Annotated in this window: 48 protein-coding genes; 15 read left to right on the forward strand and 33 right to left on the reverse strand. The window is 71.5% G+C overall.

Features of this window, described 5'->3' with window-relative positions:
- Positions 1–16: 16 nt before the first annotated feature.
- Positions 17–232 (forward strand): hypothetical protein, encoded by a 216-nt coding sequence (locus tag AB0B96_RS21495; protein ID WP_362901088.1) that lies wholly within the window; start codon positions 17–19, stop codon positions 230–232.
- A 182-nt stretch (positions 233–414) separates the two neighbouring features.
- Here AB0B96_RS21495 and AB0B96_RS21500 read toward each other — a convergent pair whose 3' ends face one another.
- The 3 genes from AB0B96_RS21500 to AB0B96_RS21510 are packed head-to-tail and all read right to left on the reverse strand — an operon-like array spanning position 415 to position 3263.
- The gene (locus tag AB0B96_RS21500; RefSeq protein WP_350946245.1) at positions 415–1518 is read right to left on the reverse strand and encodes a Gfo/Idh/MocA family oxidoreductase; all 1104 of its coding nucleotides are present in this window, start codon (positions 1516–1518) and stop codon (positions 415–417) included.
- Positions 1515–2264, reverse strand: coding sequence for a sugar phosphate isomerase/epimerase (locus AB0B96_RS21505; RefSeq protein WP_362901090.1), 750 nt, complete (start codon positions 2262–2264; stop codon positions 1515–1517). Before AB0B96_RS21505 ends, AB0B96_RS21500 begins: the two co-directional genes overlap by 4 nt.
- Positions 2265–2321: 57 nt before the next feature.
- Positions 2322–3263 (reverse strand): ROK family protein, encoded by a 942-nt coding sequence (locus AB0B96_RS21510; protein ID WP_362901092.1) that lies wholly within the window; start codon positions 3261–3263, stop codon positions 2322–2324.
- A 282-nt stretch (positions 3264–3545) separates the two neighbouring features.
- On the opposite strand from AB0B96_RS21510, the gene pgm reads away from it, so the two are divergent.
- A complete protein-coding gene (pgm, locus tag AB0B96_RS21515; protein WP_362901094.1) occupies positions 3546–5183 on the forward strand; it encodes a phosphoglucomutase (alpha-D-glucose-1,6-bisphosphate-dependent) in 1638 nt (545 codons plus the stop codon).
- A gap of 89 nt (positions 5184–5272) precedes the next feature.
- Here pgm and AB0B96_RS21520 read toward each other — a convergent pair whose 3' ends face one another.
- The 5 genes from AB0B96_RS21520 to AB0B96_RS21540 all read right to left on the reverse strand — a co-directional run bounded on the left by AB0B96_RS21520 (position 5273) and on the right by AB0B96_RS21540 (position 10142).
- Complete coding sequence (locus AB0B96_RS21520) at positions 5273–6148, reverse strand: diacylglycerol kinase family protein (protein WP_362901096.1); 876 nt, start codon at positions 6146–6148, stop codon at positions 5273–5275.
- 23 nt (positions 6149–6171) lie between these two features.
- Positions 6172–6720 (reverse strand): hypothetical protein, encoded by a 549-nt coding sequence (locus tag AB0B96_RS21525; RefSeq protein ID WP_350946250.1) that lies wholly within the window; start codon positions 6718–6720, stop codon positions 6172–6174.
- 175 nt (positions 6721–6895) lie between these two features.
- Complete coding sequence (locus AB0B96_RS21530; protein ID WP_362901098.1) at positions 6896–7450, reverse strand: NAD(P)H-dependent oxidoreductase; 555 nt, start codon at positions 7448–7450, stop codon at positions 6896–6898.
- Between the two features lie 377 nt (positions 7451–7827).
- The gene (locus AB0B96_RS21535) at positions 7828–8520 is read right to left on the reverse strand and encodes a DsbA family protein (protein WP_362901100.1); all 693 of its coding nucleotides are present in this window, start codon (positions 8518–8520) and stop codon (positions 7828–7830) included.
- 245 nt (positions 8521–8765) lie between these two features.
- Entirely contained in the window at positions 8766–10142 is a 1377-nt protein-coding gene (locus AB0B96_RS21540) for an FAD/NAD(P)-binding protein (RefSeq protein ID WP_362901102.1), read from the reverse strand.
- Positions 10143–10413: 271 nt separating this feature from the next.
- On the opposite strand from AB0B96_RS21540, the gene AB0B96_RS21545 reads away from it, so the two are divergent.
- The gene (locus tag AB0B96_RS21545; RefSeq protein ID WP_350946254.1) at positions 10414–11919 is read left to right on the forward strand and encodes a glycoside hydrolase family 3 N-terminal domain-containing protein; all 1506 of its coding nucleotides are present in this window, start codon (positions 10414–10416) and stop codon (positions 11917–11919) included.
- 27 nt (positions 11920–11946) lie between these two features.
- The gene (locus AB0B96_RS21550) at positions 11947–12846 is read left to right on the forward strand and encodes a MurR/RpiR family transcriptional regulator (RefSeq protein ID WP_362901105.1); all 900 of its coding nucleotides are present in this window, start codon (positions 11947–11949) and stop codon (positions 12844–12846) included.
- A 120-nt stretch (positions 12847–12966) separates the two neighbouring features.
- On the opposite strand, the gene AB0B96_RS21555 is transcribed toward AB0B96_RS21550, so the two are convergent.
- On the reverse strand, positions 12967–13410 hold the full coding sequence (locus tag AB0B96_RS21555; RefSeq protein ID WP_362901107.1) for a MarR family transcriptional regulator: 444 nt from the start codon (positions 13408–13410) through the stop codon (positions 12967–12969).
- 118 nt (positions 13411–13528) lie between these two features.
- Here AB0B96_RS21555 and AB0B96_RS21560 point away from each other — a divergent pair, with 118 nt between their 5' ends.
- Entirely contained in the window at positions 13529–14374 is an 846-nt protein-coding gene (locus tag AB0B96_RS21560) for an NAD(P)-dependent oxidoreductase (RefSeq protein WP_362901109.1), read from the forward strand.
- Positions 14375–14488: 114 nt separating this feature from the next.
- On the opposite strand, the gene AB0B96_RS21565 is transcribed toward AB0B96_RS21560, so the two are convergent.
- The 8 genes from AB0B96_RS21565 to AB0B96_RS21600 form a co-directional block, all read right to left on the reverse strand.
- On the reverse strand, positions 14489–15571 hold the full coding sequence (locus tag AB0B96_RS21565) for a serine hydrolase domain-containing protein (protein ID WP_362901111.1): 1083 nt from the start codon (positions 15569–15571) through the stop codon (positions 14489–14491).
- Positions 15572–15678: 107 nt separating this feature from the next.
- Complete coding sequence (murQ, locus tag AB0B96_RS21570) at positions 15679–16605, reverse strand: N-acetylmuramic acid 6-phosphate etherase (protein WP_350946257.1); 927 nt, start codon at positions 16603–16605, stop codon at positions 15679–15681.
- 127 nt (positions 16606–16732) lie between these two features.
- Entirely contained in the window at positions 16733–17596 is an 864-nt protein-coding gene (locus AB0B96_RS21575) for a GNAT family N-acetyltransferase (RefSeq protein WP_362901114.1), read from the reverse strand.
- A gap of 161 nt (positions 17597–17757) precedes the next feature.
- Positions 17758–18768, reverse strand: a complete 1011-nt coding sequence (locus tag AB0B96_RS21580) for an ABC transporter ATP-binding protein (RefSeq protein ID WP_362511345.1) — start codon at positions 18766–18768, stop codon at positions 17758–17760.
- Positions 18765–20123: an ABC transporter ATP-binding protein gene (locus AB0B96_RS21585; protein ID WP_362901116.1), complete on the reverse strand. Its 1359-nt coding sequence runs from the start codon at positions 20121–20123 to the stop codon at positions 18765–18767. The genes AB0B96_RS21580 and AB0B96_RS21585 overlap by 4 nt, the downstream gene beginning before the upstream one ends.
- Positions 20124–20127: 4 nt before the next feature.
- Positions 20128–21081, reverse strand: a complete 954-nt coding sequence (locus tag AB0B96_RS21590; RefSeq protein WP_362901118.1) for an ABC transporter permease — start codon at positions 21079–21081, stop codon at positions 20128–20130.
- Positions 21082–21175: 94 nt separating this feature from the next.
- Positions 21176–22183, reverse strand: coding sequence for an ABC transporter permease (locus AB0B96_RS21595; protein ID WP_362901120.1), 1008 nt, complete (start codon positions 22181–22183; stop codon positions 21176–21178).
- Positions 22180–24006, reverse strand: a complete 1827-nt coding sequence (locus tag AB0B96_RS21600; protein ID WP_362901122.1) for an ABC transporter substrate-binding protein — start codon at positions 24004–24006, stop codon at positions 22180–22182. The genes AB0B96_RS21595 and AB0B96_RS21600 overlap by 4 nt, the downstream gene beginning before the upstream one ends.
- A gap of 464 nt (positions 24007–24470) precedes the next feature.
- Here AB0B96_RS21600 and AB0B96_RS21605 point away from each other — a divergent pair, with 464 nt between their 5' ends.
- Positions 24471–25559 carry a cellulose binding domain-containing protein gene (locus AB0B96_RS21605; RefSeq protein WP_362901124.1) on the forward strand — a complete coding sequence of 363 codons (1089 nt, stop codon included), beginning with the start codon at positions 24471–24473 and terminating at the stop codon, positions 25557–25559.
- Positions 25560–25689: 130 nt separating this feature from the next.
- Here AB0B96_RS21605 and AB0B96_RS21610 read toward each other — a convergent pair whose 3' ends face one another.
- A complete protein-coding gene (locus AB0B96_RS21610; RefSeq protein ID WP_362901126.1) occupies positions 25690–26247 on the reverse strand; it encodes a ferritin-like domain-containing protein in 558 nt (185 codons plus the stop codon).
- Between the two features lie 117 nt (positions 26248–26364).
- Here AB0B96_RS21610 and AB0B96_RS21615 point away from each other — a divergent pair, with 117 nt between their 5' ends.
- Together AB0B96_RS21615 and AB0B96_RS21620 are read left to right on the forward strand one after the other, a co-directional pair.
- A complete protein-coding gene (locus AB0B96_RS21615; protein WP_362901128.1) occupies positions 26365–27411 on the forward strand; it encodes a YihY/virulence factor BrkB family protein in 1047 nt (348 codons plus the stop codon).
- Between the two features lie 319 nt (positions 27412–27730).
- Positions 27731–29830 (forward strand): tetratricopeptide repeat protein, encoded by a 2100-nt coding sequence (locus AB0B96_RS21620; protein WP_362901130.1) that lies wholly within the window; start codon positions 27731–27733, stop codon positions 29828–29830.
- Between the two features lie 34 nt (positions 29831–29864).
- On the opposite strand, the gene AB0B96_RS21625 is transcribed toward AB0B96_RS21620, so the two are convergent.
- Positions 29865–30725: a hypothetical protein gene (locus AB0B96_RS21625; RefSeq protein WP_362901132.1), complete on the reverse strand. Its 861-nt coding sequence runs from the start codon at positions 30723–30725 to the stop codon at positions 29865–29867.
- Between the two features lie 346 nt (positions 30726–31071).
- Here AB0B96_RS21625 and AB0B96_RS21630 point away from each other — a divergent pair, with 346 nt between their 5' ends.
- Both AB0B96_RS21630 and AB0B96_RS21635 read left to right on the forward strand, forming a co-directional pair.
- Positions 31072–32085 carry a LacI family DNA-binding transcriptional regulator gene (locus AB0B96_RS21630; RefSeq protein WP_350946269.1) on the forward strand — a complete coding sequence of 338 codons (1014 nt, stop codon included), beginning with the start codon at positions 31072–31074 and terminating at the stop codon, positions 32083–32085.
- Between the two features lie 300 nt (positions 32086–32385).
- Positions 32386–33093: a neutral zinc metallopeptidase gene (locus AB0B96_RS21635; protein WP_362901135.1), complete on the forward strand. Its 708-nt coding sequence runs from the start codon at positions 32386–32388 to the stop codon at positions 33091–33093.
- 265 nt (positions 33094–33358) lie between these two features.
- On the opposite strand, the gene AB0B96_RS21640 is transcribed toward AB0B96_RS21635, so the two are convergent.
- The 4 genes from AB0B96_RS21640 to AB0B96_RS21655 form a co-directional block, all read right to left on the reverse strand.
- Positions 33359–34309 carry a tetratricopeptide repeat protein gene (locus tag AB0B96_RS21640; RefSeq protein WP_362901137.1) on the reverse strand — a complete coding sequence of 317 codons (951 nt, stop codon included), beginning with the start codon at positions 34307–34309 and terminating at the stop codon, positions 33359–33361.
- Positions 34310–34489: 180 nt separating this feature from the next.
- The gene (locus AB0B96_RS21645; protein WP_362901139.1) at positions 34490–35905 is read right to left on the reverse strand and encodes a hypothetical protein; all 1416 of its coding nucleotides are present in this window, start codon (positions 35903–35905) and stop codon (positions 34490–34492) included.
- 252 nt (positions 35906–36157) lie between these two features.
- On the reverse strand, positions 36158–36298 hold the full coding sequence (locus AB0B96_RS21650) for a hypothetical protein (RefSeq protein ID WP_350946273.1): 141 nt from the start codon (positions 36296–36298) through the stop codon (positions 36158–36160).
- Between the two features lie 197 nt (positions 36299–36495).
- Complete coding sequence (locus AB0B96_RS21655; protein ID WP_362901141.1) at positions 36496–39255, reverse strand: AAA family ATPase; 2760 nt, start codon at positions 39253–39255, stop codon at positions 36496–36498.
- 1312 nt (positions 39256–40567) lie between these two features.
- Here AB0B96_RS21655 and AB0B96_RS21660 point away from each other — a divergent pair.
- Positions 40568–41116 carry a hypothetical protein gene (locus AB0B96_RS21660; RefSeq protein ID WP_362901143.1) on the forward strand — a complete coding sequence of 183 codons (549 nt, stop codon included), beginning with the start codon at positions 40568–40570 and terminating at the stop codon, positions 41114–41116.
- Between the two features lie 66 nt (positions 41117–41182).
- Here the strand turns inward: AB0B96_RS21660 and AB0B96_RS21665 are convergent, their stop codons facing one another.
- The 3 genes from AB0B96_RS21665 to lgt all read right to left on the reverse strand — a co-directional run bounded on the left by AB0B96_RS21665 (position 41183) and on the right by lgt (position 43991).
- On the reverse strand, positions 41183–42466 hold the full coding sequence (locus AB0B96_RS21665) for a histidinol-phosphate transaminase (protein WP_362901145.1): 1284 nt from the start codon (positions 42464–42466) through the stop codon (positions 41183–41185).
- Positions 42467–42627: 161 nt separating this feature from the next.
- Positions 42628–43083 (reverse strand): GNAT family N-acetyltransferase, encoded by a 456-nt coding sequence (locus AB0B96_RS21670; RefSeq protein WP_362901147.1) that lies wholly within the window; start codon positions 43081–43083, stop codon positions 42628–42630.
- Positions 43084–43190: 107 nt separating this feature from the next.
- Positions 43191–43991: a prolipoprotein diacylglyceryl transferase gene (gene lgt, locus AB0B96_RS21675; protein WP_362901149.1), complete on the reverse strand. Its 801-nt coding sequence runs from the start codon at positions 43989–43991 to the stop codon at positions 43191–43193.
- Positions 43992–44103: 112 nt separating this feature from the next.
- On the opposite strand from lgt, the gene AB0B96_RS21680 reads away from it, so the two are divergent.
- Entirely contained in the window at positions 44104–45243 is a 1140-nt protein-coding gene (locus AB0B96_RS21680; RefSeq protein ID WP_362901151.1) for a sensor histidine kinase, read from the forward strand.
- Positions 45240–45926: a response regulator transcription factor gene (locus AB0B96_RS21685; protein ID WP_362901153.1), complete on the forward strand. Its 687-nt coding sequence runs from the start codon at positions 45240–45242 to the stop codon at positions 45924–45926. The genes AB0B96_RS21680 and AB0B96_RS21685 overlap by 4 nt, the downstream gene beginning before the upstream one ends.
- Here the strand turns inward: AB0B96_RS21685 and AB0B96_RS21690 are convergent.
- Positions 45878–46270 carry a PRC-barrel domain containing protein gene (locus AB0B96_RS21690; RefSeq protein WP_362901155.1) on the reverse strand — a complete coding sequence of 131 codons (393 nt, stop codon included), beginning with the start codon at positions 46268–46270 and terminating at the stop codon, positions 45878–45880. The two genes, AB0B96_RS21685 and AB0B96_RS21690, sit on opposite strands and share 49 nt — an antisense overlap.
- Before the next feature lie 642 nt (positions 46271–46912).
- On the opposite strand from AB0B96_RS21690, the gene AB0B96_RS21695 reads away from it, so the two are divergent.
- Entirely contained in the window at positions 46913–48622 is a 1710-nt protein-coding gene (locus AB0B96_RS21695) for a rhamnulokinase family protein (RefSeq protein ID WP_362901157.1), read from the forward strand.
- Here AB0B96_RS21695 and AB0B96_RS21700 read toward each other — a convergent pair.
- Positions 48509–50227 (reverse strand): IlvD/Edd family dehydratase, encoded by a 1719-nt coding sequence (locus AB0B96_RS21700; RefSeq protein ID WP_362901159.1) that lies wholly within the window; start codon positions 50225–50227, stop codon positions 48509–48511. The genes AB0B96_RS21695 and AB0B96_RS21700 overlap by 114 nt on opposite strands.
- A gap of 101 nt (positions 50228–50328) precedes the next feature.
- Between AB0B96_RS21700 and AB0B96_RS21705 the strand changes: the two genes are divergently transcribed.
- A complete protein-coding gene (locus AB0B96_RS21705; protein WP_362901161.1) occupies positions 50329–51342 on the forward strand; it encodes an alcohol dehydrogenase catalytic domain-containing protein in 1014 nt (337 codons plus the stop codon).
- A gap of 6 nt (positions 51343–51348) precedes the next feature.
- Here AB0B96_RS21705 and AB0B96_RS21710 read toward each other — a convergent pair whose 3' ends face one another.
- From AB0B96_RS21710 to AB0B96_RS21730, 5 genes are all read right to left on the reverse strand, one after another.
- Positions 51349–52191, reverse strand: a complete 843-nt coding sequence (locus AB0B96_RS21710) for a carbohydrate ABC transporter permease (protein ID WP_362901163.1) — start codon at positions 52189–52191, stop codon at positions 51349–51351.
- A complete protein-coding gene (locus tag AB0B96_RS21715; protein ID WP_362901165.1) occupies positions 52181–53248 on the reverse strand; it encodes a sugar ABC transporter permease in 1068 nt (355 codons plus the stop codon). Before AB0B96_RS21715 ends, AB0B96_RS21710 begins: the two co-directional genes overlap by 11 nt.
- A gap of 1 nt (position 53249) precedes the next feature.
- A complete protein-coding gene (locus AB0B96_RS21720; protein ID WP_362901167.1) occupies positions 53250–54533 on the reverse strand; it encodes a sugar ABC transporter substrate-binding protein in 1284 nt (427 codons plus the stop codon).
- A gap of 76 nt (positions 54534–54609) precedes the next feature.
- The gene (locus AB0B96_RS21725) at positions 54610–56307 is read right to left on the reverse strand and encodes an FAD-dependent oxidoreductase (protein WP_362901169.1); all 1698 of its coding nucleotides are present in this window, start codon (positions 56305–56307) and stop codon (positions 54610–54612) included.
- A gap of 7 nt (positions 56308–56314) precedes the next feature.
- Positions 56315–57346, reverse strand: a complete 1032-nt coding sequence (locus tag AB0B96_RS21730) for a LacI family DNA-binding transcriptional regulator (protein WP_362901171.1) — start codon at positions 57344–57346, stop codon at positions 56315–56317.
- Positions 57347–57552 lie beyond the last annotated feature (206 nt).

Below are 57552 nucleotides of genomic sequence, written 5' to 3' on the forward strand. Positions count from 1 at the left end.
CCGATAGCGTAGGCACATGCGATGGTGGAAGATACTCGGTCTGGCGGGTGTGGCGGGCGTCGCGGCCACGGGAGTCGTGATCGCGCGGGCCGAGCGCCGCCGGCAGGCGTACACCCCGGAGGAGATCCGCGCCCGCCTTCGCGCCCGCCTGGAGGAGTCCTCCGGCGAGCTCTCCCGGGATTCCTCCGAGCCGGTCCCCAGGGCCGTCGGCCCCGCCGACCAGGCACCCTGACTCCAAGCCCTGTCCTGAGGGCCCCCTCCCCGCCGACCGGACCGGACACCTGGAGCCCCGGCAGCGGCTCAGGCGCGCCGCGCGGGGGCGAACCGTCGTCGCCGTCGCCCTCGGGGGCCGTTTCCCGGGCGAGTAGCGCGCGAGGGCGGGCCGCGAGACGACCCGCCCCCGCCCTGTGACCGTCAGTCGAACCGGATCGCGGCCGGGTCCCACCCCTCGGGCAGCGGTGCGGGCACCGGGCAGGTGCTGCCGACCTCCACGAACTCGCCCCGCTCCGCGGACTCCGCGATGGCGATCATCGTGTCGAGGACGTGCAGGCCGAGTTCGCCGGTGGTCCGGTGCGGCCTTCCCTCACGGATGGCCTGGGCCATGTCGAGCACGCCCAGGCCGCGACCGGCCTCGGTGCCCTTGATGGGAACCGGCGTCCACTCCTCGTCGGTGGCCCGGCGCAGCCGGACCTCACCGCCGAAGGTGTTGGGATCGGGCACCTCCATGGTCGCCTCGGTACCGGTGATCTCGACGAACCCGGTGCGTCCCAGCGGCGAGTCGAAGCTGAAGACGAGCGTGGCGGCCTGCCCCGCGGCGAACTCCAGGAGCGTGGTCGTGTGGGTGGGCACCGCCACGGGAATACGCGTCCCCGCCTTGGGGCCGGAGCCGACGACCCGTTCGTCCCTCGCCCTGCGACTGACCGCGGCGACCCGCGCCACCGGCCCGAAGAGGGTCACCAGGGTCGTCAGGTAGTAGGGACCCATGTCGAACAGCGGCCCGGCCCCGGGCTGGAAGAAGAACTCGGGGTTCGGGTGCCAGACCTCGGGACCCGGTGTCTGGAACAGGGTGAGGGCGGTGAGCGGGGTGCCGATGGCCCCCTCGGAGACGAGCCTGGCCGCGGTCTGCAGCCCCGCGCCCAGGAAGGTGTCGGGGGCGCTGCCCAGGAGCACCCCCGCCGCCGTGGCGGCCTCGACGAGCCGCGCGCCGGACTCCCTGTCCACGGTGAACGGCTTCTCGTTGTAGACGTGCCGCCCGGCCAGGACGGCGGCGAGCGCCACCTCGGCGTGCGCGGCCGGGATCGTGAGGTTGACCACCAGTTCCACGTCGGGGTGCGAGATCGCCTCCTGCGGGGAGGTCGCCACCGGTACGCCGTAGCGCGCGGCGACCTCCTCGGCACGGGCCAGGTCCAGGTCGGCGCACGCCACCACGCGCACGCCGGGGAAGGTGGTGAGGTTACCCAGGTACTGGTGGCTGATGTTGCCGCACCCGACGATCGCCACCCCGAGCGGGCCGGTCATGCGCTCACCCACCCGGCGGCGACGAGACCGGTCAGGTAGGCGTGGCTGTCGTCCAGCGCCTGGAGCATGTCGGTGGCGCAGTGGTCGAGCTCCACGATCCGCACCGCGTCCGGCGCGGTGTTCAGCGCGTCCACGATGGGCACCTGGCCGGCGCCGACCGCGGTCATCGGGCCCTCCTGGGTGGCGGGGCCGTCCTTGACGTGCAGGTGGCTCACCCGCTCGCCCAGCCGGGTCAACAGCCCCGAGGGGTCGACCCCGCCGGTCGCCGCCCAGTAGAGGTCGACCTCCAGCAGCACCGAGGGGTCCAGCAGCTCCGCCAGCACCTCCAGCGCGGGACGGCCGTCCACCCGCTGTTCCAGTTCCCACCAGTGATTGTGGTATCCGAGTCGCAGCCCGTGGTCGGCGGCCTCACGGGCCGCCTCGCCGATGTTCCTCGCCGCCAGCTCGACCCCCTCCCTGTCGGCGAACCACTCGGCGGGGGCGGCGGGCACGATGACGGTCCGCGCGCCGACCGCGACGGCCCCGGCGAGCGAGGACGCGCGCCGCTCGTCGAGAAGCGGGGCGTGAACGCTGCACACCGAGAGCCCGGCCTCCTCCAGATCCTCGCGCAGACCTCCCGGGTCGAGATGCGCGTCGAACGGCTCGACCGCGTCGTACCCCATGCCGGCGATGCGGCGCAGCACGGCGCGGCGATCGACGGCCGCCTGTTCGCGTACGGAGTACAGCTGGACGGCGAGTGAGCTCATCAGTTCTCCTTAGGCGTGGACACCTCCGCCTGCGGGCGAAGGAGAGAACGCGGCTTCCTACCCCGCGACGGGGAGGACCAGGGCCGCGGCGCCGTACAGGCCGGCGTCGCGTTCCAGGGAGGTCTGTTCGACGGTCAGGCGGCGCAGGAAGGCGAGGCCGGCCCGTTCGGCGACCGCCTGGCGCAGCGGGGCGAGCAGGGTCTCCCCCGCCCCGGACACGCCGCCCCCGATGACGACGTCGTCGATGTCGAAGAGCGCCGCCGTGGTGAGGATCGCCACGGCCAGCGCGTCGGCGGCCCGCTGGAAGGCCAGCTGGGCGGCGGGCACCCCGCGTGCGGCGTCGGCCGAGAGCGCGCGGGCGTCCGGACGCGCACCGGGAGCGCTCCAGCCGTTCGCCAGCGCCCAGCGGACCATGCTCGGGCCGCTCGCGATCGTCTCCAGGCAACCGGTCGCCCCGCAGGGGCAGAGCTCTCCGTCGCGGTCCACGATGATGTGCCCGATGTGTCCGGCGTTTCCCGTGGGTCCCACGTACGGCGTCCCGTCGAGGACGAGGCCCCCGCCCACACCGGTGGACACCACGATGCCCAGCAGGGCGCGGGAGCGCGAGTGCCCGCCCCGCCACCACTCCCCCAGTGCCATGCACTGCGCGTCCCCCGCGAGGGCGACGGGGAGGCCGGGAAGGAGCTCGCTCACCGCGCCGACCAGGGGGAAGCCCCGCCAGGCGGGGATGTTGACCGGGCTGACCGTGCCGGCGACGGCGTCGAGGGGGCCCGCGGAGCCGATCCCGATCCCGGCCAGATCTCGGGTGTCATCGACGCCGACGGCGGCGTCTGCGGGGCGATCGTCCCGGGTACCACGGATGTCGTGGACGAGCGAGACCAGTGTCGCCTCGGGGTCCCGGCCGACCGGCACCTCCACCCTGCGTGTCACGGTCCCGTCGGGCCTGACCAGCGCCGCGGCGAACTTGGTGCCGCCGATGTCGATCGCGAGGGCGGTCACCGGCCGGCCCGCCCGGCATGCCGGGGCGCGGCTGGAGGGCAGGTGACCATCGGTGCCACCGCGCGGCTGTGCAAGGGGATCCTCCGCTGATCGATGCCACAAAGGGTACTTTTCCCAAGTGACCGGGCAAACAGGCTGAAGGTACGACGGTAATGACAACGTTGTCAACGGTATACGGGGAGCACGGAGCCACCGGTTCACCCCAAGCCCTCATGAGTTGTGCAGCCTTATCCGATTTAAGGGCAGATACGGTTAGCCCAGGTGTGATGTGAGGAGACTGCGATGACGCACGAACACGCGGGACAGCCCGCCAGGCCGTCCGATCTGGTCGACGTGGCCCGCCTGGTGACCTCTTACTACGCCCTGCATCCCGACCCGGGTGAGATCGGCCAGCGGGTGGCGTTCGGGACGTCGGGACACCGGGGCTCCTCGCTGAACGTCGCCTTCAACGAGGACCACATCCTCGCGACCAGCCAGGCCATCGTGGAGTACCGGGCCGCGCAGGGTGTCGACGGCCCGCTGTTCCTGGGCGCCGACAGCCACGCGCTGTCGGAACCGGCCGGCGTGTCGGCGCTGGAGGTCTTCGCGGCCAACGGGGTGACGGTCATGATCGACAGCCGGGACGGCTACACCCCGACCCCCGCGGTCTCCCACGCGATCCTGGCCCACAACCGGGGACGTTCCTCGGCGCTTGCCGACGGCGTGGTGGTGACCCCCTCGCACAACCCGCCCGGCGACGGCGGCTTCAAGTACAACCCGCCGCACGGCGGCCCCGCCGACACCGACGCCACCTCCTGGATCCAGGACAGGGCCAACGCGCTGATCGCCGACGGGCTGAAGGAGGTCAGGCGGATCCCGTACACCCGGGCGCTGGCCGCCGACACGACCGGCCGGTACGACTTCCTCGGCCACTACGTGGACGACCTGCCCTCGGTGCTGGATCTCGACGCCGTCCGGGAGGCGGGGGTGCGCGTCGGCGCCGACCCGCTGGGCGGGGCGAGCGTCGCGTACTGGGGGGAGATCGCCGAGCGGCACCGGCTGGACCTGACGGTGATCAACCCGCTCACCGACCCGACGTGGCGGTTCATGACGCTGGACTGGGACGGCAAGATCCGGATGGACTGCTCGTCGCCGTACGCGATGGCCTCGCTCATCGCCAACCGTGACGCCTTCGACGTCTCCACGGGCAACGACGCCGACGCCGACCGGCACGGCATCGTCACGCCCGACGGAGGGCTGATGAACCCCAACCACTACCTCGCCGTGGCGATCTCCTACCTCTACTCCCACCGGCCGGGCTGGCCCGCCGGTGCCGGGGTCGGCAAGACGCTGGTGAGCAGCGGCATGATCGACCGGGTGGCCGCCGACCTGGGCAGGCCACTGATGGAGGTCCCCGTCGGGTTCAAGTGGTTCGTGCCCGGCCTGCTGGACGGCTCGCTGGGCTTCGGCGGCGAGGAGAGCGCCGGGGCGTCGTTCCTGCGGCGCGACGGCTCGGTGTGGACCACCGACAAGGACGGCATCATTCTGGCATTGCTCGCCTCGGAGATCATCGCGACCACGGGCCGTTCACCGAGCGAGCACTACGGCGACCTGGTGTCCAGGTTCGGCGACCCCGCCTACGCCCGCGTCGACGCCCCCGCGACCCGGGAGGAGAAGGCGGTGCTCGCCAGGCTCTCGGCCGAACAGGTCACCGCGGGCAGCCTCGCCGGCGAGGAGATCACCCAGGTGCTGACCTCGGCCCCCGGCAACGGCGCGGCCCTCGGCGGGCTCAAGGTCTCCACCGAGAACGCCTGGTTCGCCGCCCGCCCCTCGGGCACCGAGGACGTGTACAAGATCTACGCCGAGTCCTTCAAGGGCCCCGAGCACCTGAAGCGGGTGCAGCAGGAGGCGCGCGACCTGGTCTCGGCCTCCCTGGGCTGACCGCGACGGCGGCGGCATACGCCCGGCGGGCGCGTCCGGGGGCAGGACGCCCGCCGGGCGCCCCTCCCCGGACGAAAGCGGGCGCGGCCTCAGGTGAACATGCGCCAGGCGGCGGGCAGGACCGTCCAGCGGCGCCGGGTGATCCGGCCGGTCAGCTCGCCGTCGGCGTTCACCGGGACGGATTCGCCCTCCACGGTCACCTCCCCGCCACGGGTGGTGATCACGTCGCGCAGGTCGGGATGGGTTCCCCTGCGCAGCCGGAGGGCGTAGGCGAGCCTGTTCAGCGGTCCGGTCGTCAGCGAGACGACGACGTCGGCCATGCCGTCGTCGGGCCTGGCCCGGGGAGCCAGTGGGGTGCCGCCGCCGATGGTGAGGCCGTTGCCGATCCCCACCATGAGCACCCGGTGCCCGTCGCCGACGGAGCGGCCGTCCACGGTGACGCGCAGCCGCCAGCCGGGGCTTCGCACACCGGCGAGCAGCGCTCCCGCCGCGTAGGCGAGCCGCCCGAGCACCGGCTTGAGCGGCGTCGCCCCCTCGGAGGCCTCGGCGCCGATGCCGAGGTGGACCATGTTGACGACGACCCCGTCCTCGTCGTCCACCAGCAGGTCGAGCGGCTGCGGCCGGCCCGCGAGCACGACGCGGGCGGCGACCGGCGGGTCCAGCGGGACGCCCAGGCCGCGGGCGAAGTCGTTGCCCGTACCCAGCGGGACGAGTCCCACCGTACGGGTCTCCAGCTCGCCGCGCCGGTGCAGGGCGGCGACCACCACGTGCAATGTGCCGTCGCCGCCCAGCACGACCACGTCCCTGCCCGGGCAGGAGTCGAGCATCTCGTCCAGGTCCTTCTTACCGGCGGGCGCCTCGATCACGTCGGCGCCACCGGCGCGCAGCGTTTCGAGTGCGGCGGTCCTGGCCTTCTCGTCGGCGCTCCCCGCGCTCTCGTTGTAGATCGCCAGCAGCTCGGCCATGTCGTTCCTCCACGTGGTCGTCCCTACGGCTCCTGCCCACCGGAGTCCCGATCACGCGGGTCCCGCCCCATCCGCCACCAGCGCAGGGACACCCACAGCCCGGTCGCGACACCGATCAGCACGGCCAGGACGTACACCGCGCGGATCGTCTCCGGTGAGGTGTAGCCGTTGCCCGCCACGAGGATCGCCATGAGCAGCGCGGACAGCAGTCCCACTCCCACACCCCCGGCGATCCCGAGCAGCCCCACCTTCAGCGCGCGTGACAGACGGCCGCCGGGAGGCCGGGGCACCGGCGTCATGACGGCCATGAGGCGGCCTACGACAAGGGCGGGATCGTCGTCGACCCCGCCGGCGACGAGCTGGACGGTCACCCCGCCGCGCTCGGGTTCGCTCAGGCAGATCCATTGGCGCTCGTCGAGGAAGACGGTGGCGCCTCCCGCACCGGGAACGGTCAGCCACAGGAACGGCGTGCCCTCGGGGAACGTCCTGACGCCGTGTCTGGCCGTCGGCGCGTGCACGTCGAGCGCCGCGCCGAGAGCCCGCAGCGCCACCTCCTGGCCGGATATCCCCACGGCTGCCTCCCTTCCTCGTCCCTGTGCGGCGCGCGACCGGGCGCTCGCCTTCCGGCGGGGCGCCCCGACCCGAGGGGCACCCGGGAGGATCAGAGCCGTACGGCGGACCTCGTACGGCGGATCCCGGGGGCCGGGCCCGGCTCTCGGCGGGGCCCGGCGAGCGGTCAGGCGGACCTCACACGGTGGACCCGCGCAGAGAACCGGTCTCGGCGAGGGAAGGGGAGCAGATCTCGTCCAGCAGGTCGCGAAGCCGGGCCCGGTAGTCCTGGTCGGCGAGCCTGCCGTCGGCGTCGAACGGGGCGGGAGTCGTGGAGACGGCCAGTTCCGCGCCCCGGACCACCGCGCCCGCCGCGCCGAGCGCCCTGCGCAGCTGGATCTGCGTCCACATCCCCTCGTGGGCGCGCGGGCAGGCGGTCACCACACCCACCGGCTTGCCCATCAGGACCGCGCCGCCTCGCGCGCAGACGATCCAGTCGAGCGTGTGTCCCAGCTGCGCCGGGAGCGCGCTGTGCGCCGGCGCGGTGATCAGCACGCCGTCCGCGGCGGAGAGGCGGTGCCACAGATCGGCCACCGGCCGCGGGAGCCCGCCCTCCTCCAACGGCGGCACCTGCTCCAGGCCCCGCCAGATCTCGAAGTCCACCGTCGCGGGCAGTTCCCGTGCCGCCGCCTCCAGGAGCCTCCAGACGTACGCCCCCGGGCGAAGGCTTCCCGCGATCCCAACGATCCTCATTCCCGGCCCCATCCTGTCGCCGTACGGCGACGTTACGAGTGAGAGAGGTTCCGCCCTCGGTCACGCGGTCGCGGCCGCCGGCGGGGCTCCCCCTCGAACTCACCGACACAAACCGCTACTCGACCTCACCGTGACGCGAAGAGGGAGGTCCGATCGTGGTACGGGTCGAGCCGCCCCGCTCACGAACCCCGGAACGGCGATCACGCTTCCGTGAACCAGCACGGCGACGGCGGTGCCGGCGAACCTCACACTCCATCACACTCGGGGCCTGCCCTCAGTGCGGGGGGACGAACATGATCAAGCGTATCCTTCGCGAAAAAGCAGGTTATTTCTCTGTCAAGGGCGGCGAGGGCGCTGGAGGAAAGGCCGGTCCCGCGCTATGGAGCCCCCGGGTAGGTGCGGGGAGCCGCCCGGTCGGTGACCCGCTTGAGCTCGAAGAACGCCTCCTCGGTGGCGAGCACCTTGAACGCGTCCCAGAGCCGCCCGGCCCGCTCGCCGGTCGGGATCTCGCTGACGACGGGGCCGAACTGACCGGCGTGCCCGTTCACCGAGATGGTCGGGACGCCGATCAGCGCCTGGTTCCGCTCCCCCGCCGGCACCAGGGCGTGCGAGGCGTGGATCGCCTCGTCCCAGGTGTCGTCGCTCCGCGCCGCGAGCAGTTCGGGGGGCAGTCCGGCGTCGGCCAGCGCGGCGGCGATCACCGGCTCCAGCGACTCCATCGCGGCCCGCCAGCTCGCGAGACCGCCGTCGGGCGTCGTGTCGCGGGCGCGCCGGAACAGGCCGTCCTCGCCGTGGTAGCGGGTGCCGAGCGCGGTGTAGAGCTCGCCGACGGCGGCGTCCCCGGCCGCCGCGCGTGCCGCCGCGAACACCCGGATGGCGCCCCGGCCGAGCTCGACGATCTCGCGGTACTCCTCGGACATGTCCTGCTTCTCGTTGAGCGCCGCCAGGCTCATCTCCCGCCAGTTGATCCTGATGGGGCGCACCTCGCGCACCTCCAGAATCCAGCGGGAGGTGATCCAGGCCCAGGGGCAGCCGGGATCGAACCAGAAGTCGACCAGATCCTCACTCATCGGAATCCTCTTTTCCGTGGAAGTTCCTCACAGCATCGGACCTCAAGCACACTGAAGGTCAAGTTCGCCGGCCGCACCGGAGCCGGGGCACGAGCCACGGCCACCGGCGTTCCCTGGGGCCGGACGCCGGGATCCCGCCCGTCCCGTGCCGCGCACGTGCCACCGATCTCCCCGGGGGGAGCCCGCCGCAGCTGATCAGTCGTGGCCACCGACTCGCCACGACGCGGCCCGCGCGGGGTAGGGGGCTAACCGGCCGACGCGGCGCGCCGGGCGGCGGGGGTGATCGCCGCCACCAGACGCGGTGCGAGGGCCGCCGCCTGGGCGCGGATCTCCGGGATCGCCGTCGTCTCGTACAGGCTTCCGCGCAGCAGAGGGCCGAGCGTGAAGATCCTGTCGTCCGCTTCTCCTGACGCGTCCAGGACCGCACCGCCGGGATCGGCGTCCAACCCGAGCCGCAGCCGGTCCGGCCGGACCACGCCGTCGGCGACGAGGCGGGCGAGGAGGGGGTCACGGGCGATGTCGGTGCCGGGCCCGGTGGCGTTGACCAGCCAGCCGACGTCGAGTTCGCGGACGGCGCCGTCGGTGCTCACCTGGGCGCGCAGCCCGCGAGGGCCGGCGGTGGCCCGGAGCAGCCGGCCGCGGATCAGGTGAAGGCGGCCGGCGGCTCTGAGGTCGGCGATCCTGGCGGCCGTGGGGGGAGGGATCCGGTGGCGGTGAACCTCCCAGTGGCGGGCGGCCAGTCCCAGGAACCGCCTCTGGTCGTCCGGGGTGAGCCGGGCCCACAGTCTCTGGGCCTGTGGCCGCAGGCCGTCGACCACGCCGTACCAGTCGCCCCCGTTGTCCCGTACGGCCAGACGCACGGCGCGGAGCAGGTCGCCGATCCCCAGCGGCCCGTCCGGGATCGGCGTCGGGACCGGTGGCGGTACGGGCCGGGGGTGCGGGCGCGGCAGCAGCGCGTGCCGCGACACCGCGTGGACCACGGTATCCGGGTGCGCCCGGGTCACGCTGACCGCCACGTCCACCATGGTCAGCCCGGTCCCCAGCACGAGTACCGGCGCGCCGTCGCGGATCTCCGAGAGCGCGTCCGGCGCCCACGGGTCGGCGACGTAGCCGGGGCTTTTCTCGTCCACGATCGGCGGCCTGGCGGACTGCGCGCGGTTGCCCAGGGCGAGCACGACGGCCTCGGCGTCGATCCCGCCGCCGCCCGACAGGTGGACCCGCACCCCCCGGTCCCTGGTCAAGGCGCTCACCGTGCCCTTCACCCTGCGCACCACACGGACGGGCCACTCCTCCGCGTCGGCCAGCAGGTCGCGAAGGTAGCGCCCGTACGTCTGTCTGGGCAGGTAGTCGGATTCGGAGACGTCCAGCCCGTCGTCGAGGGCCCAGCGCAGGAAGTGGCCTGGGTCGTCGTCCAGCCCGCTCATCTTGTTCGCGCAGGCGTTGAGGAGGTGGTGCGGATCGGTGGTCGAGTACGCCTGTCCCAGCGCGTGCCGCCCGTACCGGTCGATCAGCACGACCTCCAGCGGCGTGTTCCGTGCCCGCGCCTCGCGGAGCAGGTGGACAGCCGCCAGCGTGCCGCTCGCGCCGCCGCCCACGACGGCGACCGATGGGTAACCTGACACGCGATCCAGCATAACCCACTATTCCTACAGGGTATACGGGATAGCGAGAACACGGGCCGCCCCATTCGCGGTCTTGACGCTTTCGGCGGCGAGCACCCCCTCCGCGTGCGCCCCCTCCCACCTCGACAGGAGAGGGGAGCGCACACAGATGACAGAAAACTACTTTTGGGGCATTGAAAATGAAGGAAATCATCATTGATGGGTAACCTGCCTTGAGACACCTTCCTCCGCCCACCCGCCACACGACGCCTACCTCGATCAAGGTGACCGCATGCCCCATCGCAGCCCCGACCTGGCCCGGCTGGCCATGACCGTCCTCCAGCCCGGGTTCGACGGCACCGAGCCGCCCGGGTGGCTGCTGCGCGCGCTCGGCGAGGAGGGCCTCGGCGGGACCGTGTTGTTCGCCCGCAACCTCACCGGCCTCGGCCACACCGCCGATCTGGTCGCCCGGCTGCGCGCGGAGAACCCCGCCGCGGTGATCGCGGTGGACGAGGAGGGCGGGTCCGTCACCCGTCTGCAGGCCGCGCGGGGCAGCTCGTGGCCGGGCAACCGGGCCCTGGGCGTGGGCGACGACGTCGAGGCGACCCGGCTCGTCGCCCAGGAGATCGGCCGCCTCCTCGCATCCGCCGACATCACCCTCGACTACGCCCCGGTGGCGGACGTCAACGCCAACCCGGTCAACCCGGTGATCGGCGTCCGCTCCTTCGGCGCCGACGCGGAGCTGGTCTCCCGGCACACCGCGGCCTGGATCTCCGGGCTCCAGGGGACCGGGGTCGCCGCCTGCGCCAAGCACTTCCCCGGCCACGGCGACACCCACACCGACTCCCACCACGCCCTGCCGACCCTGCACGCCTCCGCGCGCCTCCTCGCCGAGCGCGATCTGCCGCCCTTCCGCACCGCGGTGGCCGCGGGGGTGCGGGCCGTCATGTGCGGGCACCTGCTGATCCCCGCCCTCGACCCGGAGAATCCCGCGACGCTGAGCCGGAGGATCGTCACCGGCCTGCTCCGCGAGGAGCTGGGATTCACCGGCATGATCGTCACCGACGCCATCGAGATGCGCGCCGTCGCGGCCCTCCATCCGCCGGGGGAGATCGCGGTCCGCGCCCTGGCGGCCGGGGCCGACGCGATCTGCGCGGGCATCTCCTCCCCCGGAGGCGAGAACGTCCACGAGTTGCGCGACGCCATCGTGGACGCCGTACGGGAGGGCAGGCTCGGCGAGGACCGGCTCGCCGAGGCCGCCTCCCGCGTCCTCGCCCTGTCGGGCTGGTACGCCTCGGACGCCGCCGCGCGGGCGCGGGCGGCGGGGATCGCCGCCAGGGACGCGGGGGACGAGGGCGAGGAGCTCGGCCTGCGGACCGCCCGGTCGGCCATCCGGGTGACCTCCACGGCCGCTCCGGCCGTGCTCTCCGGACCGCCGTTGGTCGTCGACATCGCCCCCCGGCTGAGCGAGGCGGTCGAGCCGGGCACGCTCACCGGTCTCATCGGCGCCTTCGCCGAGGTGCTTCCCGGCACCGTCGGCCACGTCGTCACCGTGGAGGCGCCCGAGCTGCCCGACCTGGGTGACGAGAGCCGCCCGCTGGTGATGGTGGTGCACGACGCCGGGCGCCACCCCTGGGTCGGCGAACTGCTGGCGCGGGCCGTCGCGCTGCGCCCCGACACCGTGGTGATCGAGACCGGGATGCCCGGCACCCCCACAGGGGCCGTGTACGTGACCACGAACGGCATCTCCCGGGCTTCGGCCCGCGCCGTGGCCCGCTGGTTGACCGGTGACCAATAGGCTGATTTATGACATGAAAGGCGCTTAATGAACGTCCTCGACGGCCCCACCCCCGTGAACCTGGTGGCCACGGTGAGGGCCGTCCTCCCCTCCCTCACCCCCGCCGCCCAGTCCATCGCCCGTCTCATCCTCGACGACCCCGGCGTCGTGGCCCGCAGCACCATCACCGAGTTCAGCGCGGCCTCCGGCACGAGCGAGGCCACGATCGTGCGCACCGCGAGGGCCCTTGGCTTCGCCGGATACTCGCAGCTGCGCTTCGCCCTGGCCGCGGCGGTCGCCAGGAACGAGCCGGAACGGCTGGTTCCCGGCGACCTCGGCCCCGACGACCCGCTGACCGACGTGATCGCGAAGGTGGCGAGGGCCGAGTCGGAGGCGCTGGCCGACACCGCGGCCCAGCTCAACCCCGACCGGCTGGGCCTGGTGGTGGAGGCGATGGCCGGAGCCCGCAGGGTCGACGTCTACGGAGTCGGCGCCTCCGGGCTCGTCGCGGTCGACATGGCGCAGAAGCTGATGCGGATCGGCCTGCCGGGTCACGCCTACACCGACGCGCACCTCGCGCTGACCAGCGCGGCACTGGTACGAGGCGAGGACGTCGCGGTGGCGGTGAGCTGCACCGGCGAGACCCCGGACGTGCTCGCGCCCGTGCGCGTCGCGCGGCGGGCGGGTGCCACCACGGTGGCGATCACCAACAACCCGCGCTCCTCCCTGGCCGAGCTCGCCGACCACGTCCTGGTCTCGGCGGGCAGGGAGACCGCCTTCCGGCCGGGCGCCCTGGCCAGCCGGATCAGCCAGCTCCTCATCGTCGACTGCATCTTCGTCGGCGTCGCCCAGCGCACCTTCGAGACCTCCGACGCGGCCCTGAGGGCGACCAGGGACGCCATCGACGGCTTCAGGACCGACTACCGCCGCCGGAGCAGGTCTTCCTAGTCCTGTCACGGCACGGCGCCCCAGCCCACCCCCGGAGTCCTTGACCGGCCACCGGCTCAGGGTCTGGGGCACCCCGTGCAAGACCGGCAGTGACGGCTCCGGGGGAATCTCGAAACCCGTTCACCCGGCCTCCGGACGCAGCCGCGACGACAACCGGTGGAATGCCTTCAGGTCGGTATGCGACAGCTCCGACAGGATGCCGGGTGGCCGGTAGAGGTCCTCCGTCAGCCGGGCCTGGAGCTCCTTACCGCGCCGGCTCAGGACGACGACCTTGACGCGCCTGTCGGTCCGATGCGCCTGGCGCTCGACCAACCCCTGTTTCTCCAATCGGTCGACGATCCAGGTGACGGTCGAGGCGTCGCAGCGCCACATGTCGGCCAGTGCCCGCATCGGTTCGCCCCGTCCCGGAACCAGCCGCATGAGGGCCTTGAGGTCTCCGGGGCTGACGCCCAGTTTCCCGAGGGACTCGATGCGACGCTCGTGTTCGGCGAGGAAGAAGTCGTAGAGCGCTTTCCAGATCTCGGATCTGAGGTGTTCGTCCTGATCAGGTTCGCGCTCTTCCATGAGAACCATGGTACGTAAGTCCAATGGCTTAAAATATTGGTGACATTAAAAGGTTTAAGTAATCCAAGTATCTGCTAGCGTCACACCCAGTGGTCCATCGAACCCTGGGAGTCCCTCCATGACCATTCTCGTGACCGGTGCGACCGGGCGGGTCGGCAGCCGCTTCGTCCCCCGCCTGCTCCAGCATGGGGAGCCTGTCCGCGCCCTGGTCCGCGACCCGGTCCGGGCCGAGCCCCTCGGCGGGCTCGGTGCCGAGGTGGTCGTCGGCGACCTGCGTGACACCGGCGGCCTCGATGGCGTCCTCAAGGGCGTCGACGCGGTCGTTCATCTCGGCGCGGCCTTCCGCGGCGTCCCCGACGAAGAGGCGATCGCAATCAACCACACCGCCACGGTCGAACTGGCCGAGGCCGCCCTCCGAGCCGGTGTCACCCGGTTCGTCCACGTCGGCACCACCCTCGTCTACGGTCCCGGCCGGGGCCGCCCGGCCCATGAGGCGGATGAGCCCGTTCCATCGGCAAGGGCCTACCCGGCGAGCAAGGCGACCGCGGAGAAGATCCTCCTGGGACTGCATCGGACCGAAGGACTGCCACTGCGCATCGCCCGCCTCGCCTTCGTCTACGGCGACGGTGATCCACACCTGGCGGAGTCGCTGCTGTGGGCACGCGACTGGCCACTCCACAAACGTCTGCACATGGTGCACCACGCCGACGTCGCCCAGGCCCTGCTGCGCCTCATCCGGGCCGGCGGTGTGGACGGGGAGACGTTCAACGTCGCCGACGACGCTCCCGTCACCGCGCTGGAACTGCTGAACCTCAACGGTGAGCCCGTCGCCGACGGGGCGACGAGCCGAACACTCGACGACCCCTGGGAGGGCATCGCGGACACCTCCAAGATCCGCCGTGAACTCGGCTTCCGGCCGATCCACCCCACCGTCCACAGCGCCGGGGCCGCAGGGGCGCTCTGATCGGGCAACGGCCGGCTCTCGGCTCCGCCGATCCTGTCTTCCCGGCCACGAATCACGGCCACTTCCTTTTCCGTGCCCTGCGGAGAACGCGACCGGAAGGCGTGCGGCGCGGGCTCAGGACAGGCGCAGGGCCTCGGCGGCGACGGCGTGGCGTAGGTCGCGGATGCCCGCGCGGCCACGCAGGGGGTGGACGTTGTTGGTCAGCAGGACGACGGTGAGGGCGCGTTCGGGATCGACGACGAGCGAGGTGCCGGTGAAGCCCGAGTGGCCGTAGGCGTCGGCCAGCGGGCCGACGATCGCGGGATCACCGATCCGCACGCCCAGGCCGTGGCGGAAGCCCGCGTCCCTCACGCCGTGGTCGCGGGTGAGCTCCGCGACCGCGCCGGGCCCCAGGACCGGCGCTCCCCCGGTGCGCAACGCCTCGGCGAAGCGTAGGAGGTCGTCGGCGGTGGAGAAGATCCCGGCGTGCCCGGCGACCCCGCCCAGACCGTGCGCGGTCTCGTCGTGGACCTCGCCGCGCACGCATCCGGGCCCCGGGCGCTCGGGTTTGTGCTCGGTGGCGACGATCCTGGGCAGCAGGGACGCGGCGGGACGGTATCCGGTGTCGGGCAGGCCCAGCGGATCGATGACCCGGACGCGGACGAGCTCGTCCAGGCAGGCCCGGCCGGCGACCTCCGCCACCCTGCCCGCCGTGATCAGACCGACGTCCGAATAGAGATAGCGCTCACCCACGGGACCGATCGGCGGCGTCGAGAGGATCCTCTCCATCCGCCTGGCGCGGACCTGCTCGCCGTCGCCGGGAATCTCCTCGTGGGCTCTGCGTCCCGGCGGCAATCCCGCCGTGTGGGTGAGCAGGTGCCGCAGGGTGACCTCGGGCGCCCCGCCGTAACAGGCGGGCAGCCGGTCCGCGACGGGATCGTCCAGGCCGAGCAGTCCGTCCTCGGCCAGCGACAGGATGACGGCCGTGGTGAAGAGCTTGGTGATCGAGGCGAGGTCGAAGACCGCGTCGCGGAGGGCGGGTGGCCGGTCCTCGGCGAGCTCCTCCGAGGCCGACGAGTAGCGCACGGCCTCCCCCACCGCGGCGGCGGCCACCGTGACACCGCCCACGGCGATCGCGGCCACCGCCGCCGAGCAGACGCGCGGCACGGCCGCCCCGAGGATCCCGGCGAGCCGGGCACCCTCGTCACGCTCGGACATCGTTCCCGCCTCCGGTCCCCGGTCCCGGTCCCGGCTCCGCGCCGGAAACCGGCTCCGCGCCCGGCGTCGCTCTCACGTCCGGCGCCGGCTTCCCTTCCGCCGGAGGTTCAGGCGCCCCTGGCCCGTCCCGCCTCCAGCGCCGCCTCAAGATGGTCACCGTGTCGCTCCAGGAGGACCCGGGCACCGTCGGCGTCGAGGCCGTGCTCGATCATGAGTACCGCGACCTTCACGTGCCATCCGGCGGCCTCCAGCGCGGAGCGGGCGGCCGACGGTGCCGCCCCGGTGATGTCACTCACCATTCTGGCCGCCCGGTCGGCCAGCTTGGAGTTCATCGCCGACACCTCGATCATCGTGTTGCCGTAGGTACGGCCCAGCCTGACCATCGCGATCGTGGAGATCATGTTGAGGACCAGTTTCTGCGCGGTCCCCGCCTTGAGCCTGGTGGAGCCGGTCACCACCTCCGGGCCGACGATCACCTCGATGGGGTGCCGCGCGGCCGCCGACAGCGGGGTCGCGACGTTGCACGACAGGGCCACGGTCAGGGCTCCACGGCGGCTCGCCTCGGCCAGCGCGCCGAGCACGAAGGGCGCGCGACCGCTCGCGGAGACGCCCACCACCGCGTCGAGCGCGCCCACTCCCCGTTCCGCCAGGGCCGCCGCTCCCCCGTCCCGGTCGTCCTCCGCGCCCTCGACCGAACGCGTCAGCGCGGGGGTTCCGCCCGCGATGACACCCTGGACGAGCTCGGGGTCGGTACCGAAGGTCGGCGGGCATTCCGAGGCGTCCAGCACGGCCAGCCGGCCCGACGTCCCCGCGCCCACGTAGAACAGGCGGCCACCCGACCTCATCCTGGCCACGACCGCGTCCACCGCGGCCGAGATCTCCGGAACCGCCTCGGCGACCGCCGCGGGCACCGCGGTGTCCGCGGCGTTCATCAGCCTGGCCACCTGCTCGGTGGGGAGCAGGTCGATCCGGCTGTAGCGCGGATCGCTCTGCTCGGTGGAAAGCGTGGACAGCGTGGCTACTTGATCACTCATGACATCCCATGTCGTTAGTTGTCCTGTCTCACTGCCGTCAACCAGATGATCATCTGGCAGCGAGGAAGTTACGGCCGCGTACCCGGCAGCAACCCGTACATCGGGTCACTCCGGTGTGCCGAGGCCCTCATGACAGCCCACGGCGATAGAGCCAGAAGACCCGCTCGGCGTGCGCGCCGACCGTCCTGGCGTAGAAGCGCAGCGGCCCCACCCAGCCGATCTGGGCACTCGACATGCCCGCGGCCCGCTGCTCGGCGAGACAGCGGCGTACGAGCACGCGACCGACCCCCAGGCCCCGCGCGGCCGGCGCGGTGCCCATCGGGCCGAACCAGGAGGGCCGCGCGCCCCACGCGGCGAAGCCGAGGATCTCGCCGTCCCTGACGGCGTAGTGGCAGCCGGTGGCCTGCTCCGCCTCCCAGGCCCAGTTCGCGTTCCACTGCTCCTCGACGAAGGCCGACACGGCGGCGCGGTCCCCGGGGGCGACGGCGTGCACGGTGACCCCCAAGGCCGCCAGCCGCCCGAGGTCGGCGTCGACGGACAGGTCACCGGTGAGGTCGGCGGTCATGTTCCAGGCGACGTTGTGGCGCTCGTAGCCGAGGCTCTCGGCCAGGCAGGCCGCCGCGGTGTAGCGAACGTCGATGCCCGGCCAGGCGTAGCAGGGCGGGTTACCGGCGAAGCGCGCCTCGGTCGCCCCCCGGCCGCGCAGCCAGTCCTCGGCCGCGGTGACCAGCGCCCGGCCCAGGCCCGCTCCCCGAGCCTCGGGACGTACGGCGAGCAGGTCGAGATGGCCCACCCACGGGTCGCGCGCCGACATCGAGGCGAACACCACACCGTCCAGACCGCGCGTCACCAGCGCCGTCCAGGAGCGGTGCGCGGGCGGCGCGGCGAGACGGGCGACCAGGCTCGCGGCCTCCCCCGCGTCATGGGCGAGAGCGGCCCCGGCGATCTCCGCGAGCGCCTCCGCGTCGGCCGCGACGGCCTGCCTGATCACGGACAGCTCGCGGGTTCCGGACAGCTCGCCGATCTCGGACGCCGCACGGCTTCCGGACAGATCGCGGATTCCCGGCGCTTCCGGGCTCCTCGACGTCTCAGCGGCCCCCTGCGCCCCGCCCGCACTCCACGACCCCGCCCCGGGTCTCTTTCCCAGCGGGGTCACGGGTGACCGACCGGCATCGCGACGACGTTGCGTGGAGCGGGGTGGAAGCAGGCGTGCTCCTGAGGCGTACCGCCGCCGTGGCCGAGCAGCGGGTGCTCGGACTCGCAGCGGCCGGTACGGAACGGGCAGCGCCGGGCGAACAGGCAGCCTTCGTCGAGGCGGCTCTCGTCGAGCGCCCCGGTCGGCGTCACCGGCTCCTCGCCCGGCCGCTCCAGGCCGTGCAGCACGGGGATGGCCGACAGCAACGACTGGGTGTACGGGTGCACCGGAGCGGAGATGATCGTCTCGACGTGGCCGCGCTCGACGACCTGCCCCCGGTAGATGACGTACAGCTCGCCGTCGTCGCCGATGTAGCGCGCGGTCGCCACGTCGTGGGTGATGAACAGCACGCTCACCCCGAGGCGCTCGCGAAGGTCCTTGAGCAGGGCGAGGATGCCCAGCCGCAGCGATACGTCGATCATGGAGACGGCCTCGTCGGCGACGAGCATCTCGGGGTCGACGGTGAGGGCGCGGGCGATGACGACCCGCTGGCGCATCCCGCCGGAGAGCTGGTGGGGGTAGCGCGGCAGCACGTAGCCGGGGTCGAGGCCGACCAGTTCCAGCAGTTCCTGGGCACGTCCGTCCGCCCACGAGCGTGATCGGCCGGTCTGCGCGGCTCGCAGCGCCAGCGGCGCGTCCAGCGTCTGGTGCACCGTACGGGTCGGGTTGAGCGCCGAGTACGGGTCCTGGTGGATGAGCTGGATCCTGCGGAAGTGGGGCTGGCGCTGCCTCGGACGCAGCGACGACATGGGCGTGCCGTCGATGACGATCTCTCCGGAGTCGTAGCTCTCCAGCCCGGCGATGATCCGCCCCAGCGTCGTCTTGCCGCAGCCCGACTCCCCGATGAACGACACCGCCCCGCCCTTGGGGATGGCGAAGTCGACGCCGCGCAGTGCCTTCACCTCCCGGCCGGCGAGTATGCCGCCCCGCTGCTTGAAGGTCTTCGTGACTCCCTGTCCAGTGATCACGCTTTCTCCCTCGGCCCATGTGTCCCGGCGGGCCTTCCGGCCCCCCGCGAAACCGCGTCCCGGTCCTCGTGGGCGTTCCCGTTCGTGTTCGCGGCCCCGTTCCCGTTCTTCGTCCCGTTCCCGGCGCCGCCGTCCGTCCCGCTCGTGGCGCGCGCGGCGACTCCGTCGCCGGTCCGGTGCGCGGTGCGCGCGGCGTTCGCGTCCTCGTCCGCGTGGCGGGCGGCGACGGCGTGGCAGGCCACGATCCACTCGCCGCGCGTGACGGCGGGCGGCTCCTCGGTCTCGCAGACGTCCATGCGCAGCTCGCAACGCTCCCTGAAGACGCATCCCCTCGACGGGACTGTCCCAAGCGTCGGCGGACGGCCGGGCAGTGCCCTCGCCTCCCCGATGTCGCCGACCAGACGCGGGATGGCCCGGATCAGGCCCTGGGTGTAGGGGTGGCGGGGTGCGCCGAGCACCTCGGTGGTCGGTCCCTGCTCCACCACGCGCCCGCCGTACATGACGGCCAGCCGGTCGGCGACCTCGGCCACCACGCCGAGGTCGTGGGTGATGACGAGCGTGGTGAGCCCGCGCTCCTCGTGGACCTCCCTGATGATCCGGAGGATCGTGGCCTGGCTGATCATGTCGAGCGCGGTCGTGGGCTCGTCCAGCACGACGAGATGGGCGTTGAGCACCAGCGCGAACATGATGCCGACCCGCTGGCGCATCCCGCCGGACAGCTCGTGCTGGTGGGAGTCGAGCACGCGCGCGCCGTCCAGGCCCATCCTGCCGAGCAGGTCCTTGGCGTCCCTGACCAGCTCCCTCAGATCCTGGATGTCGTGCGAACGCCCCAGGTCGAGGAGTTGCTTGCCGACCGTCTTGAGCGGGTTGAGGGAGTTCTGTGCCGCCTGGAAGACGTACCCGATGTGCCGTCCCCGCGCCCGGCGCAGATCGTCGCCCCGCAACTCCACGACGTCACCGAGCCCGTCGATCTCCACGCGGCCCGAGCGGATCCTGCCGGGGGGCTGGACCGCGTTCAGCAGCGACAGCGCCAGGGTGGACTTGCCCGACCCCGACTCGCCGACCACCCCGGTGATCGTCCCCGGCACCAGCTCAAGGTCGATCCCCGACACGGCGGGCAGTTCTCCCGCCGACGTCCGGTAGACGACGGACAGGTCGTCGACGCGCACTCCGGGCGGGCCGCTCCTTCCCGCCTCGCGGGAGTTCGCCGCGCCCTGGGCGCTCGCGGTGCTCTCGGTGCTGCCGGTGCCCTCCGGATTCCGGGAGCCCCGGGTGCGCCGGGCGCTCAGGGTTCTCACGGCGGCGGCCAGCCGCTCGCCCGGTGTCACGGACACCTTCTCCGAACGTGCGAACATCTGTTCAGTCCTCCCGCAACCGGGGGTTGAAGATCTCGTCCATGGCGTCGACGACGAGGACGATGCCCAGGGTGAGCAGCAGGATCGCCAGCAGCGGCGCCAGCATGTACGGCAGCGCGGTGGTCGTCGTCAGCGCGCCGCCGCCGAACACGGCGAGGTTGAGCATCACGCCCCAGTTGTTGGCGTCGAACGGCAGGACCCCCAGGAAGAACAGGCCCACCTGCGCGTACACCGCGCCGGTCACCGCGATGAGCATGTTCATCGCGATGAAGGGAGCCATGCTGGGCAGCAGTTCCCTGCCGACGATGTGCCTGCCGGACAGACCGAGCCCTCTGGCCGCCTCGATGAAGCCGCGCTCGCGCAGCGAGAGGGTCTGCGCCCGTACGGCGCGCGCCACACCGCCCCAGCCGAGGAGTCCGAGCACCAGGCCCATCTCGAGCGCGCTGGTGAACTTCCAGACGGTCGACAGGACGAGCAGCAGCGGGAGGGCGGGGATCGTGAGCTTCATGTCGGTGATCCGCATGAGCACGGAGTCCCAGCGTCCGCGCCGGAACCCCGCGAAGAGCCCGACGGCGGTGCCGACGGCCACCGTGATCACGGCGGTGACCAGCGCGGTCAGCAGGACGTACCGGGCGCCGGTGACCACCAGGGCGAGCACGTCCGTGCCCTCGAAGTCGGTGCCGAAGGGGTGTGCGAGGCTCGGCGCGGCGTAGAGCGCGTTGTCGTCGCGCGGCAGCCGCGCGGGGTAGAGCAGCGGCCCGAAGATCCCCATGAACGCGAACATGGCCAGGATCGCCACGCCCACGATCCGGCTGGGCTTGCGCCGCAGGACCCGCCAGACGCCGCGCCGGAAGTTGCGCCGCAGCGTCGCGCGGGTGCCGGCGATCCCCGAGGTCCCCGAGGTCCCCGGGGTGCCGGGTGCGCCGGGGGCGCCACCCGTGATGACCGGTGCCGTCACGCGATCACCCCCGCGGTGCGGGTGTACGGGCTCGTGAGATCCGCCGCCCGCGTGCCGGAAAGGCGGTTTCCCACGGCTCCCCTGATTCGTCCGGTCATGACGCCTCCTGTCCGGAACGGACCCGTGGGTCGATGGCGGTGTAGAGCATGTCGGCGACGATGTTCGCGATGACGATCGCCACGGTGATCAGCAGGAAGGCCCCGCCCATCAGCGCGTAGTCGCGGTCGGTGATGCTGTTGAGCAGCAACAGGCCGAGCCCCGGGTAGGTGAAGATCCGCTCGATGAAGATCGCGCCGCCGAAGAGCAGACCCAGCGAGAGCGCGAGGATGGTGAACAGCGGCAGGATCGCGTTGCGCGCCACGTAGCGGAAGATGACGCCGCGCTTCATGCCGCGCAGCTCGGCGGCGAGGATGAAGTCGTCGCCCAGCACGGTGACCACGCTCGACTTCATCGCCAGGATCCAGCCCCCGTATCCGGCCAGCGCGTAGGTGAGGATCGGCAGCGTGGCGTACTGGATCAGCGAGCCGATGTAGGGGGCGTTGAGGCCGGGTTCGAGCGTGACGTCCGCCGTGCCGCTCGCGGGGAAGATCGGCAGCAGGGTCGTGAAGACCGCGCTCAGCAGCAGCGCGAGGACGTACTGCGGCAGGCCGTGCAGCAGCGAGCCCGAGACGGCCAGGATGTCCCCCAGCTTGCTCGACCGCTTGATCGCCGCGTAGACGCCCAGGATGATGCCGACCGCGAAGCTGAGCAGGGTTCCGACGAGCACCGGCAGGATCGTCCACGTCGCCGCCGAGGCGAGCAGGGTGGTCACCTCCGCGCCGGGAACGCTCAGCGACTGGCCGAGGTCGAGGTGGAGCAGACCTCTCATGTAGCCGACGTACTGCTCCCACATCGTGCCCTTCGGCATGAACCCGTACAGCACCGCGACGGCGCGTTCGGCCTGTTCCGGCGACATGCCCTGCTCGACCAGCTTCTCGTAGCGGGCCTGCATGGGGTCTCCGGGGATGTTCCTGATGATCACGAAGCTGATCGTGGTGACCACCAGGATCATGGCGAGCCCGCGGACGAGGTGGCCCGCGAGGCGGCGTGCGATGACCGTCATATCTGGCTCCTCCTCTTGATCATGCCCAGCTGGAGCCAGACCCCGGAGGTGAGGCGCAGCGCGTCGCTGTCGTCGCCGGGGAATCCGGTGAAGCGGGTGGTGTTGACGACCTGGGTGTTGACGTAGTCCCACAGCTGGATCACCGGGAGGTCCTGGTTGGCGGTCCTGGCGAGGGTCGAGACGATCCCCCGCTGCTCCGCCTCGGGCACCGAGTTCAGCTTCACCGCCAGCTCGCCGGGATTGACCCTGCCCACGCCCTTGACGTCGATGATCTCGGCGCCGCCCATCCAGTTGCCCTCCGTGCCGGGGGCGACGTGCTTGAGCCTGCCGCCGAAGAGCTGCCAGCCGTTCTGCGCGCCGTACAGGCGCTGGAAGATGTTGTAGGGGGCCGGGCCGAGCGCCACCAGCCAGAAGCCGAGGTCGTACTTCCCTGCCGCCATCTCCTCCAGGTAGAGCGGGTAGTCGGCGGTGGTGACCACCTCCGCGTCGATCCCGGCGTCGTTGAGCTGGCTGGTGACGGCCTTGGCGCCCGCCAGCCAGTCGGAGAAGGAGGCGGGCACGTTGATGGTCATCTTCCAGGGGCTGCCGTCGGGCATCGTCCACCTGCCGTCGACCTTTCTCATCCCCGCGGCCCGCAGCTCGCTCTCGGCCCTGGCGGGGTCGTGCCGATAGGGATCCAGGGCGGCGAGGCCGTCGCCCAGCCACGCCTTCGCGGCCTCCTCGTGCAGGCCGGAGGTGGTGGCCGAGGCGGCGCCCCCCTCGGGGGAGGCGACCTTGGTGACCTGCGCACGGTCGATCAGGTACGCCAGTGCCCGGCGTACGTGCACGTTGTCGTAGGGCTTCCTGGACTGGTTGAACGCGAGTCCCATGCTGACCGGCGAGTATCCCCTCACGATGGTGTTTCCCGGGGTCTCGGTGATCCGCCGCATCACCCCCGCGGGGACCGCGGTGAACGGGGCGTTGTCCAGCCTGCCGGAGACCAGGTAGTTCCAGACCTGCTCGTTGCCGGTGTAGTTGAGGATGCGCACCTGGTCGGCGGCGACGTTGGCCGCGTTGTAGAAGTTCTCGTTCTTGACCAGCAGCGCCTCGCCCGGGTTGACGCGCTTCAGCACGAACGGCCCGGCTGAGACGTCCCTGGGCGGGGCGAAGGAGATCACCTTGTCCGCGAGGCTGGTGATCCCCGCCCGGGCCACCTCCGCGCCGGGGGCGTCGCTCTGCGCGAGCTTCAGCTTCTGCCAGAAGTCGGCGGGCAGCACACCGCGCCAGACGTGCTCCGGGACGATGACGGTCTCCATGACGCTGCGAACGAAGGAGGAACTCGGGTTCTTCGCCGCCTGGGTGATCTTGATCGTCCGATCGTCCACGATCTTGATGTCGGAGGCCGTACCGGCCGCGGAGGGGTCGAGGGCGTAGGCGGTGCCACCCTGGGTGTAGGCCAGGCCGATGGAGAACCTCACGTCCTCCGCGGTGATCGGCTCGCCGTCGGACCACTTGCCGTCCGGGCGGAGCTTGAGGGTGATCGAGGACTGGTCTGGGGCGACCTGCCAGCTCTGCGCGACCCCCGGGTAGAACCGGTTCGGATCGGTCAGGTGATTCTTGGTCCACCCGAGCCACTCGGCGTTGAACCCCCGGAAGGCGTTGCCCTTGGGGTTGTACGGGTTGACCGGCGCGTTCGCGTCGATGCCCGGCTTCAGCGCGTCGATCGTGGTGAAGACGTCACCGGCGGAGCCGGCGGAGCCGGCGGAGCTGTCCGCGTTGCCGCCACACGCCGCGGTGGCGGCTGCGAGGCAGAGGGAGACCGCTACCGCTGCTAGTCGCTTCATGAACGCTCCGTTGGGTGTTCTTCGAGGTCAGGGCACTGATACCGAGGTGTGGTGTTGTCCGGACAATACGTTCACCCTGCCGTCAACGTCAATTATCTCCACTCTTGTGATGCTCTCTGTAGCTTTCCTTCACCAGCCGCCCACCGGGGTTTCACCCACGCGCCGATCATCGTCGGCCCCGTGTGGAGCGGGCGATCCGATCCGCGCGGAGAAGATCCGGTCCGCGCGCGGGGAGGTGGACGATCTCACCGGGGTGTGAGGCCGCCCAGCGGCCCCGGACCCGGCCCCGTCCGGAAGGCACGAAGGACACGGAAGGCCGCGAGACACGAGAGCGGGCTGAAAGTTACACCCTCCCGGCGAGAACCGCGCAGGTCAGGACCCCGCGGACGCGGACGGCTTCCTGCCCCCGCCCGGGACGCCTAGCATCGGCCCGCAGCCGGGCGAGACCGAAGCGGGAGCGGAAGATGCGAAGAACGGCACGCGGAGGCGGCACGATTCTCACGGTTCTGGCGACCGCGATGGCCGCGGTCGTGACCCTGGGACTCCTGCTCGCGGGCACCGCGGTCCCCGCGCAGGCGGCGGCCACCAGGATCATGGCACTCGGGGACTCCATCACCGGCTCCCCCGGATGCTGGCGCGCCCTGCTGTGGAACCGCCTCGTGAACGCGGGACACACCGGCATCGACTTCGTCGGCACCCTGCCGCCCCAGGGCTGCGGCGTCGCGCACGACGGGGACAACGAGGGACACGGCGGGGCGCTGGTCACCAACGTCGCCGACCAGAACCAGCTTCCCGGCTGGCTCTCGGCGACCAGGCCCGACATCGTGATGATGCACTTCGGCACCAACGACGTCTGGAGCAACCGTCCGACCGCCACCATCCTGTCCGCGTACGGCAAGCTGGTGGACCAGATGCGGGCGAGCAACCCCGACACGAAGGTCCTCGTCGCCCAGATCATCCCCATGAACCCCGGCACGTGCGGTGAGTGCGCGCAGCGGGTCTCCGCGCTCAACGCGGCGATTCCCGGATGGGCCGCGAGCAAGACCACCGCGCGGTCACCGGTGATCGTGGTCGACCAGTGGACGGGCTTCACCACCGGGTACGACACCTACGACGGGGTGCACCCCAACGCGTCGGGCGACCAGAAGATCGCCGACCGGTGGTTCCCCGCGCTGGCCGCCCTGCTCGGCTCCGGGCCGACCACCACCCCCACCCCGACGATCACTCCGACGCCGACCGTCACTCCCACGGCGGGCCATGGTTGCACCGCCGTCTACCGGACGACCAACCAGTGGTCGGGCGGCTTCCAGGGTGAGGTGACCGTCAAGAACACCGGCCCGGTGGCCATCACCGGCTGGACGGCGAACTGGACGTTCACCGGGCGGCAGATCAACCAGGCGTGGAACGCGACGGTCACCCAGTCGGGAGTCGCCGTCTCGGCGCGGAACGCCACCTGGAACGGCTCCCTGGCACCCGGCGCGACCACGGTCTTCGGCTTCCTCGCCTCGGGGCCGGGCTCCCCCGTCCCCGAGGTGTCCTGTACGGCCGACTGACCCGCGGGGCCCCGCGCCGGAGTCCCCTCGATCCGGCTCCGGCGCGAAGGGCCGTGCGGGACGCCGACCGGCGTGAACACGAGCGGGCCCCCGGCCATTTGAGGCCCGGGGGCCCGCTCGTGTTCACGCCTTACGCGTCCTGGCTCTGGCTCAGAGCGCCGGGAAGCCTCTCCAGCAGGCTCTTCAGATCGTCGGCGTGCTCCTCTTCCTGGGCCAGCAGGTCCTCGAAGACGCGCCTGGTGGTCACGTCGTCGTTGCCGAGCCAGTTGACGATCTCCGTGTAGGAGGCGATCGCGATCCGCTCCGCGACCAGGTCCTCCTTGACCATCTCGATCAGGTCGAGGCTGTCGTCGTACTCGGCGTGCGAGCGCGCCGCCAGCGTCTCGGGGTTGAAGTCCGGCTCGCCACCGAGCTGGACGATGCGCTGGGCGAGACGGTCGGCGTGCTCCTGCTCCTCGGCGGCGTGCTCCAGGAACTCCGCGGCCACCACCCCGGCGTGGATGCCCGAGGCGGTGTAATAGTGGCGCTTGTAACGGAGCACGCAGACCAGCTCGGTCGCCAGGGCCTCGTTGCACACCTGGATCACCCGGGGCAGGTCCGCGCCGTAGGCCGACGTGATCGGCCCCTTGTCGATCTCCTGACGCGCCCGCGCCCGGAGCTCCTTGATATCTGTGAGGAATTCAGCCATGAGCCTGCCCTACCCAGAATCGGCGGGTTATCCGGCACCGTTTGTTCGCGGTGTCGCTTTCTGGGTAGCCGCCCGCTCGACATGGGAACAGCGACGAAGGTCCCGCAGACGCGGACCATGAACGGTGAAGAGCTCTCGGCCGACCACGCCTGGGCCGCCCTGCGCGAATACGGCCGCTGGCATCTGGTCCGCGACTCCTTCAGCAGGTTCAGATACGGCGAGGGCATGACCAACGCCAGGGCCCTGGCGTTCCAGGTCTGCCTGTCGATCATCCCCGGTGCGATCGCGCTGGTCGGGCTGAGCTCGGTGATCAACCAGGAGCATCTCGGCGAGGTGCTGGAGCTGGTCCTGAGCAAGCTCGCGCCGGGGGCGGGGGTGGAGGCGGTCAAGGACGTGCTCTCCGACAGCCACCGGCAGGCGGGCCGTACCGGGGGTGTCATCGCGCTCTGGCTCGGCCTGGCCACCGCCGTGTCCTCACTGACCAGCGCCATGGCCCAGGTGGAGCGGGGGGCGAACCGCATCTACGGCGTCGAGCGGGACCGTCCCTTCCACCGCAAGTACGGCAGGGCTCTGCTGATGGCGCTGACGGCCGGCGCCTTCATGACCGCCGGTTTCGTGGTGATGGTCGGAGGCGGCGCCATCGGCAGGGCCCTGGCCCAGGTCTACGACTGGAGCGACGGCGCCAGGGAGGCGTTCGACCTGGTGCGCTGGCCGCTCGGCTTCCTCCTCGCGCTGCTGTCGACCTCGGTGCTGTTCCGCGCCGCACCGCGCAGGAGGCAGCCCGGTCACACCTGGCTGGCGTTCGGCGCCCTGGTCTCGCTCGTCCTGTGGACGGTCTTCACCCTCCTGCTCGCCTTCTACACCGAGAGCAGCGGCACCTTCGGCGCCACGTACGGACCGCTCACGGCCGTCATGGCGCTGCTGCTGTGGTCGTTCCTCAGCTCGATCGCCCTCTTCCTGGGGCTGGCGTTCGCCGCGCAACTGGAGGCCGTCCGCGCCGGGCGGGCGGATCCCGTTCATCCCGACCCCGGCCCCACCGCGGCCGAGGAGCGAGAGCCCCTGGTCGGCGCGGTGGGTACGGCGGCCGTCACGATCGCCAGGACGCTCGTGGGAGCCCTGCGCGGGCACCGGCGGGAGTCGGGGAACGGGCCGCCCCATCCGTAGCGGCTCATCCCTGAAGGCCCGCCCGTAGCGGCCCGCCCATAACGGTGCGTCCGTAGGCGCCCGTCCGTAGGCGACCCGTTCCACGACGACCGGCCGCTCCGCCGTCTCGTCCCACCCTGCCCCGTCCGGGGCGCCGCGTGATCATCGGAGGATCTCAAGGTCCCCCGGTGCTCCGGAGGGCGGCTCCCCCGGGCGCCCGAGCGTGATCTGGAAAACCAGGCGTGACATCGGGATACCCATCTCGATAGTCAACTCATCAACCAAGAGCCTCTTCCACCATAGTGAGATATATTCATGTGCGGATCCGAAGGGGGCGAGGGTGTCGGCACAGGAACGCAGGCTCGCGGCCATCGCGGCGGCATCGGCCGACGCCTTCCGGAGCGGCGACTACCACCAGGTGAGGGCCGAGGACGTCGCCGAGCGGGTCCGGCTGCCGCGGGGCACCGAGGGCGACAGAGGCCGCAGCGCCGTCTGGCTGTACAACGAGGTCAGGAGCCGGCGCGTGCTGGTGGCCCTCGCGGTCAAGCACGCCTTCGACGAGTTCACCTCGGACGACCTCGCGCCCGAGCCGCCGCGCTCCCTGCTCGACGCGCGGCGCCTGGTCACGGCTGCACTGCGCAGGGTGGCGCGTTTTCACCAGGTGGAGCGCTTCATGCTGGCCCAGGTGCGCCTGGGCATCGGTGACATCTCCACCTCCGAGAAGCGCCCGTCGGCCGGGCAGAGCCAGCCGGTGTGGGAGACGGCGGAGGTCTACGGCGCCACCGCCGCCGCGGGGTGGGAGGGCCGCGTCACCGCGTACGCGCGATTTCTGGAGCCCCGGCTGGAGCTCGCCGCGCTCGCGGTCGCCGTCCCGTCCGCGGGGTGGGCCGCGGCGAGTGCCGAGCGCCTGTCCGAACTCGCCTTCCGGTCGATGGCCGACGACCCCGAGGGAGTGGCGGAGCACCAGGCGACCGCGCTCTGCGCGCACTGGTTCGCCCGCGACCTGTTCCCGCTGGCCGGGGAGTGGGCCGAGCGGCTGCACACCGCCGAACGGGCCGCCGAGCTCGCCGAGCGGATGGACTCCGGCGGCCGTGCCAGGAGCCGTGCCCTGGAGATGGTCCTGCAGGTGCTGCTCGACGGCAGCCCCCTGCTCGCGCGGGCGGCGGAGGTCGGCGGCGAGCTGGCCGACCTGCTGGCGGCCGGTGACCTCGACCCGCGCACCCTCTGCGACGTGACCAGCAGGCAGGGTATCGCCCTGCTGCGCCTGGGCGACCTGCCGGGCGCGAGGTCGTGCTTCGAGCGGTCGCTGCGGGTGGCGGGAGGGCTTCCCGCCTCCGCGGACGCGACGTCGCTCGGCGCGCGGGCCCGGCACAACCTCGCGGAGGTGCTGGTGGAGGCCGGCCGTCCCTGCGAAGGGCTGCGCGAGCTGACGAAGGTGAGCGAGCAGCGCGTCGAAGGTGTCCCCGCCACCGGGGTCACCCCGGCGTGGCGGGGGTTCACGCTCACCCGGCAGGCGATGGCCAGGGCCGCCTCCCGCGCGGGCCGGATCGTCACCGGCGTGACCCTGGCCGAGGCGACGCTCGCCGACCGCGAGCAGCGCCTCGGTCCCGACAGCGTCAACACCGCCTCGGCCAGGGTGACCCTCGCCGAGGCCCTGCTCGCGGCGGGCCAGCCCGCGCAGGCACGTCACCACCTGACCGAGGCGCTCCGGCTGCGGACGCAGCACCTGCCGCCCGAGGGCTACTGGCCCCAGTACGACACGGTGCTTCTGGCGGAGATCGAGCTGACCGCGGGGTTCCCCGCGCAGGCGGTGCGGCTGCTCACCGGGGTCACCGTCACCACGGAGTGGTTCGCCCGGCAGGTCTCGCCCCGGCTGGGCGCCGAGGCGACACTGGTCCGCGCCACGGCCCTCACCGCCTCGGGCGAGCCCGCCCAGGCGCTCGCCGCCCTGCGTACACTCCCGGCCGAACGACCGGTGCGTCGCGCCCAGGCCGCCGCGCAGCTGGCCCTGGGCGACGCGGCCGGGGCGGCGCGGGTGCTCGCCTCCCTCGCGAAGGACGAGCACGACATGGACGACGACTTCCCCGGCCAGGCCGAGCGGCTGCTGCTCGCCGCCCGGGCCGCGTACGCCCTCGGTCTGGAGGACGAGGCGGAGACCACCGGCGCGGCGCTCGTCGCCATGGGCGAGGACGTGCTGGAGGCCTCACACCCGCTGGTTCTCGCCGGGCGCCTGGAACTCGCGCTGTGCCGGATGGGCTCGGGAAAGGTGGAGGAGGTGGCGCCCCTGCTGGCGCCCCTGCTCGACCGCCGCCCGCTGGCTCACGGCCGCCCGCCCCTGGGCGACGGGCACCCGCTGCTGGCCGAGGCCCGGTCGGTGGCCGCACGGGTGGGCGAGCCCACGTCGAGCACCCCGGAGGACCGTCTGTGGGAGGACGACTGACGTGCCGTCCCGGCCTGCCCGGTGGACCCGTCGGTCACGGTTCTCCGCGACGGGTGCCACGCGACCCCGTACGGTGGGCTCGCCTTCCCCCGCGGCCGGGTGCGGCGGGCCGGCCGAGGTGGGTGAGCGTGCTGGCCAGGTCGTCCGCCGCCTTGGGCCAGAGCGGGTCGTCGTCGGAAGTGGCCTCCAGGAACAGGCCGAAGTGCCCCGCCGCCCGCTCCAGGTCGGCGGCGCTGCCGGTGGCGATCCCCCTGCTCCGCAGGAGCCCGCCCAGGGCGAACGTCGCCTGGTTCGTGGCCGGGTCGCCCTCCGGCAGGTGGGGGAGCACGTCTTCGAGCAGGGCGACGGCCTCGCCGAGATCGGTGCCCGCCCCGGGCCGGGTGGCGCGCAGGGCCAGCGTCGTACCCAGCCGGTAGCGCAGATAGAGGGCCGACCACCTGTCGTCGCACTCGCGCAGGGCCGCCCTGAGCCTGTCGACCGCGAGGTCCAGGTCGTAGGGCACGCCCCGGTCCGCGTGACGGCTCAGCAGCAGCTCGGCGAGGGCCTCGTGGTCGGCGGCGCTGAACCAGGCGTTCTCCTCGTGAAGGTCGTCCGCCTCACAGAGCATGGTGATGGCGACGTCGCGATCGGCAGGATCCCCGAACTCCTCCCAGCGGATCTCGTGCACCCGTCCCACCAGGGCGAAGGACCATTGGTCGCAGTCGTGGGCGAGGAGCCAGCCCGCGTGTTCGGCCGCCTCGTCGAGATCCGTCCGGCTCACGGTGCCCGGGAGATCGTCGTCGGCGCACCGGCGCAGGATCGCCTGGGTGAGCGCCTGGCGCCACCCGGCCTCGCCATAGGTGCCGTCCATCTTCGCCCGCAGGGCACGCAACCGCGTGACCTCGTCCCCAGCCATGCCGGATCTCCCTTCCAAGACTGTATGAAACTATATAAAGAGAATCCGCCCTTCCTTGTGGTAAGTAAATAACTGTCGCCAAAGGGGAAGCCGGACGGCGGCAGTGTGGCGCGACCGGTTCCTGCGAGCGTGGGCCCTGTGCCGCGTCCACGCCGACGGGGCCTGAGCGCCGCTCGGGCCGCTGGTGGCGGCGGCGGCGAATATTTCCGGCGGCCACAAAAATTTTCCACCCTCCGATAACGATCAGGCTCCGGGGGCGTATCGGGCGAGAGTCCGTTGGGAGACGAAGAGGCGTATTCCCAGGCCACCGGCCACACTCCGAAAGGTTTCGGATATGCTGCCGGGCATGCCAGGTAAGCCCCGGGTGACGATCGCCCGCATCGCCGAGGAGGCGGGTGTCTCCGCGCCGACGGTATCGAAGGTGATCAACGGCAGGGCCGAGGTGTCGCCCGAGACCCGCAAGCGGGTCGAGCGGCTGCTGCGCGAGCACGGCTACATCCGGCGCACGACCGGTTCCGACGGCCCGGCGGGCCTGATCGACCTGATCTTCGCCGAGTTGGAGAGCCCGTGGGCGATGGAGCTCGTCCGCGGGGCCGAGAAGGCGGCAGCGGAGGCAGGGGCCAGCATCGTCATCTCCGTCCTGCACACCCACGCGGGCCCCGGCCGCGACTGGCTCGACCGGCTGGCCGCCCGCCGCACCGACGGTGTGATCATCGTCGGCTCCCACCTCTCGGCGCAGCGCTACGACCGGCTCAACTCCCGCTCGATCCCTTTCGTGGTCGTTGATCCCGAGGGCGAGCCCGCTCCCGGAGTGGCCTCGGTGGGCGCGACCAACTGGCAGGGTGGCCTGACCGCCACCCGGCATCTCCTGGAGCTCGGCCACCGCAGGATCGGCATGATCGGCGGTCCGCCCGACGTGCTGTGCAGCCGCGCCCGCATAGACGGCTACCGGGCCGCGCTGGAGACGGCGGGGGTCGAGGTCGACCCCGCGCTGATCCTGTACGGCGACTTTCTCGTCGGCTCAGGCCACGACCACGGCCACACCCTGCTCTCACTGCCCGACCCGCCCACCGCCATCTTCGCCGGCTGCGACCTGCAGGCCTTCGGCGTCTTCGAGGCCGCCAGGCAGCGCGGGTTGCGCGTCCCCGACGACCTGAGCGTCGTCGGCTTCGACGACCTGCCCCTGTCCAGGTCCGCCTGGCCGCCGCTCACCACGGTCCGCCAGCCTCTGGAGGAGATGGCCTTCGTCGCCGCCCGCATGGCCCTGGGCATCTCCCGTGGTGAGTCCCCCGAGCCCCGCCGGGTCGAGCTCTCCACCGACCTCATCATCCGCGAGAGCTCCGCTCCCCCGGCGGGCTGACCGCCCCCTCACCTTCCCGCCGTCCGCCGGGCCCGGTCGCGGACCGTCGTCCCCGTCGGGGGAGCGATCGTCTCCGCTTGGGGGCCATGATCGCGGGAGGGGCCGGGGGATCGCTTCGCGATGATTATGACGTGCCGCTAATTCCTCGAATGCGGCGACGAATTAGCACGATATTTCGTACGATCTCGCGATAGCTCCTCTCCCGTATTACCTTTCCTCGTATGGTGACGCTGCCCTGCGAAAAAACCCGGCGATAGACCATTATCCGGTATGTGGCCGCCAGCGACGGGGGAGAGAACCATGGCCGCTTCACGACGGAGAACCACCCGCCTCGCGCTCGCCGTACTGCTCACCGGCGCGCTGCTCGCGGGCATCGTGGGTACCGCGGGCACCGCGACCGCCACGACAGGCGCGAACGCCCCGGTGGGCGCCTCCGCCGCGAGCGGCCTCGACGACATCAACGAGGACATCCGCAGCGCGCGGTACGTCATCAACCGCTTCTGGGCGACACACTGGCCGGATTTCTTTCCCGGCAGGTATTCACCTCCGCGCGTTCTCGGCGGGTATGACGGCGCGTGGGGCAACACGCCGACATGCCGGGGATATCCCCTTCCCGATGACAACGCCCTGTACTGCTGGCCGCCCTACGACTTCATCGCCTGGGACGTCGACCTCATGCGAATGGGATACCGGCAGGGCGACGCCTGGGTCTATCTGATCATCGCGCACGAATGGGGTCATGCCGTCCAGGCCCGCATCCCCCAGCGGCTGCTGTCCCGGCAGCTCGAACTCCAGGCCGACTGCCTCGCCGGAGCCACGCTCTTCGGAGCCGCGGAGGACGGCATCCTGTTCTTCGAGACCGGCGACACCGAGGAGATCGCGGCGGCCCTGCGGGCACACGCGGACGACACCCCCTGGACCGACGTGAGCGACCACGGCACCGCCGCGCAACGCCTGGGCGCTTTCAACCGGGGCGCACGCCAGGGCGTGGGGGGATGCTTCGCGTGACGAGGGCGAGGACGTTCCCGGCTCACGACCACCACAGCACCCGGCTCACCGCCGGGTAGGACCCCGGCCCGGATGACGGAGGGGTCATCTGGGCCGGGGGCGTGAAGCCCACCCCCCGGTCCGCGTGCGGGTCTCCCCTCCCGCACGCGGACCCCCGGCCCGCACGAGTCCCCTCCTCCCCGCGCGGGACGCGAACCCCGTCCCCGCCACCGCGCTCCACCTCCCCGAGGAAACCGGCCTCCGGTTCCGTACGGGAGGCGAAGGGTCAGACGCGGATGCTTCCCGCACGTTCCATCAGGGCGGCCAGACGGCCGGCCCGTTCGATGTCGCCGGCGTGCACGGAGGCGGCTCTGGCGATCTCCAGTGGTTCCATGGCCGCCGGGAGGCGGCCCGCGTCCATGAGAAGGTCCGCCCACTCCCCCGCCACGGCGGCGAGGTAGCCGTGGTCGGCGGCCTGGACGTCCTCCGACAGGGTGAGCCCGCGGCGGATCGTCACCGACTCCGCGTAGGCGGCGATGGCCTCCTCTCGTCTGCCCAGCGCGGCGAGCAGCCACCCGAGGCCGTGCAGCGCGGTGGCGAAGGCCACCGCGCCGGCGGACGGGTTCTCCGCGGCGAACCCGCGCCGGATGGAGACGGCTCTCGTGCTGTGGAGCACGGCCTCCTCCAGCCGCCCCAGCGACGCCGTCCGCTGGGCCAGGGTGTGCAGCGCCATGGCGAGACCGGGCTCGTGCGCGACCGGGTTCCGCGCGGCGAGATCCCGGTAGATGTCGACCGCCTCGCGGGCGGCGTCCAGGGCGGCCTCCGGCCTGCCGATGCGACCCAGGTCGCAGGCGAGGCCGTTCAGCGAACCCGCGAGGTGGGGCAGGTGGTCGCCGGGGCGCGCCCGCGCCAGCTCGCGCCTGACGGCAACCGCCTCGCGGCCCACCTCGACCGCCTCGTGCCTGCGGCCCAGCCTGACGTACCGGGTCGCCGCCCCGGCCAGGCACAGGGCCAGGTCGGGAAGGTAGGTGTCACGGTCGTCCGCGGCCAGCCGCCGGACGATCGTGAGAGCCTCCTCGCTCGCGGCGAGCGCCTCCCCGTGACGCCCCGCCGCTCCGAGCACGCTGGAGCGGCGGCTCAGCGACAGGGCCAGACGGTGCGCGCGCTCCGCGGACGCACCGCCGTCCTCCACCTTCACCACGGTCTCACCGGGGTGCTCCGGTCCGCGGACCGGCAAGGGGTGGCGTCCATCCCTTCTCCTTGAGCATGAGAACTCTCCTTGAACTCGAACGGTGTCAACGGGATCCATCTCGCCTCCTTTCGCCGAACCGAGCCGTCGGCGACGATGACCAGATCTTCTGCTGTTTTGGAACGCTCCGATTTCGGAGGTGACGACTTCCCGAGGGGCTTCTCGCCCCTAGCCGAGACCTCGCGCGGAAACCCACCTCGTCCCGGCGGGAAACCCTCTGTCCCGGAAGTCGAGGAGGGCCCCGAGCCCCTTCTTCCCCGGAAGCGTCTCCGCCTCCCGCGGGCCGTCCGGCAGCACCTGCCAGACGGGGTCGCGCCGGAGGACCGGCCGCTCCCTTTCCGTCTCCCCCTCGGCTACCGGTGTCCAGAGCGTGCGGACGCCGTGCTCGTTGACGAGGCGCAGGCGGGTACGGCACCCGGGGCAGCGGATCCCTCCCGCACCGAGGTCCTCGCGGCGGGCGGTGAAATAGCCGTACTGGTCCACCCCCCGCTCGTTCCACGACAGGTCCATGTGCCGGTCCCAGTCGACCTTCGCCGCACGCCTGCCCTTGGGAGCGCAGATCGGGCAGGGCACTCGCACCTCGTCCCAGAACCGTGAGGACGCCAGTTCGGGGTCGCGGTGGCCGACGTTCCTCACCATCCCGGTGACATCTCTCCCGCCGCCCTCGGGGGGTCTCCGGATCTGCGGGACGGTGGTGATCGGATCGGCGTGGTTGACGAGCCTGGCGAAGCGGTCGGCGTGAGCGTCGCTCAGCAGGGGGACGCCCAGGACGGCACGGGCGGTGAGGTGCTCCATCCGCCGGATGCCGCCCGAGGGGCGGGCGGCGTACGCGGAGGTGATCATGGGAGGTGTGGAGCCGCGCGGCAGCAGCCACAGCGTGGCCAGCAACTCGCTCACCGTCCAGAACGACGCGAAGTAGTCCGGGGTGGGATGGACGATCGCCCTGCCCGTCGTGACGATCTCGTACATCAGCCGCGCCACGCCCTCCCACATCTGCTGCCGGGTGACCACCTCGGCCGGGTAGGAGTACTCGCGAGGCGACACCATCCGCACGGTGACCGAGTGGGCCTTCTCGAAGGCCTCGCGCCACTCCCCCGCCTCCCGCCGGCGCTCGCCGTGGAAACTGAGGAAGTAGTCGGCCGGCTCGTCGAACATCCAGTAGTGCGCCCGAGGTTCGGGCAGGCGTGGCGCGGGTGTCCTGACCGCGCCCAGCACGCGGCGCAGACGCCGCTCCAGCCACACGCCCAGCTCCGGGTTTTCCAGAACCTCACCGTGGACGGGGGCGTGGCTGGCGCGGGTCAGCACGTTGCGCGGCAGCGGGGTGCGGCTGAGGACGATGCTGCCCGGGTCGAGTTTGGCGCGCATGTTGAAGGCCTCGTAGACGTCCTCCGGCCCCTCGACCGAACAGTCCCACACGACGAAGGTCGACGCCCGCTGCGCCGCGAGCGCGGTGATCTGGCCGGCGCCGGGAAGAGCGACCGCGAGGCGGATCCCCAGTCTCGCGCAGATCGGCCGTATCCAGTTGTCCAGCAGGTCGTGACCGTCGTCGGTCGGTGGCACGAAGGCCGTCATGGTGGCGTTCACGCGACCGCCCCGGCCGACCCCGCGCGACCGTTCCCCTCGGGACGCACCACCGGCACGTCCCGTACGTCGAGAAGTGCCCGCGGTACCGTACCGGCCCGCGGCCGGCGGTGCGCCCGGCCCGGCTCGGGTCCGCGGCGCCGGCGTCCCGTTGTGAGGTGCGATGTGCTGCCCATCCGATGTTCTCCCCTGGCGTGCACTCCATGGACGACGATCTCCAGCCCCTCAGGGGGGGCGCGGCATCCCCTCGTGCGGTCATCCGTCCAGGTGGGTTTCCAGGAGGGTGACCAACTCGATGACACCGTGGAAGGGGACGGGCTGCGCGGAGTCGTCGGACGCGACCGTCCCGGCGATGTGACCGGTGGCGGTCCTCTGGACGTCGATGGTCAACCGCATTCCGGCCTCCTTCTGCGGCACCGCTCTCCCGGCGCTCTGGCGGCGCCCACGGTAGTCGCCGGGAGAGCGGAAGGCGTCCAGGTACCACCCCTACGGATGGCACGACGGACCTTGACATGCCCGCTTCACCTGCACCGGCCCGGCCGCGCCGCCGGTATGCCGCTCCTGTGAGCCGGGTGTCCGGTCCCGGCCGCCGGTCAATCCCCGGGGTCGGACAGGACGGCGCGCAGCTCGATCCGGTTGGTCACGTTCAGCTTCGCGTAGATGCGGTTCAGCTGCGTCTCCACGGTGCTGATCGTCACCGAGCGCCGCTGCGCGATCTGACGGGTGGTCATGCCCTCGCAGACCATCGCCACGACCTCGCGCTCGGCCCCGGTGAGGCTGCTGAAGGCGGCGTTGGGGCCGTCCACGGAGAGCCTGAGCTCCCCGGCCGTCTTCAGCGCGAGGGCGGCGTAGGCCGCGGCGCCGGTGCGGTTGAAGGCGACCAGTGCCCGCCGAAGCAGCCGTTCCGCCTCGGCGTGGCGCCCTCTGGCGTGCTGGGAGCGCGTCATCACCAGGTCGATCCTTCCCGCCTCGATCGGCAGGCCCACCTCGCGGGCGAGTGCGAGGGCCTCCTCGCACTCCCGTACGGCGCGCGTGTGGTCTCCCCTCGCCGCGGCGATCTGGCCCCTGACCCTCGCGATGGACATCAGGGTCGAGCGGCGCCCGCTGGAGGCGGCCCTGTCGCTGAAGACGTCCAGCGCGGCCTCGGCCTCCTCGACCCGGCCCAGCTGGGAGAGCGCGTCGGCGCAGACCGGGCCGAACAGGTGGGTTCCCGGCTCCAGGGAGTCGTAGTGCGCCTCGATGGCCTCGGCCGCGACGAGCAGCCGCTGGGTGTCCCCCTGGGCCTGGGCGATCGCCGCACGCGCGCCCGCCGCGTAGGCGAGGCTCACCCTGCTCTCGACGATCGGCGCCCACTCCGCGGCCTGGCGTGCGTGCTCGCGCGCCTGGTCCCACTCTCCCCTGGCCGCCTGGGGGAAACACGCCAGGGAGTGCAGGAGCGCGTAGTCCCAGACCCGCTCGTTCTCCTCGGCGTCGCCGACGGCGAGCCTGGTGAACTGGACGGCGTCGTCGAGCCTGCCCCGGCGGAACTCGACCTCGCCCAGGAAACCGAGTGCCTGGCCGACCCGCAGCGCCTCGCCGCGCGTGGCCCGCGCGACGCCGTCACGCAGGTCGGCGGACGCGCCCTCGAGATCGTCGGTCCACAGCCGGATCATCCCGCGGGCCACCAGCCCGTCCAGCCCGGCCACCGACCCCGGCAGGTCGGCGTCCGTCAGGGACGCCAGCGCCTCCTCGGCCCGTCCGGCCAGGGTCCAGCCCAGGGACCGGGCGAACCAGGCGAAGGCCCGCACCCATGGCTCGTGACTGCCCGCCGCGACGGCGGCCGTACCGTATTCGACCATCTCGGGGTAGGAGATCTCGACCACCCCGATGATCGCGAGCTGGGCCGCGACGCGCGCCCGCAGGTCGGCGGGCGCGTGCGGGTTCTCCGCCCCGTCGCGCTCGGCGGCGCCCAGTGCCTGGACCAGCAGCAGCTTCGCCTCCGCGACGCGCCCGGAGATCAGTGCCTGGTAGCCGGCGACGTAGTCGCGCCAGGGACCCGGTGGCGCGGCGAGGACCTCACTCTCGTAGCGCCGGGCGACGGTGGCGTCGCCGGAGACCAGCAGGGTCTCCACGGCCGTCAGCAGGCGGGCCACCCTGTCCGGTCCCGGTGGTGTCAGTTCCACCGCGTGGCGGGCGTACACCGCGGCGAGGGGAAGCCTGCCCCGCGCCAGCAGGAACCGGGCCTCCTCCTGGGCCAGCTCGGCGAGCTCGCCGTCCGTACCGCCTCCGGACGCCGCGATCCCGTGCCACAGCGCGCCGGGGCCACCGAGCAGCGCGGCGCTGCGGTGCAGGGCGCGGCGGCGCTCGATGCCGGAGTCGTAGTAGATGCCGTCCCAGACGAGCAGGGTGGTGAACGCGAACTCCTGCCCCGCCGTCCCGGGGATCTCCTTCACCAGCCCGGCGCCGACGGCCTCCGCGAGGGGGGTGGTGGCGTCGGCGACGCCGGCCAGGGCACGCAGGTCGGTCAGGCCGAAGCGGCGGCCGAGCACCGCCGCCGCACCGACGACCTCGCGGGTACGGCGGTCACACGACGCCAGCCTCGCCACCACGGCCTGCGTCATGCCACGGGGGGCGGGCAGCGGGCCGTTGCCGAAGTTGATCGAGTGCATCTCCACCTGGTCCAGCAGGAGGAGTGAGTGCAGCGCGTTGCCGTCGGTGTGCTCGTGCAGCCTTCTCGCGCCGGAGAGGGTGAGCCCGTCGTGGCCGGTCGCGACGGCGAGCCGCACCAGATCGTCGGCGGGGAGTCCTTCGACCTGGAGCAGGCGCCCCTGCGGCGAGTCGAAGATGCGGGCCCAGCCCTCGTGGAGTTCCAGGCGGGGCGCGTCCGGCGCCGCTCCCGTCGCGTATCCCGGAGCCTGGTGGACGACCAGGAGCATGACCTGGGCGTTGCGCAGGCGCCGGGCGGCCAGGCGGAGCGCGGCCATCGACTGCCGGTCGCCGCAGTGCGCGTCGTCGACGACCACGATCAGCGCGTCGGCGGCGACGAGTTCCGCCGCGAGGGCCTGGCCGACGAAGGCGGCCTCGGCCTGGCCGGCCAGCGTCCTGGCGAGCACCGGGGTCGGTAGCTGCTCGGCGATCTGCTCCAGGACGCCCCACGGGTGGGCGAGCGCGTCCTCGTCACCGAAGGCGCGAACGGTCCGCACGCCGGGCACGGTACGCAGGAAGCGCTCGATCAGCTCGGTCTTGCCGATCCCGGACGCCCCCCGGACACCCACGATCCGCGCGTCACGACGTCCGGCATCCCTCCACGCCTCCCCGAGAAAGTCGAGTTCCCGCTTCCGGCCGATGAACAGCGGAGAGGTTCTGCCGTACAACGCAGCGCTCCCTTTTTCACGATTCACATGTTCTTGACGGCGATTATGGGTCAGGAATCAGCCTGTCGGCACGCGTTTCATCTGAAGATTTCTCACGAAACGGATTCGAGTAAATTTCACGTCGCCCGCCCTCGCGGGCACGGAACGCCTTCGGACGCAGGCCGCGCCCCCCGGACACTCTGGATTCCATCGTCCGGCGGGTCAGCGACGCCCCTTCCCCTCGGCCCTCCCACGGCATTTTCCGAAATGGGAGCGGTCCATCTTCGACAAAGGTGCGGCAGCCTGCGGATACGGCCGACCGAAAGAGGAGGCGACCATTGATTGCCTCACCCGCGAGACGCATTTCACGATTCCCGCACCGAGTAAGTGCCTGATGACATAAAGTGATCAAAACCTCGCATGTCGCGCGAGACGTCACACGGCGCACCGAGTACGACTCTCCAGCCACGGCCACCCCCTTTTTTTTCGGACGCCTGGAACGGAAGGTGAGGCAGGAGAGAGATCACCGACGGCGCGGGCGGTGCCCAGCGGACGACCTGCCACCCGGCGATCAGGCGCTGCCACAGGAACTCCCGCGAGTTCGCGCTGAGCCTGCGCCTGCGCACCCTGACAGGAACGCCACACCGAGAGTAGTGAACCGCTTGGCGTTCCGTCGGGATTCCTGAAGTGTCGCCGGTAATTGAGATGTCTGGCCGGAGGCAGTGAGCGGGGGTGTGCCGATGAGCCTTGGTGTGGTGCGATCACCGGTGTGGTGCGATCACCGGCTACTCCCAGGCGTCTGATACTTCGCCGCGTCACTGTGGCGGCGGGTGGGATTGCGGATCACCGAGACGGTCAAGCTCGACATCCGAGACCGGCGCCCGGACCTCGGCGAGGCCGGCAAACTTCATATCCGATTCGGTAAGGGAAGTCGCGGGCCCAGGCCCCGACTCGTCCCCGCCATCAACTCCGTGAACTCCCCTGCCGTGGATCGCTCCTTTTCATCGTGGCCCTTTTCCATCGCCTGGACGAAGACACCGAAGACCCGAGTGGCCGGGCACTATTCCGACTGTTGACAGGTGCCCGGACAGCAATCAAAGTATGCGTTTGTACCTCTCAATACAGCATTCGTAAGCGGCGCCCGGCAGCGCGGCCATGTGGAAGAACCGGCCACACTCGTGGACCGGTGCGAACTCAAGTCGCGTGGAGGTAAAGATTGGCCGGCACTCGAAGCAGAGCGCACGACCGGCGGGGAATGGCCGGAAGACTCAGCGGACGGCATAGAAGACTCACCGCGTTCACGGTGCTCACGGCCCTGATCTCAAGTCTAGGTGTGACCGTGACGCCGGGCATCGCACATGCCGACGGGCCTGGTCCGCAGATTTCCTGCCCAACCGACCCCACCATCGTTTGGCAGCTGGCGTTCTACGGCCGCACCCCCTATTTAGCGGGGTACCGATACACCGCGATTTCCACTGCCTCGACGTTCAACGTGAGTGACGCCCGTGTCGTGGACAACGCCCTTGACACGCCAATCAATGCGACGTTCAGCTCATCGCAGTCACGGACCTGGCGGATCAGCGTCACAGTGGGCGCGACAGCCGAGCTGACCAAATATCTGCAGACCAATGTCAGCACGCAGATCGTGCAGGAACGGACCACCGCCATCGGTGTGAACGCCAGCCTCGTCGTCCCTCCGCACAGCAGAGTGACCGGGCAGTACGGCGTGCAGGCGTACGACGTGGTCTACGACGTCCAGACGGTGTTCTCCTGGCCGGCGGTCGTGGGACGACCACGCGAGAAGTGCTTCGACCGGGGCACCCAGCGAGGCACCACCAACGCTCCGACCGTCACCGAAGGCTGGCGCTTCACCGCGGGCTGACCGGAACCGGCTTTCGCCTTCACTGAAAGGCGGGAGCCGAAAACGCGGGCGGCCGGCGCGGGCGTCTCAGATGGAGGGAGGCAGGGCCGACGACAGCATGTCGAAGCGGCGGTCCCCCTCGTACAGGGGCGTCTGCGTCGAAGGGGACGCGGGCAGCGGGTCGTACAGGGGCGTGGGCGTCGGGATCGGGGTCGGTGCGGGAAGGGGTGGGGGTACGGGGCTCAGCGACCTGTTCCCGCTCTCGTACAGGACCGCGTACAACCCGCTGATCAGGCGCCGCACGTCCTGCTCGGGGCGGACCACCAGGCGGATGAACTGGCTGGTCATACCGAGCTTGTTTCCGCACTCGCGGACGAACAGGTTGTGCTCGTCGAGCAGCTGGTCGCGCAGGGCGGCGCCGTCCCTGCCACCGGGGAGCCGTACCAGCAGGAAGTTGCCCTGGGAGGGGAAGACGGTGAGGCCGGGGACCCGGGTCAGCTGGTGGCGCATCGACTCGCGGTCCAGGGCGACCAGCCGCAGGCTGTCCAGATACTCGGACATGTACCGGCGGATCATGAAGACCACGGTCTCGGCGAAGGAGTTCAGGTTCCACCGGGGCAGGGCGCGCCGCACCCTGTCCGCCAGGGCGGGGTTCGCCACCATGTAGCCGAAGCGGATGCCGTGCAGCCCGAAGTTCTTACCGAGGCTCTTCAGCACGACCACGTTCGGCCGGATCGCGGCCTCGTTCGCGACGCTCGGATACGGCTCGGCGTCGACGAAGTCGATGAACGACTCGTCCACCACGACCAGGTCCAGGTCGACGAGCCTGTCGAGCAGGGCGATCACCTCGTGGCGGCGCAGGTAGCCCCCGTCGGGGTTGTTCGGGTTGCAGATGACCGCCACCCGGGAGCCGCGATGCCTGACGAAGTTGACGAAGGCGTCCACGTCCAGCGCGAATCCCTGGTTCTCCGGCAGCGGATACATGTCCACGCGCTTGCCGGTCTCCATCGGCTGGTCGGTCCAGCGGCCGAAGGTGGGGATCGGCACCGCGAGGCTCTCCCTGACCAGCAGGTGGTCGATCCAGGTGATGAGTTCCGTCGACCCGTTGCCCATCACGACGGTCTGCGGGTTCAGGCCCAGCACCCCGCAGAGCTCGGCGGTGATCGTGTCGGCGTCGCTGGGATAGAACTTCAGGATCGTGGCGAGGTTGTGCTCCAGGACGCCGAAGGCCTCCGGGGTCGGGAAGTACGGATTGCAGGGGATACAGAAGTCGACCGGTTCCTCCCCCCGCTCCGGCGCGGCCCGGATGAGCGAGAAGTACGACGGGCTGTGCGCTGCACCGTGCGCTCGGCGGTGGGTGGAACCGGCCAACTGGGGCCTCCTGCTGACGGATGTTCACGCCTCTGACACCCCCAGCTACGCACCTGGATACCGGCTGGTTCAGCAGGGCGCCCCCGGGCTCGGGCGACTCCCGGGGATCCGGGGTTCACCGGCGGGAACGATCGATCACCGCGACCCGTGACCCCTGATTTTTACAGCCTCTTCGTCATGAACACGCTGTACGGGTCGTACTCGTAGTCCGCGAACGGCTCGCAGTACTCGAAGCCGAACTTCTCGTACAGCCTCCGGGCGGGCAGGAAGAACTCGCTCGCCCCGGTCTCAAGGCTCAGCCGGGTGAATCCCATGCGCCCGGCCTCGGCGATGATGTGCTCCAACAGCAGGGACGCCGTCCCGCTGCGCTTGCGCGCCGGCGCGGTGCGCATCGACTTCACCTCGGCGTGTCCCGCGTCCAGTCTCTTGATCGCGCCGCAGCCCACCAGGCTGTCACCGTCCATCACCGACCAGAAGGTGACCTCGGGCCGGCGAAGCCCGTCCAGATCGAGGGCGTGCTTGCTCTTCAGGGGGGTGACGGCTCGCATCTCCTGGACGTGCTCGTCGAGAAAACCGGCGATCTCCGGACCGGAGAGGTCGTCGAGGACAATCTTCATCAGCTTTCCCTTTCCGGGAGTTCGGTTCCGCGGACGCCAGATCACATTCTGGGGCTTCCTGGAGCCGGCCCGGTCGTGGGAGCGGCCGCCGACGCATCGGCCACCTCCTACCGATCCGCCGGAGCGGTTTTTCCGGCGGCGACGAGGTACGCGACCGCGGCCGTGCAGACGAGCAGGGCGGTCCAGTTGTTGAGGCGCAGACCGAGGACGTGGGGAGCGGGATCGATGCGGAGCCACTCGATCCAGGCGCGACCCGCGCTGTAGGCGGCGGCGTAGAGCGCGAACGTCCGGCCGCGGTCGAGCCGGAACCGTCGTTCGGCCCAGATGACGAACCCGGCCACGCCCAGGTTCCACAGCGACTCGTAAAGGAAGGTCGGGTGGTAGGTGGCTGTGGACTCCATACCGGGTGGCCGATGGGCGGGGTCGATCTCCAGCGCCCAGGGCAGGGTCGTCGGGCCGCCGTACAGCTCCTGGTTGAACCAGTTGCCCCATCGGGCGATCGCCTGCCCGAGCGCGATCCCGGGCGCGACGGCGTCGGCGAAGTCGCGCAGCGCGATGCCGCGCCGGCGGCAGGCGAGCCACGCGCCCACCGCGCCGCCCGCGACGGCGCCCCAGATGCTGATCCCGCCCTCCCAGATCGCGAACGCGCGCAGCGGGTCGTCGCCCGGGCCGAAGTACTGCTGCCAGTCGGTGGCCACGTGGTAGATCCGGGCGCCGACCAGGCCGAGCGGCACGGCCCAGATCGCGATGTCCTCGACCGCGCCGGGATCGCCGCCGCGAGCGACCCAGCGGCGCCGGGTCACCCAGATGCCGACGAGGACGGCGAGCAGCATCAGCAGGGCGTAGGCGCGGATCGGGAACGGGCCGAGGTGCCAGACGGCTTGGGTCGGGCTGGGGATGGCGGTCACGGCGTCGAGTCTGGTTCAGCCGGGGCGGCGCCCGCATCGATCGCAACGCCGATCATGCGATCAGTCGACCGGTTGATGCCGAACGGACGGGAGGTTGATTATCGTCGGCGGTGTGGAGTCCTGGGAGCGGTCGCGGCGCCGGTGGCAGCACGCCTTCTTCGCCTCATGGCTGGTGCTCACCTCGGCCGGCCCGCTGACGGAGGTGGGCCGGGTGCTCCCGGTAGTGCTGGTGGCCGGGCTGGCCGCCTGGTACGCGGTGTGGTTCGTGCTGCGCACGCCGCCCCCGGACGACGTGCCCACGCCGTACGTGCTCGGTGGTGGACTGCTCTGGCTGGGGCTGTTCGCGATCGACTCCTCCTTCCTGGTAATCGCGTTGAGCGTCCTCGTGCCGTACTGCATGGACGCCGTGCGGGTCGGGCTGGTCGCGGTGGTGTCCTGCGCCGGGGGCTGGCTGTGGCATCGTTTCCACGCGACCGGGTCGATCACCTGGGCCGAGATCGTCATCGCCGCGCTGATCGCGACCAGCGCGGCCGCCGCGGTCGGGTACTTCGGCTCGGTGTCCCGGCAGAGCGCCGAGCGCAAGCGACTCCTCGACCGGCTGCAGGTCGCGCAGGAGGCGCGGGCGGCGGCCGAACGGCAGGCGGGCGTGGCGGCCGAACGGCAACGGCTCGCCCGTGACATCCACGACAGCCTGACCCAGGGGTTCGCCAGCGTGACGATGTTGCTCGAGGCGGCCCAGGAGACCCTGCCGGACAACAGGCACCTGACCCAGGCGCTGCGGGTGGCGCGGGAGAATCTGGCGGAAAGCCGCAGGGTGGTGAGAGCACTGCGCCCCGGCCAGCTCGACGGGTGCGGCCTGCCGGAGGCCCTGCGGCGGCTGTCGGGCAGGCTGTCGGACGAGACCGGCGTCCACGCGCACACCGTGATCACCGGCAGGCTCCGGCCGCTCGAGGCACGGGTCCAGGCGGAGCTGCTGCGCGTGGCGCAGGAGGCGGTCGCCAACGTTCGCCGCCATGCCCGCGCCGAGCAGGTCACGCTGACCCTGTCGTACATGGAGGACCTGGTGGTGCTTGACGTCCACGACGACGGCGACGGTTTCGATCCCGGCAGGGCCGCCTCGGGACACGGCCTTTCGATCATGCGGGAGAGGATGGAGCAACTCGGCGGCACGCTGCTCGTGGAAAGTTCCCCGGGGGCGGGCGCCACGGTGGTGGCCAGCCTTTCCCCGGTGGCGCTGAGCGGGTCGCGATGACCGTCCGGGTCCTGATCGCCGACGACCACCCGTTGGTCCGCGACGGCATCCGGGCCGTCCTGGGCACCCAGGACGATCTGGAGGTGGTCGGTGAGGCGGTCTCCGGCACGGACGCGGTGCGGCTGGCGCGCGACCTGAGGCCCGACGTCACCCTGATGGACCTGCAGCTGCCCGGGATCGACGGCGCGACCGCGATCGGCAGGATCCGCGAGGACGACCCGGGAGCCAAGGTGATCGTCCTGACCGCCTACGACACCGACGGCGACATCTCACGCGCCATCGACGCGGGAGCCATCGGCTATCTCCTCAAGGACGTCGGCCGCGAGCAGCTGTTCGACGCGATCCGGGTGGCGGCGCGGGGGGAGAGCGCCCTGTCGCCGACGATCGCGAGCCGGGTGCTGTCGTGGGCGCGGGCCGACGCCCCCGATGCTCTCAGTGGCCGGGAGGCCGAGGTCCTCGGTGCGGTCGCCCAGGGGATGAGCAACAAGGCCATCGCCGCCCACCTGTGCATCAGCGAGGCCACGGTCAAGACCCACCTGCTGCACATCTTCGCCAAGCTCGGCGTGGACGACCGCACCGCCGCGGTGACGGTCGCCGCCTCCCGCGGCATCATCCGGCTGGACGGCCGGCCGCTTCAGCCGAGATCGGCGGTGAGCCGGTCGCGCGGCGGGGCGGACGCGTAGTGCCCGCCCGACTCCTGGCAGTGGACGCTCTGCCGGTAGGTCGCCGGGTCGTACTCCGGCGCGTCCTGGATCTCCTGCTTGGTCTGCGAGACGTGCACCTTGCGCTCGTCCTTGTCGATCCTGGTCACCGTGCTGGCCGGGAGCACGACCTTCCTGCCCGAGAGCCAGGAGCCGACGTCGGCCACGATGTAGCTGTCATCGGTCATGTTGCTCTCCTCCTCCACTCGGCCGACCTTGCCGTCGACGGCCTCCACGTCGAAGCCGATGACGCTCATCGTCTCGTCCATCGTCTCGTCCGGACCGTAGACGCCCTCGCGATAGCTCCACAGACCTTCGCTCGTCATGTGCGGGCTCTCTCCTTGTCACGATGTGTGTGGCCCCCCGACTACCCCTCGCGGCCGAGATAAACGGTGCGGCGGACGGCCGTCCTCCGTCGGCTGTCAATCGTGCCTGGTCGCCTCGGTCCGGAAATCCAGGATGTCTTTACCGATGCTGGTAAATCGCAGGAATCATGTGCCTTTGCCGCCGTCTCGGAGGCCCATATGGGCGCCACGACTCCGTGCGGGAAAGGGGGTAAGGACAATGCCTCGGACGGTATGCCGAATGGCCGCCCATATAAGGGGGGAGGTCCGTGGTTCACGGATCGGACAGGGGCCGGACGAGGATCAGATGGAGATCACCGTCATGTCGCGTAAACGTCGCGACATCGTCACTGTGGCTCTCACTGGGCCCTCACCGTGGCCGAACCCGCCGCCACCGCCGCCTTCACCCAAATCGGTCGAGATCGGACCAGGCGGGAATGGTGCCGGTACGCGCCCGAGCGGCGGGGACCGCTTGACCACACCGGGTGAAACCGTCGAGGAAGGGTTCCAGGAAAGGCCCACGCGGCCGAACCCGGGGAGAAAGACGACCCTGTGAGCTGCCTCACCTACCGTTTCTGATATATCCCCCGTATCAGTAAAGTCTCTCCGGTTATCCTTGCACCCGTGCCCGTCTACGTGGCCGTGGATCTCGGACCTGAGAACGGCCGGGTATTGACCGGCGAATTCGATGGTGAACGGCTCTCGGTGCGTGAAGTGCACCGTTTCGCCAACCGGCCCGTCCGCGTTCTCGACGGCCTGTACTGGGACGTGCTCGGGCTTCTCACCCAGGCTCGCGGGGGCATCGCGCTGGCCGCCGCCCGCGACCGCCTCACCAGCGTGGGCGTGACCGCCTGGGGCGGCGACTTCGCGCTCCTCGACCGCGACGGGCGACTGCTGGCCAACCCCCGTCACCACCGCGACCCCTACACCTCCGGGCTGGCGGGACTCGTCTCCTGGCAGGACCACTACGAGCTGACCGGTGTCCATCCGGGCCCCGGCACCACGGCCTGCCAGCTGCTGGCGCATGCCGGTTCCCCGCTCCTGGACGCGGCCGACCACCTGGCGATGATGCCGGACCTGTTCACGCTCTGGCTGAGCGGCGAGATGCTCAGCGAACGGACGATCGCGAGCACCAGCCAGCTGCTGGACGTCAGGACCGGCCGCTGGGCGAACAGCATCGTCACCCGCCTGGGCCTGCCCCGTCACCTGCTCGCCGACCGGCTCACCGAGCCCGGTACGGTCGTCGGCCCGCTGCGCGGCGAGAGCGGCGATAGCGGGGGAAACGGTGGGAGCGGCAGGAGGGGCGGCGACCGGAACGGGAGAGGCCGCGCCACGCCCATGGTCGTCGCTGTTGCGGGCCACGACGCCGCCTCCGTGGCGGCGGCGCTTCCCGTCTCATCCGGATCGGTGGGCTATGTCTCTTTCGGCCCTCGCTCGCTGGCGGGGCTGGAGCTCGACGCGCCGGTCACGAGCCGGGAGGCGAGGCTGGCGGGCTTCACCAACGAGGGCGGCGTCATGGGGACCGTGCGCTTCACCCGTACCCTCAACGGCCTGCTGCTGCTCCAGGAGTGCCGCAGGGCCTGGGGGGCGCGCACCTCGTACGCGGATCTGGTCGCCGAGGCCACGGCGGCCCCCGCCTTCGGCCCCCTGATCGACCCCGGCCATCCGTGGTTCCTCGAACCCGGTGACATGCCGGCCAGGATCGGGGCCTACTGCCGTTCGACCGGCCAGGCGCCGCCCGCCGGCCGCGCACAGACGGTGCGCTGCGTCCTGGAGAGCCTCGCCTGCTCCTACCGGTGGGCGTTGGAGCAGGCCGAGTTCCTCAGCGACCGGCGGGTGGAGGCCGTGCACCTGGTGGGGAGCGCGGCCTCCAGCGACACTCTGTGCCGGCTCGTCGCCGACTTCGCCGGACGACCGGTGCTCGCGGGCCCCGTGGAGGCGACCGCCGTGGGCAACCTGCTGGTCCAGGCGATGGCCGAGGGCCGCATCGGCTCCCTCACCGAGTTGCGCGAGGTGGTCCGCCGCTCGTTCAGGCCCCGGCCGTTCTCTCCCTCAGGGCAGCGGGAGGCGTACGAGATCGCCTACTCCCGCTACCGGCGGCTGACGGGGACCGAGGGAGGCTGGAACGGCACGGAGCACGGGCCGGCCGCCGGGTACCGGATGCGCCCGGCCCGTCACGCGGCGTCGGTGCCGCCGGTGACGGCACCGACGGCACCGGCGTCAATGGGACTCGCGGGCGACCGCGTGACCGCTGGAGCCGATGAGGAAGTCGAGATCGGCTCCCCGGTTGGCCTGCATCACGTGGTCGACGTAGAGGCGTTCCCAGCCCCGTGAGGGCGCGGCGAACGCCTCCCGCATGGTCTCCGAGGGCAGACGTCTGGCCAGTTCCTCCGGCGGGATGTCGATGTCCAGGCGCCTGGCCTCGACGTCCAGGACGATCGGGTCACCGGTCCGCACCAGGCCGAGCGGGCCGCCCGCCGCGGCCTCGGGCGCCACGTGCAGGACCACCGTCCCGTACGCCGTGCCGCTCATCCTGCCGTCGCAGATCCGCACCATGTCACGCACCCCGCTCTCCAGGAGCTTGGCCGGCAGGGGCAGGTTCGCCACCTCGGGCATCCCCGGGTAGCCCTTGGGTCCGCACCCGCGCAGCACGAGCACCGTGGAGGGGTCCACGTCGAGATCGGGATCGTCGATCCGCGCGTGCATGTCCTCGACGCTGTCGAAGACCAGGGCACGGCCCCGGTGGCGCATCAGCTCGGGCGAGGCCGCCGCGGGCTTGATGACGGCGCCGGACGGCGCCAGGTCGCCGTACAGGACGGCGATGCCCGCGGCCTCCTGCAGCGGCCGGTCACGCGGGCGGATGACGGTCTCGTCCCAGATCCGCGCCTCGTCCAGGTGATCGGCGAGCGACCTGCCCGTCACCGTCAGCGCCTCGGGGTCCAGCAGGTCGCGCACCTCGCGCAGCACGGCCAGCAGCCCGCCCGCGCGGTGGAGGTCCTCCATCAGGTGCCGGCCCGCCGGCTGCAGGTCGGCCAGGAGCGGCACCCCGGCGCCGACGCGGTCGAAGTCGTCGAGGGAGAGCTCGACGCCGAGCCGGCCCGCGATGGCCAGCAGGTGCACCACCGCGTTGGTGGATCCGCCGACGGCGGCCAGCGCCACGATCGCGTTGAGGAACGATCCCCTGGTGAGCAGGGCGCTGGGACGCAGGTCCCGCTCGACGAGCTCGACGGCGAGCCGCCCGGTCTCATGAGCGCCCTCCAGCAGACGGCTGTCGGGGGCGGGCGTGCCCGCGATGCCGGGGATGGTGGTGCCGAGCGCCTCGGCGACGCAGGCCATCGTGGAGGCGGTTCCCATGGTGTTGCAGTGGCCCCTGCTGCGGATCATCGACGACTCCGAGCGCAGGAACGCCTGCTCGCTCAGGGTGCCCGCGCGGACCTCCTCGCTGAGCTTCCACACGTCCGTGCCACAGCCCAGTGGCGCGCCGCGGAAGGTGCCGGTGAGCATGGGCCCGCCGGGGAGCACCACCGCGGGCAGGTCGACCGAGGCCGCGGCCATCAGCAGGGACGGGATGCTCTTGTCGCAGCCGCCCAGCAGCACCACACCGTCGATCGGGTTGGCCCGCAGCATCTCCTCGATCGCCATCGCGGCCATGTTGCGCCACAGCATCGCGGTGGGCCTCACCAGCGTCTCACCCAGCGAGACGACCGGCAGGTTCATCGGGACGCCGCCGGCCTCCCAGACGCCCCGTTTGACGCCCTCGGCCACCTCGTCGAAATGGGAGTTGCACGGTGTGAGATCGGAGGCGGTGTTGGCGATGGCGATGTGCGGACGGCCGTCGAAGGCGTGCGAGGGCAACCCCCGCCGCATCCAGGCCCGATGGATGTAGGCGTTGCGATCGTTTCCCGCGTACCACTGCGAGCTACGTCGTTCCGCCGTCACGTTTTCAGCCCCATTTGCCGAACGGTAGTCTACGGAGCCCGATTCTTGTACCTCTGTTACCTCCGTCCCCGCCCGGCGGTGCCGTCTGGAAGGTTCCAACCGTGAGAGCGTTCGTCGTGACCGGGCCCCGCCGCTTCGCCGTACTGGACGTCGATCCGCCGGTTCCCGGCCCCGGGCAGGTCGTGGTCGACGTGGAGCGGGCCGGGGTGTGCGGCACCGACATGGAGTTCTTCAGCGGCGACATGGCCTATCTCGAGGAGGACCACGCCCGCTATCCCATGCGGCTCGGCCACGAGTGGTGCGGGACGGTCTCCTCGGTCGGCGAGGGCGTCGACGGCGGCTGGATCGGCACCCGCGTCACGGGCGACACCATGCTCGGCTGCGGCAGGTGCCGCCGCTGCCTGGGCGGGCTGCAGCACGTGTGCGAGGACCGCTTCGAGATCGGCATCCGGGGCGGCTGGCCCGGCGCCCTCGCCGAGCGCCTGCCCGTGCCGGTCACGGCGCTGCACGCCCTGCCGGACGCGGTCGACGCGGTGGCCGGGGCGATGGTCGAGCCGGGCGGCAACGCGTTGCGGGCCGTCGAGGCCGCGGCCCTCGCCCCCGGCGACCGGCTGCTGGTGCTGGGGCCGGGGACGATCGGCCTGCTCGCCGCCGCCTTCGCCCTCGCGCACGGGGCGGAGGTGCACATCATGGGCCTGTCGGAGCCGTCGCTGGAGTTCGCCCGCACCCTCGGGGTGCACGGGGCGTGGACCGCCGACCGGCTTCCCGGCCTCCCGTTCGACGCCGTCGTCGACGCCTCCAACGCCCCCGGCCTGCCCTCCCTCGCCGTCGATCTGGTGGAGCCCGGCAAGCGGGTGGTCTACATCGGCCTGGCGTCGACCCCCAGCGCCGTCGACACCCGCCTGCTGGTGCTCAAGGACGTGACGGCCGTCGGCATCCTGAGCGCCTCGCCCGGCCTGGCCGGGGCGATCGAGCACTACGCGTCCGGCTCGGTGGACCCCCGGCCGCTCGTGGCGGCCGTCGTCGGGCTCGAAGAGGTGGGCGAGATCCTCTCCGGCTCCCGCCCCGCGGGCTCCGGGCCCGGCCCCAAGATCCACGTCGACCCCCGGGTCTGACCCTTCTCAGCCCTTCAGGCCGGTGTGGGCCAGGCCCTCGATGAACTGCCGTTGCGCGAGCACGAACACCACGAGCACCGGCAGGGCGGTCATCGAGGCGGCGGCGAGCTGGACGTTCCACATCGGCCCGCCGTAGGCGTCGACGAACTGGGTCAGCGCCTGCGGGAGGGTGAACTTCTCCGGCGAGGAGAGGTACACGATGGGTTCCAGGTAGAGGTTCCAGCTGTGCAGGAACGTGAAGATCGCGACGGCGCCGAGCGCGGGGCGGGCCAGCGGCAGCGCGACCCGGTAGAAGGTGCCGAACCGGCCGAGCCCGTCCACCCGGGCCGCCTCCTCCAGCTCACCGGGCAGGCTGATGAAGAACTGCCGCATGATGAAGGTGGCCAGCACGCCGGGCGCGCCGAGGATCGGCACCAGGATGAGCGGCCAGTGGGTGTCGGTCAGCCCGAGCCCGTGGAACATCTGGAACAGCGGGACGATCGTGACCTCGCTCGGGATGAGCAGCCCGAGCAGTACGACGACGAAGAGGACGTTCTGGCCGGGGAAGCGGATGCGCGCGAAGGCGTACCCGGCCATCGCGGCCACCGCCATCGTCCCCGCCGTGACGACCAGGGCGATGTAGAGGCTGTTGAAATACTGGCCCGCGAAGGGCTGGAGCCGGAAGACCTGCCCGTAGGCCGAGAAGTCCCAGTCGGCGGGCAGCGGCCGCGGCGGGAAGGCGAAGATCTCGCCGACCGGCTTGAGGGACGAGGTCACCATCCACCAGGTCGGGAAGACGAACGGCACGCACAACACACACAGCACGCCGTACAGGAGCGTCTTCATCCGTACCGGTATCTCACGTCTCATTGAAGACCCACCTCCTGCGCATCCGCCACTGCACGACGGTGAGCAGCGCCACGATCACGAACAGCAGGACCGACAGCGTCGCGCCGTATCCGAAGTGATGGAACTGGAACGCCTGCTGGTACAGGTAGTAGACGAGGACCGTTGTCGACATTCCCGGGCCGCCCTGGGTGAGCACCGCGATCTGCGCGAACACCTGCAGCGACCCCACCACGGTGATGATCGAGGTGAGCAGGATGGTCGGGCTGATCAGGGGGACGGTGATCCGCAGGAAGCGGGTCCACGCCCCGGCGCCGTCGAGTTCGGCGGCCTCGTACAGCTGGGACGGCACGCCCTGGAGGGCGGCGAGGAACAGCACCATGTTGAGGCCGACGTTCTTGAGGACCTGCACGACGATCACCGAGAGCATCGCGGTGCCCTCGCCGCGCAGCCAGTTGGGGCCGTCGGCCCCGGCGACGGCGAGCAGGCCGTTGAGTCCGCCGTCGTCCTGCAGGAGGAAGCGCCACACGATCGTCCAGGCGACGAGCGAGACCACCACGGGCGAGAAGAACAGCGTGCGGAAGAAGGTGGTCCCGCGCAGCCGCTGGTTGAGCAGGATCGCGAGGACGAGGGCGAGGCCGAGGTTGAGCACGACCAGCCCGACGGAGAACAGCGCGGTCCCCGCGAGGACCTCGCGGAGGTTGGCGTCGGCGAGCAGCCTGTCGTAGTTCTCCCCGCCGACGAACTCGAAGGTCCCGGCGAGCACGTTCCACTCGTGCAGGCTGTACCACAGGACGAGCCCGAGCGGCAGGAGCACGAACAGCAGGCTGCCGAGGAGCTGCGGGGTGATGAGCAGGTATCCGACCAGGTTGTCGCGGCGGCGCATGGTCCAGAACACCCCGCCTCCTCCACCGCCGCCGGAAACCCGGTGAGCCCGGCGGGTCCGCCGGGGACCGCGAGTCAGGCCCTCGGCCTCCGTGTCCTCCGCGCCCTCCGCCGTCCGGCGGGCGGCCCGGTCGCCGGTGACCGGCCGGGCGTCGGCCCGGCCGGTCACCGCGGATCGGGGGTGTGACGCGGCCACGTCACGCGCCCAGCATCGGCTGGATCTTGGCGCACACGCCGCCCAGCACGGCCTTGACGTCGGCGCCGGGCTGCCAGAGCGGGTCGAGCGCGGCCCGTACGGTCTGCGACAGCTCCGCCTGGCCGGTGTGGTTGGGCTTGACCACGCCCTTCTCGATGCCGCCGATCACGACCTCCTGCAGCTGGCCGGGCTTGAGCAGCGGGTTGCTCTTGGCGAGGGTGTCGGCGGTGAGCTGGGAGGCCCGGGGCGGCGGGAAGTAGGCGGCGAGCTTGGCCGAGTTGCCGGGGTTGGTGAAGAAGGCGAGGAAGTCGGCCGCCAGCTCCGCGTTGGCGGACTGCTTGAAGACGCCCAGGCCCGCCTGTCCGATCACCGAGTACTCGCCCTTGGGCCCGGCGGGCAGCGGCACGAGATCCCAGCCGAACTTCGCCTCCTGCAGGAGCGAGGCGCGGGAGATCTGGGTGATGGTCATCGCCGCGTCGCCCGCGAAGAAGTCGGCCGTGGTGCCGGGGCCGGGGAAGGCCTTGTCGGTGAAGATCGACTTGTGCAGGAACGTCATCGCCTCGACCATCTCGGGGCTGTCGAACCCGCAGCTCCTACCGTCCTCGCTCCAGGCCTGGGCGCCCCAGCCGCCCCACACCGTGGAGAGGTTGTCCCAGCCCTTGTAGTCGAAGTCGCGGACGACCATGCCCGCCTTGCCGGTCTCGGCGGCGACCGCGGCGTTCTGGGCGGCGACCTTCTCCCAGGTCCACGTGCCGTCCTCGATCATCTCCGCCGGAGGCTTCTGGCCCGCCTTCTTGAGCAGGTCGGTGTTGACGAACACGCCGAACGGCGAGGTGGAGAACGGGTAGGCGTACAGCTTGCCCTCGGCCTGCCAGAGCTTGACCGCCGAGGGGGTGAGGTCGTCGAACTCGTAGCCCTCGGCCTTGCGCAGCGTGTCGTCGAGCGGCGCCAGCGCGCCGGAGGAGACGAAGTCGGGCGCGGAGTTCTCCAGGATCCAGGCCAGGTCGGGGGCGTTGCCGCCGGCGATCTGGGTGGTCAGGGTCGTGGTGTAGTTCTCGAAGGGGAGGGGGTCGAACTTGATCTCCCCGACGTCGGGGCGCGTCTTTTTGTACTCGGCGGCGATCTCGTCGAACAGCTTCAGGTGGGCCTCGTTGGAGGTCCAGATCGTCATGCGCAGCGGCTGCGGGCCCTGCGCGGCGGGGGCGGCCTCGCCTCCCCCGCCGCACGCCGTCAGGGTGAGCAGCGCCGCCAGCGCGACGGCCGCGGGCTTCGCGAATGTTCTCATGGTCCGATCTCCTTGCTGGGAATGCCCCGGCGGTCGTGGTGGGTGACCGGTCGCCCGGCCGGTGCCGCTCGTCCGGTCAGTAGCCGGTCACCTGCGGCCAGCGCAGCTCGACGCCGTCTCGGGTGAGCCGCCGCTGGAAGTCGGCGAGCAGGCCCTCGTCCTCGCGTACGGCGTGCGGGGTGGTGGCGTTGTCCAGGCAGAAGGCCGCGAGGGCCCCCGCGGCCTCGCCGACGTTCCACTCCACCGGGTGCAGCCGGTAGGCGCCGTTGGTGATGTGGGTGGTGCCGATGTTCTTGGACGCGGGCAGCAGGTTGGTCATCCGCTGCGGCACGAGCGCGCCGAGGGGGATCTCGAACGGCGAGCTCGCCACGTCGATGTAGTTGTCGCCCCCGGTGGAGGGGTGCAGGTCGATGCGGTACATCCCCACCCCGACGGAGTCGGCGTAGCTCACCGCGCCCTTGTCTCCGCGCACCGCGAACGACAGGTCCTGTTCGGCCACGGTGTACAGGGCGCGGACGCGGCGCGACTCGCGGATGTAGGGCGCCTGGGCCAGCCCGTCCTCACCGCCGCCGGTGACGTCGCCGCGCAGGCGCAGGCCGGGAAAGCCGGTCCCGCCGTCGGCGCGGGGCGCCTCGGTCTGCATCCAGTACAGCACCGAGCGCGACAGCTCGCGAGCGGCGGCCACGTGCGCGGCGGCGTCCGGCACGTCGATGACCGGGCCCTCCAGGTAGTCGATCATCGGCCAGTTGACCAGGGTGATGTCGCTGTCGTAGGCGCCGTCGGCGAAGTTGCGCCGCGCGGCGATCCTGCGGAACGTCCACAGGTTCGCGTCACCGGGGTTGAGGCGTTGGTCGGCCTCCACCAGCAGCGGGTCGTCGTCGGGGTTGGGGGTGAAGGAGCGTTCCACGATCTCCAGGGTCCTGGGGTGCGGGCAGCGCCAGGACAGCAGCCGGTCGCCCCAGAAGTCGGGCTGGTAGCTCCTCCAGAACTCGTAGGCGGCGGGTTTGTCGATGGTGTGGTCTCCGTCGACGTGGTCGATCGCGAAGCACACCGAGACGGCCTGCATGTTCATCGGCTGGGCCTCGGCGGGCGCGCTCGGCTCTCCGGTGTCGCCCTGCGACTCGAACCCCGTCACGTACTCGGTGCCGGTCAGCGGCAGCAACTCGCCCGTCTCCGTGGCGTCCAGCACGTACGGCGCGACGGCCGTGACCTCGCCTTTCCCTTCGCGGTGCTCCAGGCGCACGGCCCGCACCCGGTCGCCGTCGACCTCGGCGCCGACCGGCCGGTACGGCTGCAGCACGCGCAGCCGCCCGGAACCCCGGTACGGCGCGAGCATGGCCTCGATCACCGCGACCGCGACGCGCGGCTCGTGGCACAGGCGGCTCACGTGCCCGGCGCCCGGGTTCAGCTCCCGCCAGGCCCGCGACCGCGCGGTGAGCGGGTAGTGGTCGCGGTAGTAGCGGCGGATGCCGTCGCGCAGCGCCCGGTAGGAGGCCGTGACACCGAACCGCTCCACCCAGGAGTGCTCGTCGGGCGGTACGGCCTGGCTGGTCAGCTGCCCGCCGAGCCAGTCGTACTCCTCGGTCAGGATCACGGTGCGCCCGGCTCGCAGCAGCGCCAGGGCGGCGGCGACGCCACCCAGTCCTCCGCCGACGACCACCGCGTCCGCCGATATCTCAACCACGTCGGGGCTCTCTCCCATCATCGTCGTTCTCTCCGCCTTCTCGCCGTTCCCGGCGTTCTTCGCCTTCTCGGCGCTTGTGGCGTTCCGCACCGTCCGGTCAGCTCCGGACCGGTGCGAGCGTGGATCCCTCGACCAGCTCGCAGGGCAGTAGTTCCTGTGGCGTTCCCCCGCCGCGCTCCAGCAGCCGCGCGAGCAGCTCGACGGCCCTGCGGCCCATCTCCCGCCGGGGGATGCGGAACCCGGTGAGGTCGACGTCGACGCGAACGGGCCTGGTCGGAGCGCCCAGTGCGATGAACGACAGGTCACCGGGGATCCCAAGACCCCGCTCACCCGCCGCGTGCATGATCGCCACGGCGTCGGCGGGCTCCTCGGCGAAGACCGCGGTCACCCCCGCGGCCGACAGCTCGTCCAGCATCTCCTCGGGGGTCCTGCCGATGACCGGCACGTGCACCCCCTCGGCTCCGACGGCGGCCACCGCCTCGCGGAAGCCGCGCATGCGGTCGGCCGGCGACTCGGCACCGGCCCCGGTGCCGACGTAGGCGAGCCGCCGGTGGCCGAGCCCGGCCGCCCGGTCGACCAGGGCGCGCACCGCGGGCGAGTAGTCGGCGCCCACGTACGGCACCGGGGCTCCAGCGTCGTCGCGGCGGCCGATGGAGACGAAGGGGATGCCCTCGGTCAGCAGCCGGGCCAGGTCGTCGCGGTCGACGGCCCGCCCGAGGAGCACGCAGCCGTCCGCCAGCCGCACCCGGCTGTCCTCGTTGAAGATGCGGCGTCGCTCCCCCGCGGCCCTGGCGCTGGTGAACAGCAACAGGTCACAGCCCATCTCCTCGGCGCACTCCTCGATGCCGAGCAGGAAGGGGTGGTAGAAGTCCGCGCTCGCGGTCGGGAAGACGGCCTCGTAGGTGAAGACGCCCAGGATGCGGTTGCGCCGCTCGGCGAGCCGCCGGGCGACCGGGTCCGCGACGTATCCGGTCTCCCTGATCACCCTCAGCACCCGCTCGCGCGTCTCCGGGGCGATGCGTACCTCGGCGTCGATCCGGTTGTTGAGGACGAGCGAGACCGTCGTCTGGCTCACCCCCGCGATGCGGGCGATGTCCTGCTGGGTGAGCCGGCGGCCGGGGGCGGTCACGATTCGTAGCGTCCCATCTGCTGATAATGCGCATTAGCGAAGTTGGGACGTCATCCTGCAATCCGCGGCGGATCCTGTCAAGAGCCGGGCTCCAGGATCTTGCTCTGGAAATTTCGCCGGTGATAATCCGTATTAGCACCTTGACGAGCGGGCACGCCTGACCGAATCTTTGCGATCAGGGAGAAGTCCTCACCATCACTCACGGT

This window comes from Streptosporangium sp. NPDC049046, from assembly GCF_040649155.1.
Taxonomy (GTDB): Bacteria; Actinomycetota; Actinomycetes; order Streptosporangiales; family Streptosporangiaceae; genus Streptosporangium.

Coding starts and splice junctions, on each gene's coding strand:
- AB0B96_RS21545 (WP_350946254.1), top strand. CDS start 10,414: ATGCCCCATCGCAGCCCCGACCTGGCCCGGCTGGCCATGACCGTCCTC.
- AB0B96_RS21635 (WP_362901135.1), top strand. CDS start 32,386: ATGGCCGCTTCACGACGGAGAACCACCCGCCTCGCGCTCGCCGTACTG.
- AB0B96_RS21500 (WP_350946245.1), bottom strand. CDS start 1,518: ATGACCGGCCCGCTCGGGGTGGCGATCGTCGGGTGCGGCAACATCAGC.
- AB0B96_RS21555 (WP_362901107.1), bottom strand. CDS start 13,410: ATGGAAGAGCGCGAACCTGATCAGGACGAACACCTCAGATCCGAGATC.
- AB0B96_RS21565 (WP_362901111.1), bottom strand. CDS start 15,571: ATGTCCGAGCGTGACGAGGGTGCCCGGCTCGCCGGGATCCTCGGGGCG.
- AB0B96_RS21520 (WP_362901096.1), bottom strand. CDS start 6,148: ATGGCCGAGCTGCTGGCGATCTACAACGAGAGCGCGGGGAGCGCCGAC.
- AB0B96_RS21535 (WP_362901100.1), bottom strand. CDS start 8,520: ATGAGTGAGGATCTGGTCGACTTCTGGTTCGATCCCGGCTGCCCCTGG.
- pgm (WP_362901094.1), top strand. CDS start 3,546: ATGACGCACGAACACGCGGGACAGCCCGCCAGGCCGTCCGATCTGGTC.
- AB0B96_RS21610 (WP_362901126.1), bottom strand. CDS start 26,247: ATGGCTGAATTCCTCACAGATATCAAGGAGCTCCGGGCGCGGGCGCGT.
- AB0B96_RS21550 (WP_362901105.1), top strand. CDS start 11,947: ATGAACGTCCTCGACGGCCCCACCCCCGTGAACCTGGTGGCCACGGTG.
- AB0B96_RS21615 (WP_362901128.1), top strand. CDS start 26,365: ATGAACGGTGAAGAGCTCTCGGCCGACCACGCCTGGGCCGCCCTGCGC.
- AB0B96_RS21600 (WP_362901122.1), bottom strand. CDS start 24,006: ATGAAGCGACTAGCAGCGGTAGCGGTCTCCCTCTGCCTCGCAGCCGCC.
- AB0B96_RS21670 (WP_362901147.1), bottom strand. CDS start 43,083: ATGAAGATTGTCCTCGACGACCTCTCCGGTCCGGAGATCGCCGGTTTT.
- AB0B96_RS21560 (WP_362901109.1), top strand. CDS start 13,529: ATGACCATTCTCGTGACCGGTGCGACCGGGCGGGTCGGCAGCCGCTTC.
- AB0B96_RS21495 (WP_362901088.1), top strand. CDS start 17: ATGCGATGGTGGAAGATACTCGGTCTGGCGGGTGTGGCGGGCGTCGCG.
- AB0B96_RS21595 (WP_362901120.1), bottom strand. CDS start 22,183: ATGACGGTCATCGCACGCCGCCTCGCGGGCCACCTCGTCCGCGGGCTC.
- AB0B96_RS21720 (WP_362901167.1), bottom strand. CDS start 54,533: ATGAGAACATTCGCGAAGCCCGCGGCCGTCGCGCTGGCGGCGCTGCTC.
- murQ (WP_350946257.1), bottom strand. CDS start 16,605: ATGAGTGATCAAGTAGCCACGCTGTCCACGCTTTCCACCGAGCAGAGC.
- AB0B96_RS21505 (WP_362901090.1), bottom strand. CDS start 2,264: ATGAGCTCACTCGCCGTCCAGCTGTACTCCGTACGCGAACAGGCGGCC.
- AB0B96_RS21585 (WP_362901116.1), bottom strand. CDS start 20,123: ATGTTCGCACGTTCGGAGAAGGTGTCCGTGACACCGGGCGAGCGGCTG.
- AB0B96_RS21630 (WP_350946269.1), top strand. CDS start 31,072: ATGCCAGGTAAGCCCCGGGTGACGATCGCCCGCATCGCCGAGGAGGCG.
- AB0B96_RS21625 (WP_362901132.1), bottom strand. CDS start 30,725: ATGGCTGGGGACGAGGTCACGCGGTTGCGTGCCCTGCGGGCGAAGATG.
- AB0B96_RS21605 (WP_362901124.1), top strand. CDS start 24,471: ATGCGAAGAACGGCACGCGGAGGCGGCACGATTCTCACGGTTCTGGCG.
- AB0B96_RS21685 (WP_362901153.1), top strand. CDS start 45,240: ATGACCGTCCGGGTCCTGATCGCCGACGACCACCCGTTGGTCCGCGAC.
- AB0B96_RS21710 (WP_362901163.1), bottom strand. CDS start 52,191: ATGAGACGTGAGATACCGGTACGGATGAAGACGCTCCTGTACGGCGTG.
- AB0B96_RS21690 (WP_362901155.1), bottom strand. CDS start 46,270: ATGACGAGCGAAGGTCTGTGGAGCTATCGCGAGGGCGTCTACGGTCCG.
- AB0B96_RS21650 (WP_350946273.1), bottom strand. CDS start 36,298: ATGCGGTTGACCATCGACGTCCAGAGGACCGCCACCGGTCACATCGCC.
- AB0B96_RS21530 (WP_362901098.1), bottom strand. CDS start 7,450: ATGAGGATCGTTGGGATCGCGGGAAGCCTTCGCCCGGGGGCGTACGTC.